45 protein-coding genes, 1 tRNA gene and 1 pseudogene are annotated in these 48,020 nt (G+C 68.5%); 19 read left to right on the top strand and 28 right to left on the bottom strand.

Features of this window, described 5'->3' with window-relative positions; all coding sequences use genetic code 11:
- Positions 1 to 2,456: pseudogene (locus tag EXE51_RS15155) on the top strand (hypothetical protein); the annotation flags it as partial.
- Positions 2,456 to 2,764: a hypothetical protein gene (locus EXE51_RS15150; protein WP_137692972.1), complete on the top strand. Its 309-nt coding sequence runs from the start codon at positions 2,456 to 2,458 to the stop codon at positions 2,762 to 2,764. The pseudogene EXE51_RS15155 and the gene EXE51_RS15150, both read left to right, overlap by 1 nt.
- A gap of 471 nt (positions 2,765 to 3,235) precedes the next feature.
- Here the strand turns inward: EXE51_RS15150 and EXE51_RS15145 are convergent, their stop codons facing one another.
- The 8 genes from EXE51_RS15145 to EXE51_RS15125 all read right to left on the bottom strand — a co-directional run bounded on the left by EXE51_RS15145 (position 3,236) and on the right by EXE51_RS15125 (position 7,355).
- Complete coding sequence (locus EXE51_RS15145; RefSeq protein ID WP_137692971.1) at positions 3,236 to 4,921, bottom strand: winged helix-turn-helix domain-containing protein; 1,686 nt, start codon at positions 4,919 to 4,921, stop codon at positions 3,236 to 3,238.
- Positions 4,900 to 5,076 (bottom strand): hypothetical protein, encoded by a 177-nt coding sequence (locus EXE51_RS17585; RefSeq protein WP_158413903.1) that lies wholly within the window; start codon positions 5,074 to 5,076, stop codon positions 4,900 to 4,902. The genes EXE51_RS15145 and EXE51_RS17585 overlap by 22 nt, the downstream gene beginning before the upstream one ends.
- Positions 5,073 to 5,291 carry a hypothetical protein gene (locus EXE51_RS15140; RefSeq protein ID WP_094494966.1) on the bottom strand — a complete coding sequence of 73 codons (219 nt, stop codon included), beginning with the start codon at positions 5,289 to 5,291 and terminating at the stop codon, positions 5,073 to 5,075. Before EXE51_RS15140 ends, EXE51_RS17585 begins: the two co-directional genes overlap by 4 nt.
- Positions 5,281 to 5,418, bottom strand: a complete 138-nt coding sequence (locus EXE51_RS17580; protein WP_158413902.1) for a hypothetical protein — start codon at positions 5,416 to 5,418, stop codon at positions 5,281 to 5,283. The genes EXE51_RS15140 and EXE51_RS17580 overlap by 11 nt, the downstream gene beginning before the upstream one ends.
- Positions 5,415 to 5,630 carry a hypothetical protein gene (locus EXE51_RS15135; protein ID WP_007344517.1) on the bottom strand — a complete coding sequence of 72 codons (216 nt, stop codon included), beginning with the start codon at positions 5,628 to 5,630 and terminating at the stop codon, positions 5,415 to 5,417. Before EXE51_RS15135 ends, EXE51_RS17580 begins: the two co-directional genes overlap by 4 nt.
- An 81-nt stretch (positions 5,631 to 5,711) precedes the next feature.
- Positions 5,712 to 5,886: transfer RNA gene (locus EXE51_RS17575), tRNA-Trp, on the bottom strand.
- A gap of 118 nt (positions 5,887 to 6,004) precedes the next feature.
- A complete protein-coding gene (locus EXE51_RS15130; RefSeq protein WP_137692970.1) occupies positions 6,005 to 6,229 on the bottom strand; it encodes a DUF5795 family protein in 225 nt (74 codons plus the stop codon).
- 109 nt (positions 6,230 to 6,338) lie between these two features.
- Positions 6,339 to 7,355 (bottom strand): DUF5794 domain-containing protein, encoded by a 1,017-nt coding sequence (locus tag EXE51_RS15125; protein WP_137692969.1) that lies wholly within the window; start codon positions 7,353 to 7,355, stop codon positions 6,339 to 6,341.
- A gap of 525 nt (positions 7,356 to 7,880) precedes the next feature.
- Between EXE51_RS15125 and guaB the strand changes: the two genes are divergently transcribed.
- From guaB to EXE51_RS15105, 3 genes are all read left to right on the top strand, one after another.
- Entirely contained in the window at positions 7,881 to 9,368 is a 1,488-nt protein-coding gene (guaB, locus tag EXE51_RS15115) for an IMP dehydrogenase (RefSeq protein WP_049929940.1), read from the top strand.
- A gap of 201 nt (positions 9,369 to 9,569) precedes the next feature.
- A complete protein-coding gene (locus tag EXE51_RS15110; protein WP_049929939.1) occupies positions 9,570 to 10,157 on the top strand; it encodes a HalX domain-containing protein in 588 nt (195 codons plus the stop codon).
- A 72-nt stretch (positions 10,158 to 10,229) separates the two neighbouring features.
- Positions 10,230 to 12,194 (top strand): DEAD/DEAH box helicase, encoded by a 1,965-nt coding sequence (locus EXE51_RS15105; RefSeq protein ID WP_137692968.1) that lies wholly within the window; start codon positions 10,230 to 10,232, stop codon positions 12,192 to 12,194.
- A gap of 50 nt (positions 12,195 to 12,244) precedes the next feature.
- On the opposite strand, the gene EXE51_RS15100 is transcribed toward EXE51_RS15105, so the two are convergent.
- Positions 12,245 to 13,306: a phytoene/squalene synthase family protein gene (locus tag EXE51_RS15100; protein WP_094519554.1), complete on the bottom strand. Its 1,062-nt coding sequence runs from the start codon at positions 13,304 to 13,306 to the stop codon at positions 12,245 to 12,247.
- 177 nt (positions 13,307 to 13,483) lie between these two features.
- Between EXE51_RS15100 and EXE51_RS15095 the strand changes: the two genes are divergently transcribed.
- Positions 13,484 to 14,629 carry an acyl-CoA dehydrogenase gene (locus tag EXE51_RS15095; protein ID WP_049929935.1) on the top strand — a complete coding sequence of 382 codons (1,146 nt, stop codon included), beginning with the start codon at positions 13,484 to 13,486 and terminating at the stop codon, positions 14,627 to 14,629.
- Positions 14,630 to 14,657: 28 nt separating this feature from the next.
- On the opposite strand, the gene EXE51_RS15090 is transcribed toward EXE51_RS15095, so the two are convergent.
- Both EXE51_RS15090 and EXE51_RS15085 read right to left on the bottom strand, forming a co-directional pair.
- The gene (locus EXE51_RS15090) at positions 14,658 to 16,658 is read right to left on the bottom strand and encodes a PH domain-containing protein (protein ID WP_137692967.1); all 2,001 of its coding nucleotides are present in this window, start codon (positions 16,656 to 16,658) and stop codon (positions 14,658 to 14,660) included.
- A complete protein-coding gene (locus EXE51_RS15085; RefSeq protein WP_049929933.1) occupies positions 16,655 to 17,119 on the bottom strand; it encodes a PH domain-containing protein in 465 nt (154 codons plus the stop codon). Before EXE51_RS15085 ends, EXE51_RS15090 begins: the two co-directional genes overlap by 4 nt.
- A gap of 195 nt (positions 17,120 to 17,314) precedes the next feature.
- On the opposite strand from EXE51_RS15085, the gene EXE51_RS15080 reads away from it, so the two are divergent.
- The gene (locus tag EXE51_RS15080) at positions 17,315 to 18,610 is read left to right on the top strand and encodes a Glu/Leu/Phe/Val dehydrogenase (RefSeq protein ID WP_049929931.1); all 1,296 of its coding nucleotides are present in this window, start codon (positions 17,315 to 17,317) and stop codon (positions 18,608 to 18,610) included.
- 45 nt (positions 18,611 to 18,655) lie between these two features.
- Here EXE51_RS15080 and EXE51_RS15075 read toward each other — a convergent pair whose 3' ends face one another.
- Both EXE51_RS15075 and EXE51_RS15070 read right to left on the bottom strand, forming a co-directional pair.
- Complete coding sequence (locus tag EXE51_RS15075; protein ID WP_137692966.1) at positions 18,656 to 19,390, bottom strand: YqjF family protein; 735 nt, start codon at positions 19,388 to 19,390, stop codon at positions 18,656 to 18,658.
- A 67-nt stretch (positions 19,391 to 19,457) separates the two neighbouring features.
- Positions 19,458 to 20,411, bottom strand: coding sequence for a cation diffusion facilitator family transporter (locus EXE51_RS15070; RefSeq protein WP_049929928.1), 954 nt, complete (start codon positions 20,409 to 20,411; stop codon positions 19,458 to 19,460).
- Between the two features lie 173 nt (positions 20,412 to 20,584).
- Here EXE51_RS15070 and EXE51_RS15065 point away from each other — a divergent pair, with 173 nt between their 5' ends.
- Positions 20,585 to 21,286, top strand: a complete 702-nt coding sequence (locus tag EXE51_RS15065; protein ID WP_137692965.1) for an HD domain-containing protein — start codon at positions 20,585 to 20,587, stop codon at positions 21,284 to 21,286.
- A 60-nt stretch (positions 21,287 to 21,346) separates the two neighbouring features.
- Here EXE51_RS15065 and EXE51_RS15060 read toward each other — a convergent pair whose 3' ends face one another.
- Positions 21,347 to 22,060: a TetR/AcrR family transcriptional regulator gene (locus tag EXE51_RS15060; RefSeq protein WP_137692964.1), complete on the bottom strand. Its 714-nt coding sequence runs from the start codon at positions 22,058 to 22,060 to the stop codon at positions 21,347 to 21,349.
- Positions 22,061 to 22,226: 166 nt separating this feature from the next.
- Between EXE51_RS15060 and EXE51_RS15055 the strand changes: the two genes are divergently transcribed.
- Together EXE51_RS15055 and EXE51_RS15050 are read left to right on the top strand one after the other, a co-directional pair.
- Positions 22,227 to 23,933: a COG1361 S-layer family protein gene (locus EXE51_RS15055; protein WP_049929923.1), complete on the top strand. Its 1,707-nt coding sequence runs from the start codon at positions 22,227 to 22,229 to the stop codon at positions 23,931 to 23,933.
- Between the two features lie 108 nt (positions 23,934 to 24,041).
- On the top strand, positions 24,042 to 26,540 hold the full coding sequence (locus tag EXE51_RS15050; RefSeq protein WP_086215966.1) for an RND family transporter: 2,499 nt from the start codon (positions 24,042 to 24,044) through the stop codon (positions 26,538 to 26,540).
- A 43-nt stretch (positions 26,541 to 26,583) separates the two neighbouring features.
- Here EXE51_RS15050 and EXE51_RS15045 read toward each other — a convergent pair whose 3' ends face one another.
- Positions 26,584 to 27,006 carry a hypothetical protein gene (locus EXE51_RS15045; protein WP_049929919.1) on the bottom strand — a complete coding sequence of 141 codons (423 nt, stop codon included), beginning with the start codon at positions 27,004 to 27,006 and terminating at the stop codon, positions 26,584 to 26,586.
- Between the two features lie 283 nt (positions 27,007 to 27,289).
- Here EXE51_RS15045 and coxB point away from each other — a divergent pair, with 283 nt between their 5' ends.
- Both coxB and EXE51_RS15035 read left to right on the top strand, forming a co-directional pair.
- Positions 27,290 to 28,066 (top strand): cytochrome c oxidase subunit II, encoded by a 777-nt coding sequence (coxB, locus tag EXE51_RS15040; protein WP_049929918.1) that lies wholly within the window; start codon positions 27,290 to 27,292, stop codon positions 28,064 to 28,066.
- Positions 28,063 to 30,561, top strand: coding sequence for a cbb3-type cytochrome c oxidase subunit I (locus tag EXE51_RS15035; protein WP_049929915.1), 2,499 nt, complete (start codon positions 28,063 to 28,065; stop codon positions 30,559 to 30,561). Before coxB ends, EXE51_RS15035 begins: the two co-directional genes overlap by 4 nt.
- Positions 30,562 to 30,598: 37 nt before the next feature.
- On the opposite strand, the gene EXE51_RS15030 is transcribed toward EXE51_RS15035, so the two are convergent.
- Entirely contained in the window at positions 30,599 to 31,072 is a 474-nt protein-coding gene (locus tag EXE51_RS15030) for a hypothetical protein (RefSeq protein ID WP_094494959.1), read from the bottom strand.
- 79 nt (positions 31,073 to 31,151) lie between these two features.
- Between EXE51_RS15030 and EXE51_RS17815 the strand changes: the two genes are divergently transcribed.
- Positions 31,152 to 31,292, top strand: a complete 141-nt coding sequence (locus tag EXE51_RS17815) for a hypothetical protein (RefSeq protein WP_167373062.1) — start codon at positions 31,152 to 31,154, stop codon at positions 31,290 to 31,292.
- Positions 31,293 to 31,351: 59 nt separating this feature from the next.
- Positions 31,352 to 32,344 carry an NAD-dependent epimerase/dehydratase family protein gene (locus EXE51_RS15025; protein ID WP_137692963.1) on the top strand — a complete coding sequence of 331 codons (993 nt, stop codon included), beginning with the start codon at positions 31,352 to 31,354 and terminating at the stop codon, positions 32,342 to 32,344.
- 52 nt (positions 32,345 to 32,396) lie between these two features.
- Here the strand turns inward: EXE51_RS15025 and EXE51_RS15020 are convergent, their stop codons facing one another.
- From EXE51_RS15020 to EXE51_RS15010, 3 genes are all read right to left on the bottom strand, one after another.
- Entirely contained in the window at positions 32,397 to 33,146 is a 750-nt protein-coding gene (locus EXE51_RS15020) for a GNAT family N-acetyltransferase (RefSeq protein ID WP_049929911.1), read from the bottom strand.
- Between the two features lie 71 nt (positions 33,147 to 33,217).
- Positions 33,218 to 33,877 (bottom strand): thiaminase II, encoded by a 660-nt coding sequence (gene tenA / locus EXE51_RS15015; protein WP_137692962.1) that lies wholly within the window; start codon positions 33,875 to 33,877, stop codon positions 33,218 to 33,220.
- A gap of 165 nt (positions 33,878 to 34,042) precedes the next feature.
- Positions 34,043 to 34,318, bottom strand: a complete 276-nt coding sequence (locus tag EXE51_RS15010; RefSeq protein ID WP_049929908.1) for a cytochrome C oxidase subunit IV family protein — start codon at positions 34,316 to 34,318, stop codon at positions 34,043 to 34,045.
- Between the two features lie 155 nt (positions 34,319 to 34,473).
- On the opposite strand from EXE51_RS15010, the gene EXE51_RS15005 reads away from it, so the two are divergent.
- Entirely contained in the window at positions 34,474 to 34,992 is a 519-nt protein-coding gene (locus EXE51_RS15005; RefSeq protein ID WP_049929907.1) for a hypothetical protein, read from the top strand.
- A gap of 57 nt (positions 34,993 to 35,049) precedes the next feature.
- Here the strand turns inward: EXE51_RS15005 and EXE51_RS15000 are convergent, their stop codons facing one another.
- Complete coding sequence (locus EXE51_RS15000; protein WP_049929906.1) at positions 35,050 to 35,568, bottom strand: halocyanin domain-containing protein; 519 nt, start codon at positions 35,566 to 35,568, stop codon at positions 35,050 to 35,052.
- Between the two features lie 147 nt (positions 35,569 to 35,715).
- On the opposite strand from EXE51_RS15000, the gene EXE51_RS14995 reads away from it, so the two are divergent.
- Positions 35,716 to 36,306 carry a hypothetical protein gene (locus EXE51_RS14995; RefSeq protein ID WP_094579657.1) on the top strand — a complete coding sequence of 197 codons (591 nt, stop codon included), beginning with the start codon at positions 35,716 to 35,718 and terminating at the stop codon, positions 36,304 to 36,306.
- 43 nt (positions 36,307 to 36,349) lie between these two features.
- Here the strand turns inward: EXE51_RS14995 and EXE51_RS14990 are convergent, their stop codons facing one another.
- Complete coding sequence (locus EXE51_RS14990) at positions 36,350 to 37,498, bottom strand: acyl-CoA dehydrogenase family protein (protein ID WP_049929904.1); 1,149 nt, start codon at positions 37,496 to 37,498, stop codon at positions 36,350 to 36,352.
- A gap of 145 nt (positions 37,499 to 37,643) precedes the next feature.
- On the opposite strand from EXE51_RS14990, the gene EXE51_RS14985 reads away from it, so the two are divergent.
- Positions 37,644 to 38,441: an RIO1 family regulatory kinase/ATPase gene (locus tag EXE51_RS14985; protein WP_049929903.1), complete on the top strand. Its 798-nt coding sequence runs from the start codon at positions 37,644 to 37,646 to the stop codon at positions 38,439 to 38,441.
- A 31-nt stretch (positions 38,442 to 38,472) separates the two neighbouring features.
- On the opposite strand, the gene EXE51_RS14980 is transcribed toward EXE51_RS14985, so the two are convergent.
- The 5 genes from EXE51_RS14980 to EXE51_RS14960 are packed head-to-tail and all read right to left on the bottom strand — an operon-like array spanning position 38,473 to position 43,451.
- Complete coding sequence (locus EXE51_RS14980; protein WP_094495111.1) at positions 38,473 to 39,225, bottom strand: ABC transporter ATP-binding protein; 753 nt, start codon at positions 39,223 to 39,225, stop codon at positions 38,473 to 38,475.
- A gap of 8 nt (positions 39,226 to 39,233) precedes the next feature.
- Positions 39,234 to 40,022 (bottom strand): ABC transporter ATP-binding protein, encoded by a 789-nt coding sequence (locus EXE51_RS14975; protein ID WP_137692961.1) that lies wholly within the window; start codon positions 40,020 to 40,022, stop codon positions 39,234 to 39,236.
- Positions 40,015 to 41,196 carry a branched-chain amino acid ABC transporter permease gene (locus EXE51_RS14970; RefSeq protein WP_004596316.1) on the bottom strand — a complete coding sequence of 394 codons (1,182 nt, stop codon included), beginning with the start codon at positions 41,194 to 41,196 and terminating at the stop codon, positions 40,015 to 40,017. Before EXE51_RS14970 ends, EXE51_RS14975 begins: the two co-directional genes overlap by 8 nt.
- On the bottom strand, positions 41,193 to 42,152 hold the full coding sequence (locus EXE51_RS14965) for a branched-chain amino acid ABC transporter permease (RefSeq protein WP_004596315.1): 960 nt from the start codon (positions 42,150 to 42,152) through the stop codon (positions 41,193 to 41,195). Before EXE51_RS14965 ends, EXE51_RS14970 begins: the two co-directional genes overlap by 4 nt.
- A 9-nt stretch (positions 42,153 to 42,161) precedes the next feature.
- Entirely contained in the window at positions 42,162 to 43,451 is a 1,290-nt protein-coding gene (locus EXE51_RS14960) for an ABC transporter substrate-binding protein (RefSeq protein WP_049929898.1), read from the bottom strand.
- Positions 43,452 to 43,632: 181 nt separating this feature from the next.
- Between EXE51_RS14960 and EXE51_RS14955 the strand changes: the two genes are divergently transcribed.
- Complete coding sequence (locus tag EXE51_RS14955; protein WP_137692960.1) at positions 43,633 to 44,499, top strand: proline dehydrogenase family protein; 867 nt, start codon at positions 43,633 to 43,635, stop codon at positions 44,497 to 44,499.
- 517 nt (positions 44,500 to 45,016) lie between these two features.
- Here EXE51_RS14955 and EXE51_RS14950 read toward each other — a convergent pair.
- Positions 45,017 to 45,754: a helix-turn-helix domain-containing protein gene (locus EXE51_RS14950; RefSeq protein ID WP_049929895.1), complete on the bottom strand. Its 738-nt coding sequence runs from the start codon at positions 45,752 to 45,754 to the stop codon at positions 45,017 to 45,019.
- A gap of 89 nt (positions 45,755 to 45,843) precedes the next feature.
- Here EXE51_RS14950 and EXE51_RS14945 point away from each other — a divergent pair, with 89 nt between their 5' ends.
- Complete coding sequence (locus EXE51_RS14945; RefSeq protein ID WP_089307782.1) at positions 45,844 to 47,364, top strand: aldehyde dehydrogenase family protein; 1,521 nt, start codon at positions 45,844 to 45,846, stop codon at positions 47,362 to 47,364.
- Between the two features lie 42 nt (positions 47,365 to 47,406).
- Here the strand turns inward: EXE51_RS14945 and EXE51_RS14940 are convergent.
- Positions 47,407 to 48,020, bottom strand: a 614-nt coding sequence (locus tag EXE51_RS14940) for a DUF5821 family protein (RefSeq protein ID WP_137692959.1), incomplete at its 5' end; no start/stop codon positions are given.

Here is a 48,020-nt window from a genome sequence, read left to right as displayed (position 1 = left end):
CGGTCGGCGGCTCGATCGACTACTCGATCACTTGGGACGATGTCGACGTGACAGAAGATCCAACGGCGACCGTCGCCGGTCAGACTATATCACACTCGGGCACGCTTGGACAGGGAGAGACGGTCACAGAGTCGGTCGATCTCTCGACGGGCTCTCAGTCGCTCGACGTGTCGACAGCGTATGAGGTCGGCGTCGACGCCTCATGGACGGAGGTCACCGCGACAGTAGATCCGTCGGTGACGGTCGGCGGCTCGACCGTCTCTCACTCCGGGATCCTCGGGCCGGGCCAGACGGTCACGGAGTCAGTCGATCTCTCGACGGGCTCACAGTCGGCGGACGTGTCGGTTAGCGGTCCTGTCAACGTCGCCGCGTCGTGGACGGAGGTCACCGCGACGCGCGATCCCGTCGTGGAACTGAACGGTGAGACCGCCTCATACAGCGGAACGCTCGCCGAGGGAGAGACGGCCTCGCTGACGCTACCGAACAGCGCAGTCACTACCGGGAGTAACACGGTCTCGCTCAGTCTCCCCGGCGTCTCAGACGGACCGGGAATGCGAGCCGATCTGAGCTACTCGTTCGAGGAGCTCGACGGGACGCTCGCTCCCGAGGTCGATACGGACGGCGACGGTACGCCCGAGGTATCCTCAGATGGCGTCTTATCAGATGGTGAAACGACTTCGGGGACGATCGACGTGGAGATAGGCGACACGTGGGACGTGGAGGCAACAGGGAACGCTCCAACAGTCTCAGCAAATATCTCACAGCGGGCAACGACGCGCGATCCTGTCGTGGAATTGAACGGCGAAACAGTCGGATACTCTGGGACACTCAACGACGGTGAAACGGTCTCGTTAGACGCTAATGCTTCATGGCTCCGTGAGGGGAGGAATAATATCACGGTAAGCGTCGGAGACGGTTCTTACTCGGGCGCCGGACCGGAGCCGAAAGTCGAGATCGAGTACCGACACGACCTCGAGTCGCCGCGGACTGTTCTCTATGAGTCCGAGGCGCTCTCGGAGCGATACAACGTCACAAAGACGTACACGAACCAGATAGCGGACGCAAAACTCCGAATTCCGCACGCTCGAAACGTATTCTCCATGCGGTCCGTAGAGTACCGGCTCAACGAGACCGGGAGATGGTCCAGCGTCTCTCAGTACGCGACGAACCTCTCGGGAACAACGCTGTCGGTCGACGTGTCGGAGATCGCGGGCAACCCGGTACCGGCGGGAACGACTGTCGAGGTTCGGTCGGCAGCCTCGCGCGTCGACGTTTACGACGGAGAGGTATCGGTCCAGCGAGCGACGCCGGTCGGGTTCGACCTCAACTCGCGGGTAAAGCTCGACTCTTGGAGCTCGGGAAGCTACCTCGAGGTCGGCGAGACCGCTCAGGGCGAGCTTACGTACTACGCGACAAACGAGAGCTATCCCACAGAGAGCGATTATGTCGAGCTGTACTCAGACGGGGAACAGCGCTTCTACGCGCCGAACGCGACGAGTGGCTCGACCCTGACGCTCCAAACGCTGTCGGCGCGCGTCTCGCCGGACCAGAACTCCATGCGGGTCCGCGTTCCGGATGGCGTCAACGCAACGAGCCCGCGGTTCGTCGTCGAGCCGGCGTCGGTGATCGGAGACTCGTGGAGCATCGAGTACGTCGCCGGAACCGACGGCCAATACTACGCGGTCGTCGACGACGACGGCGACCGACTCGGCGGCGCTGAGAAGCCCTCGGAGATTGAGGTCTCCCGCGACGACGTGGGTCTCGTGGAGATCGTCGCGGCGGAACCGCCGACGCCGGGAAGCGATACCGTCGGCGGTGGGGTGTTCGCGACGTTTACCACCGGGAACCTGCCGAGCCTGACAGTCCTGTTCGGCGGGGTTGCTATGCTGTTCGTCGCCGGGACGCGACCGGCGGCCTCGAGGGACGCGATCGACGGACTCGGGGCGAGTCTCGGCGGCCTCGTTGAGCAAGTCCCGCGCGTCGGTCCGGCGCTCGGGAGCGCGCTGGAGTCCGCGGTCTCGAGCGTCGGTAGCGCGCTCGTTAGCGTCGGCGAGAACAGGCTCCTGTCGGGTGCGATCGCGGCGGCGGTCGCGGTCGCGGCGGGACAGGCTGGACTCTACCAGGTCGGCTCGGAGGCCGGCGCGATCCTCGCTGTCGGAGGGATCGCGGTCGGCTCGCTTTACGTCCTCCGAGAGGCCGGCGAGTTTACTACGGCCCGATGGATCGCGATCGTCGCGGTCGCGGGTGTCGTCGCGATTCAAGGGCTCGGAGAGGGAGACCTCCTCGCTCAGTTTGTCAACTCCGACGCGTTCCTAATCGCGGTCCTAATCGGTGGCTACGCCGTGATTCAACTCGTGCGGGAGTACCGGGCGAATAACGACCCGAACGACGACCGGCCGCAGATAGTGATCGGCGGGGCGTTAGACTCGGGCGACGACGAGGGGGGCTCGGACTGATGAGCTGGCTCCTCGAGGCGCTGTCGGCGCTCGGAGCGGGGCAACGTCTCATGATGGGAGCGATGCTCCTCGCGGGAGCGCTCTACCTGTTCAAGGTTGTCAAAGTCGGCCGTCTCGTCGGGAGGGTCCTGTCGTCGGGGGCCGCGTACGGTATCGTGGTCCTGGTCGGCGCCGGGGTCGCGATCGCGCTCGGATGGATCGACCCGAACGTGTCGGCCATGACCTCGCAGTTGTCGACGGCCGTCGACGCGGTCTGGGGCGCCGTCGGCGAGTGGGCGATCGACCAGACGATCGGACGGCTCGGGTAGCCCCACCTAAGGCTATCTGACAAGGTACTTTCTCACGGTCCCGTCCCCCACTATACCGCGTTTTCACCGGCGAGAGGGCGTCCTACGACCGTCCTGTAGGTTCAACGTGCGGAGCGGTGCGGTGCGGCAGGCCGGCGACGTTCTGTCGCCGGCCGTTATTGTTCTCCCCCTTAGGGGCTACACCCGTAGGGTCCCCTGCTAACCTACCCACGCACCGCAGACGCTCTACCGCCTGTTCTCGCGACGCTCGACACCACGAGAGACACGATCCGCAGAAAAGAGTTAAGAACCATTATGTTTTAAAATCCGCTCCGGTCGCGGGCGTAACTGCGGAAGCGGAGCGATCGACGCCGATCGAGCCGCCTGGTCGTCGACGTCGAGGGACAAGAGGAGCGGATCGAGGCGTCAGAGCGCGCGAAAGAACAGAGGCGAAGCTACCGACCGCGGCGAACCGAGGCGCGTCGAGCGCTGTTACTCGACCCAGTCTCGGCGATCGGTCCGCACGCGGACCTCGTCACCTTCCAGGTACTCCTTCTCGAGCGCCGTCGCCAGCTGGTGCGGCTCGAGCGCGAGGTCCTGGAAGTACGCCCACTCCGAACGACGTCCGCGATCTCCGTCGCCGCCGTCGTCCTGGTCGTCGCTGTCCTCCTGGTCGTCGTCACCGACCGCGGACGGATCCTCGCGCTCCTCGCGGCGCTCGCGACGAGCCTCCGCGCGTTCCATCATGTCGTCGACCTGGTCGTCCGGGTAGATCCGGCGGAGGATATCCTCGGCCTCGTCGAGGACGGCGAGGCTCGGGAACACGACCAGCACGGGGTTCCCGACCTTCTCCGCGATCCCGACGTCAACGAGCCGGGAGACGTGGTACCGTACCGTCGAGCGAGCGAGTCCGGTCCGCTCCTCGAGCGTGTCGTACGAGGCTCCCGACTCCGTCGCGACCACGCGGAGGATGTCGTAGACGGCCTGCGTGTTCGCTTTCAGCGCCTCGCGGTGGATCTCCGTCCCAACCGCCTCGTAGCGCTCGCGAAGCTGCTCACGACGACCGCCGGGGTGCTTGTACCGGTACTCCGGGCTCGCCGGTCCCGCCTGATAGTCGTCAGCGATCAGCTCGTCTCGACCGACGCCGGCCCACTCCAAGTGCGCCGAGACGACCGACCGCAGCACCGACATGACCTCGTCCCACTCGTCGACGTGCGGGAGCGCTCCGTCGCCGTCGACGCCGGCGAACGACGCCTCGAGCTTCGGGTGGTGCGCCGGGTCCTCCCGCGGGAACTCAGACCAGCCGGCGGCCTGGTAGCACTTCAACTCGATATCGTAGGAGGTCCGCTCGAACCCGAGGAGGTGCCAGCGGTCGGCGTCGAGGAGCGCCTCCAAGTATCCCTCGCGCTGGCGGCGCTGGTGCGCCTCGATCTCGGACTGGCCGCCGTAGGCGATCAGCTCTCGAGTCTGATCCAGAACCTCGACGACCTGTCGCTTCCATCCGATGTCGAACCGGTGGTGCGCCTCGGCTTTCGTGAGCCGGCGCGAGTCAGCGTTCCGGTCCGCAAGGAGGCGACCGCGGTCGACGTCCAGGACGACCTCGAGGAGGTCGAGCATCCGTCCCTCGACCTCGGCGGCCGTGTCGGCCCACGTCGTCGAACACCGCACGAGCGAACCCTCGTCGTACTGGAGCGTGAGCGGCTCGCCGTCCTTGTAGTTGAGATCCTCGAACTGTGGAATCACCCGGAGCGAGCACGCCTTCCCGGTCTTGTAGAGGTCGCCGTCCTCGTCGCGCTCGCGAAGCGTGAGGTCGTACTTGTAGTACGCCGAGTAGTTGTCGCCCGAGCCGGTACCTGCCTTCCAGCGCGACGACGTGAGCTTCACGACCCACTCTCGTCCGGTCGTCGGCGCGTCGAGCCACGTCAGTTCGTGGTGATCGAGCTCGGCGGCGATCCCGGGCTCCTCGTCGCGATCTTCGACGAGGTCGTACCACAGCTGGTGAACGGCCGAGTAGAGCGCGAGGTCGCGACCCGCGTCGTTGAAGACGGCCTGAACGGCGGCCCCGTGCGCCGCCGGCTGCGGGGCGACCCGGTCCTCGATCCGCGGGTCCGGGAGCGTGCCGATCCCGGCCTCCGGAGTGGTTGGCGTGTCGATGCTCACGCCGAACCACCCCGGCACTTGTAGCAGACGACGTCTTCGCCGGACGTCTTCCCTCCGCACTCGGGACACTCGTAGTCGCCCTTGTCGAGGTCCACGCCGTCGAATTTTTGTTCCACCGCGCACATCTGACAGACGCCGCTCTGGCGCTGCGTGGGGTGTGGGCACCCCGTCATCGGCCACCTCCCGCGTCCGCCTCGACGAGCTCGAGGACGTTCCACCAAGTTACGCCGTGGCAGGAGTGACAGACGTGTTGGAACGAGCCGCTGGAGCGGTCACCGACGATCTCGGTAGTCCGCTTCTTCGACGTCTTCCCGCAGCCCGTACAGCGAGCCGAGAGAAGCGGGCCGACGCGACCCACACCGGGCGCGGTGGCTCGCTCACTCGACATCGTCCACCTCCTCGGTCTCGTCGTCCTCGTGCTTCTCCGCGAGCTCGTCGGGGAGATTCCCGTTCTCCTCCGCGAGCCGGAGCTGTTCCGCGAGGAAACTCGCGTGACCGCGTTCCTCGTCGCTCACGCTGACGCACCCCCGTCGGGTCCCTCGTCGGGACGGTAGTGACGGCCCTCGGACGTGCCGATCTTGAAATCGTCAGGACGGTCGGGACAGCCGACAAGGTGGCCGTACTCGAGGTCGCCGTTGATGCTGCGGGTACACCGCGCGCCGCAGGTGTCGCAGAAGAACTCGCGATCCTTCTCGGCGGTGAAGCTCCCGGAGTAGCCGAGGCTCACGCGCCGACACCTCCGGCTACAGACCTGTTTTTCCTCGAATACCTATTACTAAGGAGTGATACGTTAGAGTGAAGACCGCTATGGGGCCGGAGGGATTTGAACCCCCGATCGACTGATATCTCCGGTGCGCCTCGGAACTCCAGAGGGTCGTCAACGCGACCGATGATCAGTCGGCCGCTCGGTATATCAGTCTGGAGTGTCGTCCCGGGCGCAAGCCTCTGGAGTCAGTCGCCATGCCTGGCTTGGCCACAGCCCCGCGTGATCTCGCATTCGACCGTTGCCGAAACGCGGATAAAGGGGTTTCGATCACGGACGATCCGACGACGCGGCGGCGGCGAGCGAACGCGCGCGACACGGCGGCGATCCGACCGGCGTTACTCTCGGTCGTCGTCGCTCCAGTCGCAGTCTTGGCACTTGTACCCGGTGACGAACTCGGTCACGCTCGGCATGTACCCGACCGAGATGACGTCCCCGCCGCACTCCGGGCAGTCGCGGTCGGCGTCCGTGATCGATTCGGCCTCCAGCACGGACTCTCCTTCGATCAGCTCTGCGAGCTTCTCGGGCGTCACCATCCGCCCCTGAACGACGCGGTTCGACATACCGTCCGTTCGGGGTCGAGTACCTAAACCCCGGCGACACGCGGGGCGATCACGGAGCCGTGCGATCCGGGGCAGACATCGGATATGTCGGTCGCCGGCTACGCCGGGCTTACAGCCACGGCGCGCGGGAGTCGTCGTCGGTGAACGGGTCCGCCCCGTCGTCGTCGGCGTCCCGACTCTCGCCGCCGTTCGCGAGGACGGCGACGTCGTCGTCGACGATCGGGGAGGGCCCCTCAGGCGGCGCGTCGAGCGGCGGTTCGCTCGGCGCTTCCTCCGACTCTTCGTCGGCGTCGGTGGGGTCGGCGTCCGACTCGTCCGCGCCGTCGATGGGACCGTCCGGCGCGTCGTCGTCGGGCGCCTCGTCGTCCTCGGCGGCGCCCTCCTCTCCCTCCGAGTTCGGGTCGTACGCGAACAGGGTCGTCACCGCGAGCACCGCGAGCGCGACGGGCGCCTCCGTCTGCATGAGGTCGAACGGGCCGAGCAGGATCGGCAGCGCGAGCACGCCCAGCGCGACCGCGGAGCCGAACCGGAACCGATCGATGTCGACGCGGCCGCGGAGGTGCGGCGACAGCAGCGCGATTGACAGCGCGAACGCCACGCCCACGGCGGCGGCCGCGGTGCCGTTGACGACGTACTCGGTCGAAGTCCGCAGGGCGAACCCCGACGGCTCGAAGCTCGCGACGAGGCCGAGTCCGATGATCACGCCCGGGCTCGGCAGGTATTCGCCGATTTCCGAGCTAGCGGTCTTCGCGGCGATCGTCAGGATGACAAGCCCGGCGAACCGCTCGAAGACGGGCAGGTTGAGCAGCTCCTGGAGAGTTGGCGCGAGGGCCGCCTCGACGGCGGCGACCGGGATGATCACCGCGCCGATCAGTAGCACGGACGCGACCATCTCCTGACGGGTCCCGTCCATCTCCGCGAGGATCACCGCAGCGGTCGCGGAGCCGCCGAAGATCAGGATACCGGTCTCGACGACGCCGGTGGCCGATCCGAGGACGCCGGCGACGACGAGGGCGGGGAAGATGCCGTCGATGAGCGGCAGGACCATCACGGTCGCGAGCAACTTCGTCGCGCTCCCGACCTGCTGTTCTAATCGCAGGGCGACCGGGTGACGTGACGTGCTCATTTAGGGACGATAGCCCTGACCGTCGGGGTGGCGGTGGGACGCGTGCGACTCGCAGTGGTCCGGGGACCAGCACGCGGAGTCCACGCCGCGGGAGGTCCGACGAGCCCATGTAAAGGGTTTGCGCGGATTGCCGGCTGTGAAGCGGACGCCGAGGTCGGCGTTCGACTGGCCGGCGATACGCGCGTTCACGGGACTGTCGGAGTCCATACCAGATATACGTGTTTCGGTCGCGTTAAAGGTTGTGTGAGACGTGTCCGCATGACACGACGTATTCACGGTGAACGCGCGGCTCCGACGAGGAACCGTCGCCGCTTTCGGGGCTTCTCCGATCATCTCTCGGCTCCGGCTCTCACTCCGGACGCAGAGCGGCTTCGACGGGCCGAACGGACTCAATCGTTCTCGAACCGATCGCGTCTCGGCCGATTGATAACCATGATCATGTATATAATAGGGGTTCGAATGTGAGCAACAACCACGTCCGTGCCGTCTCGCAACGCTTTTCATCGGCCGTTCATGACGGATTATATGGCGACAGATTCTGGCCGATTCTCGGCGAAGCTCGACGTCCCGGAAGCGCTGACGTTCGACGACGTGCTCCTCCGTCCGAAAGAGAGTCGGGTCGAGCCCGACGACGCGGACCTGACGACGCGCGTGTCGAAGCACGTCGAACTCACCGTCCCCGTGCTGTCGGCGGCGATGGACACCGTCACCGAGAGCGACCTCGCGATCGCGATGGCCCGCGAAGGCGGCCTCGGCGTCCTCCACCGCAACATGAGCGCCGAGGAGACGGCCGCCGAGGTCGAGCGCGTCAAGCGCGCGCACGAGCTCGTCATCCGCCGCGAGAACGTCGTCACAGTCTCGCCCGACGACACCGTCCGCGAGGCCGACGAGGTGATGGAGCGGCAGGGCGTCTCCGGCGCGCCGGTCGTCGCCGACGACGACACGGTCCTCGGTATCATCTCCGGAACCGACATCCGGCCCTACCTCGAAGTCGGCGAGGACGACGCCGTCCGCGAGGCGATGACCGACGAGGTGATCACCGCCCCGGACGACGTCGACGCGCGCGAGGCGCTCGAACTGATGTACGACCACAAGATCGAGCGCGTCCCCATCGTCGACGGCGACGAGCGGCTCGTCGGGCTGGTGACGATGCAGGGGATCCTCCAGCGCCGCGAACACGAGGACGCCGCCCGCGACGACCGGGGGCGCCTGCTCGCCGGGGTCGCCGTCGGCCCCTTCGAGGAGGAGCGCGCCGTCGCGGCGGATCAGGCCGGCGTAGACGTCATCTTCATCGACTGCGCGCACGCCCACAACCTCAACGTGCTCGACTCGGCGGAGGCGATCAAAGCGACCGTCGACGCCGACGTGGTCGTCGGCAACGTCGGCACGCGCGAGGCCGCCGAGGCCGCGGTCGACTTCGCCGACGGGCTGAAGGTCGGCATCGGACCGGGCTCTATCTGTACCACGCGCGTCGTCAGCGGCGCGGGCATGCCCCAGATGACCGCGGTCGCGGAGGTCGCGGACGTCGCCGCCGAGCACGACGTGCCCGTGATCGCCGACGGCGGGATCCGGTACTCCGGCGACGCGATCAAAGCGATCGCGGCGGGCGCGGACGCCGTGATGCTCGGCTCGTACTTCGCCGGCACCGACGAGGCCCCCGGCCGCGTCATCACGATGCAGGGGAAGAAGTACAAGCAGTACCGCGGGATGGGGTCGGTCGGTGCGATGAAGTCCGGCGGCGGCGACCGCTACCTCAAAGAGGAGGACGAAGACGAGGAGTTCGTCCCCGAGGGCGTCGAGGCGGCGACCCCGTACAAGGGGAGCCTCGCCTCCGAACTCCACCAGCTCACGGGCGGGATGCGCTCCGGGATGGGGTACGTCGGCGCGGAGACCGTCCCCGACCTCCACGAGCGCGCGGAGTTCGTCCGCGTCTCGACCGCGGGCCAGAGCGAGAGCCACCCGCACGACGTGATGATCACGGACGAGGCGCCCAACTACAGCCCGGACGAGTAACCGGAACCGACCGCCGACCGAGCGCGGTCCCTGTCGGGTCGCGCCCCACCGCGTCGCGCTGCGCCTCGTCGACTCCGGTCGCGTATCGTCTGATCGCGTCCGGCCGAGCGACCGATCAGCGTGGCGCTTCGAAGAGGTATTTTAATATAGCCAGCGGAGAGACGAAACGTGTGAGCGAACACCCCCTCGCTCCCGTCATCCATGAGTGAGCAACCGCCGCTGGTCCTCGTGGTCGAGGACGAACCCGATCTGGCTGACCTGTACGCCGCTTGGCTCGGCGACGAGTACCGTGTCCGGACCGCGTACGGCGGCCGCGAGGCGCTCGACCAACTCGACGAGGTCGACGACGAGGTCGACGCGATCCTCCTCGACCGACGCATGCCGGGTCTCTCCGGCGACGAGGTCCTCACGGCCGTCCGCGAACGGGGCATCGACTGTCGGGTCGCGATGGTCACCGCCGTCGAGCCAGACTTCGACATCCTCGAGATGGGGTTCGACGACTACCTCGTCAAGCCCGTCACGAGCGAGACGCTCCGAGAGACCGTCGAAGGGCTGTTACGGCGTGGCGAGTACGACTCGGAGGTCCAAGAGCTGTTCTCGCTGACCTCCAAGAAGGCGATGCTGGAGTCCGAAAAGAGCGCCAGCGACCTCGCGGACAACGAGGAGTACCAGCGGCTCACCGGTCGGATCGACGAGCTCCGCGAGCGGGCCGACGAGTCGCGCGACGCGGTCGCGACCGACGACGAGGACTACGAGAAGCTGTTCCAAGACTTCGACGCCGACGGGTAGTCGGCGACCGAACGGGTTCGAGAGGGGGCGCCGCGGACTCTTTATCAGCGATCCGGCCGAAGGCGTGTTCGTATGCGCGTCCGGGACCTGCCGCTTTCGTCACGCGTCGTCGACCACTTCGCCGAGCGCGGCGTGCGCGAACTGTACCCGCCGCAGCGCGCGGCGGTCGACGCGGGCGTCTGCGACGGCGCCGATGTCGTCGCGGCGGTGCCGACCGCCTCGGGCAAGACACTCGTCGCACAACTTGCGCTCCTGACCGCCGACGGCCCCGGGCTCTACGTCTGCCCGCTCCGCGCGCTCGCCCGCGAGAAGTACGAGACGTTCGCGGCGCTCCCCGGCGTCGACGTCGGCATCTCCACCGGCGACTTCGACGCGACGGGCGAGGCGCTCGCCGGCAACGACGTGGTCGTCGCCACGAGCGAGAAGGTCGACTCGGCGATCCGCAACGGCGCCTCGTGGGTCGACGCGCTGGCCTGCGTCGTCGTCGACGAGGTCCACCTGCTCGGCGCGACGGGGCGCGGACCGACCCTCGAAGTGACGCTGGCGACGCTCCGACGCCGGAATCCGGACCTCCAGACGGTCGCGCTGTCGGCGACGGTCGACAACCCCGAGGCGATCGCCGACTGGCTCGACGCCGCGCTCGTCGAGTCCGAGTGGCGGCCGGTCGACCTCCGGACCGGCGTCGCCGTCGGCGGCGAGGTCGACTTCGACGACGGCACGAGCCTCTCGGTCGACCTCGACGAGACCGAAATCGACGGCGACGAGGACGCTGACGACGAGAACGATCCGACCGAGGTCACGGCCGCGCTGGTCGCCGACGCGGTCGCGGACGGCGGCCAGTGCCTCGCCTTCGTCCGCTCTCGCCGCGAGGCGGTCGACCTCGCCGAGCGGCTCGCCGAGGACGGCCTCGCCGCGGAGTTGGGGATCGACGAGGCGGCCGCCGCGGCGGCCGAGGAGGCGACCGACGTGGACGGCACGCTCACCGGCCGACAGCTCGCCGACTGCCTGCGGACAGGCGTCGCGTTCCACCACGCCGGGCTCCGGTCGGGTCACCGCGCCGTCGTCGAGTCGGCGTTTCGCGAGCGCGACGTGGCCTGTATCTGCGCCACGCCCACGTTGGCGGCCGGCGTCAACGTGCCCGCGCGCCGCGTCGTCGTCCGCGACCAGCGCCGGTACGGGGAGGGTGGCATGGCGTGGATCCCGACGCTCGAGGTCCACCAGATGTGCGGCCGCGCCGGTCGGCCCGGCCTCGACCCGCACGGGGAGGCGGTCCTCGTCGCCGACGCCGACACTCGAGGGGAGGTTCGCGAGCGCTACGTCGAGGGCGAGCCCGAGGCCGTCGAGTCGCAGCTCGCCGAGCCGGGCGCGCTCCGGACGCACGTGCTCGCGGCGGTCGCGACGGGGTTCGCCGCGACCGAGTCGGAGATCCTCGACGTGTTCGAGGGGACGTTCTACGCGCGGGAGACGGGGGCGGGCGGGCTCGCCGACGCCGTCGCCGTCGCGGTCGACGATCTCGTTGCGGCCGAGATGGTCGCGCGGGAGACGGGCGGGGTCGAGGACTACCGCCTCGTCGCGACGGCGGTCGGCGAGACGACCTCGAAGCAGTACGTCCGCCCGGAGACCGGCGAGCGGATCGTCGCCGGCCTCCGCGCGGCGGCCGACCTGTCCGAGGCGACGACGCTCACCGCCTTCGAGGTGATCTGCGACACGCCGGACATGCAGGACACCTACCTCGGCAACGCCGAGCGGGCCGACATCTACCAGTTCGCCCGGAGCAACGCCGCACAGCTGACGACGGACATGACCGACCCGGACGACTTCGAGGGGTGGCTGGAGTCGGTGAAGACCGCCCGCATCCTAGACGAGTGGATCGGGGGCGCGACCGTCGAGGAGCTGGTCGAGCGGTACCGGATCGGTCCGGGCGACCTCGACTCCCGTGTCGAGCGCGCGGAGTGGCTGCTGAGCGCGGCCGAGGCGCTCGGGGAGACGACGGGCGTGCGCGTTCCCGCGGTGTCCCGGGCGCGGTCGCGGCTGTGAGCGACGAGGGATGCCGGGGAAAAACGAAAGCGGCGGCGACGCGCGGCGGCTCAGTCCGCCGAGCCGACCGCGCGGTGGAACGGCGTCCGGGCGATGGTCTGGCGCAGTTCCGCGAGCGAGTCGCGGCCGACGTCGCTCGCCGCGGACATCACCGCGAACACCTCCTGTCTGGACACCTTCACGCCGGTCTCGGTGAGCGCGTCTTCCGGGCGGCTCCCGAGCTCTCGGAGGGTACCGACCGCGAGCAGGTACGGGACCGTCCACGCCTCCATCGTGTTCCCGTTCGACAGCGGCATCGTCTCCAGGTACGCCTGCGCGTCGTCGAGGAACGAGCGGGCGTAGTCCGCGGTCCGGCCGACGACCCGCGCGGACGACTCGCGGTTCTCGGGGTGGACAACGCGCTCCTGCTCGACGCCCTCGGCCTCGAGCCACTCGGCAGGGAGGTAGACGTTGTTCTCCTCGGTGTAGTCGTCGTAGACGTCCTTCGAGACGTTGACGAGCTGGAGGAGGAGGCCGAACTCCTCGGCGGTCTCCCGCAGTCGCGTCGCGCGCTCCTCGGTGAGGTCGCCGCGGGTGAGCAGGTTCGTGATGAGGTTGCCGACGGTGCCGGCCGCGTAGTAGCAGTACTGTTCCAACTCGTCGCGGTCGTCGATGCGGAGTCCGCCCTCGGTCGCGTGACGCTCGACGAACATCGCCATCCCGTCGACCATCTCCAACACCGGCGGGACGATGGCATCCTGGGCCTCCGGGTCGAGCTCTTCGAACGTCGCAGCGATCGTGGGCGCCTCGGCGACGACGGTCCAGTCGTCGTCGCGCTCCGCGGGCAGCCACTCGTCGACCGACGCGCGGAACGCCGCGATGTCCGTCTCGTCGTCCGGATCGATCGATCGCCGGTACGTCCGCAACACGTCGCTCTGGGCGTCCGGCGGGATATGACCCGCGTCCTCGACCGTGTCGGCGACGCGGCAGAGGAGGTAGCCGACGCAGATCTGCGACGCCATCGGCTCCTCTAACACGTCGACAGTCAGCGCGAAGGTCCGCGAGACCCCCTGGACCGCCTCGTGACACCACTCGAGGTCGGCCTCGCCGGGGCCGTGTTCTCGTCCGCTCATTCAGTTGCCGGTATTTACGGCACAACGCATAAAAACCCTCGTGGAACGTCCGCCGGGCGTCGACCGCGGGACGGGCGGCCGAAATCGCACGACTCGACTCCCGTCAGCTCCGACGAACCGACGACCCGTGTACAATCGTGTGGAAACGGCTAAGTCCGCCCGGCCAAAGGCTCGGGTATGGAGTTCACGCTCACCGAAGAGCAGCGTCAGATACGCGACACCGTCGCGGAGTTCGTCGACGAGGAGGTCGTTCCGCGCGCGGCCGAGATCGACGAGACCGACGAGTTCCCCGCCGACCTGGTCGAGAAGATGGCCGACCTCGGTCTCATGGGCATGCCGTTCCCGGTGGAGTACGAGGGCGCGGGCCTCGACTACCACAGCTACGCGATCGGGCTCGAAGAGATCTCCCGCGGCTCCGGCGGGCTCGGGACGGTCGTCGCCGCCCACACCTCGCTGGCCGGCAACATGCTCTACGAGTTCGGCGACGAGGCCCAGAAGCAGGAGTACCTCACCGCGTTAAACACCGCCGAGGACATCGGCGCGTTCGCCCTCTCGGAGGCGGAGGCCGGCTCCGACGTGCCGGCGATGTCGACCACCGCGGAACGCGACGGCGACGGCTACGTCGTGAACGGCGGCAAGCTCTGGATCTCGAACGGCTCCGTCGCTGACACGGTCACCCTGTTCGCCAAGACCGACCCCGACGCCGGCCGGAACGGCATCTCCTCGTTCGTCGTGCGCCCCGAGGAGGACGACGGGTTCATCGTCGAGGGGACGGAGGACAAGCTCGGCGACAAGGGATGTCCGACCGCGGAGCTCCGGTTCGACGACATGTGGATCCCCGAGGACCGGCTGCTCGGCGAGGAGGGCGACGGGTTCGTCCACGCGCTGAAGACGCTCAACGGCGGGCGCATCACCATCGCGGCCCGGTCGGTCGGGATCGCGCGCGCGGCACTTAACGAGGCGAAATCCTACGCCCAACAGCGCGAACAGTTCGACCGCCCCATTTCCGACTTCCAGGCGATCCAGCACAAGCTCGCCGACATGGACACGAAGGCGCGCGCGGCGGAGCTGCTGATGCACGAGGCGGCTGACCTGAAGATGCGCGACGAGGACTACATCAAGGAGGCCGCGCAGGCGAAGCTGTACGCCTCGGAGATCGCCCGGGAGGTCGCCAACGAGGGCATCCAGATCCACGGCGGCTACGGCTACACCAAGGACTTCCCCGCGGAGCGGTTCTACCGCGACGCCAAGCTCTCGGAGATATACGAGGGAACGAGCGAAGTTCTCCGCAACACGATCGCACAACAGCTCCTCGACGAGTGAGCGGGCGGGGCCGCGCGGGCCACGCCCCTCAGCGGTCGTCTGGAGTCTCGCCCTCCCCGTCGCGGTCGCCGTCCGCGATGTCGCGATCGCCGTCCGCCGCGTCTCCGTCTGCCTCGCGCTCCTCGCCGGATCCCGGCCCGTGCGCCACGTCGGCGTCCGACGGGTTCTGGTCGACCGCGTACTCTCCGGTGTCGATCCGCTCCGCGGGCTCCGAGTAATCGCGATCGCTCGGCGAGAAGTCGGGCCGGACGACGCCGTCCTCGGGGATATCGAGGTCCTCCTCGGACGACGCCTCGCTCGCAACGTCGTCCGCCTCGGCGTCGGCGACCACGTCGTCGTCGGGTTCGTCGCCGGCGTCCCCGCTCCCTACGCCACCCTCGTCGACGCCGCCCCTCTCGTCTCCCGCGGGCTTCTCGCCTCCAGGGGGCTCCTCGTCTTCGGCGGGCTTCCCCTCCTCTGTGCGACTCCCGACGCTTCCGTCCGTCTCGTCGACTCCGTCCTCTCCCCCGTCGTCGCCGTCGAGCCATTCGAAGGAGTCGGCCCCGTCGCTTCGGCGGGCCGCGACGGCGGTCGCGAGGCGCTCGGTGAGGGTCTGCTTCAGCGCCTCGGCCTCGCCGACCTCGAAGTCGACGGCGGCCGCGTCGCTGCCGGTCAGCGAACCGGTGCCCGCCGTGTCGGCGACGATCGTCGCCACGCCCCACCGGCGCTGGAACACGGTCCGGCTGTCGATCACGTTCTGGATCCGGTAGTACGGGACGACGGCGACGGTCCGGCTCCAGAACCCGTTCCGCGTGAGCAGGTGGTCCTCGCCGACCCAGTAGCCGCGGTGTTTCCACTTCAGGTGCGCCGCGGGCGGGACGGCGAGGAGGAGGGCGGCCGCCCCGTACCAGGGGATCGACGGCGACACGTACCAGTTCACGCCGTACGCGATCCCGGTGAGGACGCCGACGATCAGCGTGTACCGGATGACGTACCGCCAGCGGATCCGCTTCGGCGGGCGGTTGAACTCCGGCGTCCCGAACGACTCGACCTCGTGTGCGAGCCGGTAGACGCGGTCGGTGGCGGCGATCGGGACGGCGGACTGGTTGCCCGACTCGCTCCCCTGTCCGGGGGCGTATCCCGCCGTCTCGATAGAGAGGCTCGCGTAGCCGAGCGCGCGCTTGGCGGGGTTGTCGGTGATCCGCAGCGCCTGGATCTTCTCCGTCGGGATCGACCCGCTGTATCGCCGGAACAGCCCGCGTTCGTAGCGCAGTTCGTCGCCGGCCCGCGAGAGCCGGAACCCGTAGTAGTTCGAGAAGGCGACGCCCGCGCCGATGAGCCACGACGCGATGAAGAGGGCCGCGACCCCGACGATCGCGGTCGCGGTCAGCGCGGCGGCCGAGGTCTCCGGCAGGAAGCTCGACAGCACCGGGAACGACCCGGAGCTGAGGAACGCCAGCAGCCCGATCAGGCGCCCGTCGAACGACAGCGCGCCGACCATGGCGAGCTCGCCGGGCGAGATGGCGAACAACACTTCCTCGTCGGGGCCGAACGCGTCGTCTCCACCGGGGTCGACCGCGTCGGCGTCGGTCCCCGACGCCTCGGCGTCGTCGTCTCGGCGGGCGCGTCCGGACTTCCGGCGCTGGACTTCGCGCTGGAGCCGCGTCGCCTCGTCGGGCGTGACGAAGCGGATCGACCCCTCGGTGCTGGAGCCGCCGGCGGTCTCTAAGTCGACCGCGGCGACGCCGATCGCCCGCTGAATCACGCCGCGGCTCACGTCGACGTTCTGGATCCGCCGGTACGGGATCTCCCGCTCGCGTCGCGAGATGACGCCGGAGGAAATGTCGAGCGTGTCCTCGGTGAGGACGTACTCGAACCGGCGGTAGTACGCGACCTCGTAGGCGAACGTGACGAGGAGGATGGCGGCGCCCCCGCCGACCGCCAACGGGAGCCCGAAGCCGCCGCTGTTCACGATCACGAACAGCGCGACGGCGGTCCCGGCCGCCTTCTGGAGCGCGCGGTACGGGACCGACTGCGGCGCCAGCTTCACACCGCGTCCTCCCCGTCGGCGCGGATCGCCAGCCGCTTCAACTCCTCGCGGAGGTCGCTCGCGCCGTCCGGCGTGAGTCCCGGGATCCGCACGTCCGCGCCCCGCGATCCGGCGGTGTACACCACGCAGGAGGCGAGCCCGACCGTCCGTTCGACCGGGCCGCGGCGGGAGTCGACGTGTTGGATCCGCACCAGCGGCACCGTCGTCCGGACCTGCGTGACCACCCCGCGGTCGAGGTAGATCGCGTCCTCGCGGATCTCGTAGCTCCAGCGTCGGTACCGCAACAGCGCGTGGGCGACGGTGAGCGTCAGGACGACCCCCCCGACGGCGACCGGTGCCCACCGCGGGAGGTACTCGAAGTACGCGCCGCCGACGAAGGGAGCGGTGACGAGCGCAGACAGCAGCACCGCGCGGAGGACCCACACGACCTGGACTCGGGGATGGAGCGTCTGTGCCGTCATCGACGGTCCCCCGTCGCGTGTCCGTGTGTCATGTCCGCGGCTTGTTCCCCCCGACGTATAAGTCCGGTCGGACGTGGCCGGAAGGCTTCGACGTGCGAGCGCCGATCCGCGGGCGTCGATTGCCGTGATTGTTATCATCTATCAAAGGAGAAACTTGCCGAAACCAATATCACGAACGATCGAGTCGTGGTCGCCATGGCCGACGATCCGTTCGAGAACATGCTCGCCCAGATGGACCGCGCCGAGGAGTACGCAGACGTGGACCACGGGGTGTTCGAGCGGCTCAAGCACCCGGAACGCACGCTGAAGGTGACGCTCCCGGTGGAGCTGGAGTCCGGGGAGGTCGAGGTGTTCGAGGGGTACCGCTGTCAGTTCGACAGCGCCCGCGGGCCGTTCAAGGGCGGCGTTCGGTTCCACCCGACGGTCACGCAGCGAGAGGTCGAGGCGCTCGCCGGGTGGATGACGTGGAAGACTGCCCTGGTCGACCTCCCGTACGGAGGCGCCAAGGGCGGCGTGATCTGCGAACCGAAAGACCTCACCGAACGCGACCTCGAACGGCTCACCCGGCGGTACACCGAGGGGATCCGTCGGATGATCGGTCCCGAGATCGACGTGCCCGCGCCGGACATGAACACGAACCCGCAGACGATGGCGTGGATGATGGACACCTACTCGATGTACGAGGGGTACTCCGTCCCGCAGGTCGTCACCGGGAAGCCGCTTGAGATCGGCGGAACGCCGGGTCGCGTGGAGGCGACCGGTCGCGGCGTCTCGCTCGTCACGGAGCGGCTCTTCGAGTACCTCGACCGCGACCTGTCGGACGCGACGATCGCGATTCAGGGGTTCGGGAACGTCGGGTCGAACGCGGCCCGACTCCTCGACGAGGGGGGCGCCAACGTGGTCGCCACCTCGGACGTGTCGGGCGCGGCCTACGACCCCGACGGGCTCGACGTGGCCGCGCTCGGCGCGCACGTCGACGCCGGCGGACTGGTCGAGGAGTATGTCGCGGGCGAGATCCGCGGCGGCGCGAGCACCGCCGACTCCCGCTGGGACGACCCCGACCAGATCACCAACGCGGAGCTGCTCACGCTCGACGTCGACGTGCTCATCCCGGCCGCCGTCGAGGGCGTGATCACCGCCGACAACGTCGACGACCTCCGTGCGTCGGCGGTCGTCGAGGCGGCGAACGGCCCGACGACCGTCGCGGCCGACAAGGCGCTCACCGAGCGCGACATCCAGGTCGTGCCGGACATCCTCGCGAACGCGGGCGGCGTCATCGTCTCCTACCTGGAATGGGTCCAGAACGCGCAGGAGTTCTCGTGGCCGCTGGAGACGGTTAACGCCGAGCTTGAGCGGCGCATCGGGAGCGCCTTCGACAAGACCGTCGAACAGTACGACACGAAGGAGCTCCCCGACCTGCGGACCGCCGCCTACACGCTCGCCTTGGAGCGCACCGCGAAGGCCCACGAGTACCGCGGGCTGTTCCCGTAGCCGGCTGGTCGCGGTCGCTTCCGGCCGCGGACGCTCCGCTCGGCGTCAGGCCCGCCTGATCCGGTCGGCGGTGACCGCGATCGGCTCGGCGTAGTGGAGGATCGGGTCGCCGTCGGGGGCCTCGAAGCCGTTCGCCGCGAACAGCGTGTTCGCCCGGATATCCGCCTCGGCCGGCCGCAGCGTCCACGGGTCGTGTTCGATCTCGCCCACGTACAGCCGCCCGCTCTCTCCCGCGGTGTAGAACCGGTAGTTCTCCAGTAAAAACGCCGGCAGCGACCCGATATCCGGGGTGAACGCCTCGCCGGCCGGCGCGTAGGTCGCGTCGAACCGCGCGTGCGGGACGCCCTCGTGGACGCGACGGCTCGCGAAGCGGACGGCGTCGCGCGCGTCCGCGTCGACGCCTCCCTGCCCCCCGCCGCCGCTCGCCGCGGTGCCCCGAACGTCGGTCTCGGCGCGGTAGTACGGGAGCCGGAACAGCCCGCGGGCGACCGCGACGCCGAGACGATCGTCGGCGTCGAGGCTGTGGAAGTAGACGCCGGGACCGTTCGGCCCCTCGACGTAGGTCCGGAGGTTGAGTTCGGGGAACGACAGCCCTCGCGGGACCCCGCGCGGACGGATGTCTTCCATCACGAACGGGACGACGCCGAGGTACGCGTCGCCGTCGTGAGTCGCGACCGAGAGCCCGTCGGGCAGCGCCGCGGCGACGGTCGACGGGTCGACGGGCCAGTGTGCGAACAGTCCGTCCCGCCACGTCATCTCCAGCCAGCGGCGACCGAGCATACCGATCTGTACGTGACGGGGGGGCAAAACCCGCACGACACCGGCGGTTTCGGACCCCCGCCGACGGTCACTCTCGCGGGCCGGCGTCGTCCCCGCGATCGGCCGCGGAGTCGGGCGCCTCCGGCGCGTCCTTCCACTCGCCGAGGCCGGACGGATCGAGGTGGACGTGGACGTCGCCGACGTCCTCCAGTCCGCGCAGGGTCGTGACGAGCTCCGTCTCCACGCTGTGGGCCTCTCGGAGCGTCATCTCCCCGTCGACCTCGACGTGGACCTCGACCTCCAGGTCGGTTCCGTCGTAGAACACGGTCAGGTCGTGGACGCCCTCGACGGCGGGGTTGTCGCGGAGGGCGGCGACCACGCGCTCGCGGTCGCCCGGCGGCGGCGCGCCCCCGACGAGGTACGTGACGTTCTCGCGGCCGATCTCGATCCCCTGGTAGACGACGAGGAGGCTGACGAGCGCGCCGGCGACGGGATCGAGAACGGGCACGTTCAGGAACACGCCGAACACGCCGACCAGGGCGGCGATTGTGGTGTAGATGTCGTTGAGACAGTCGACCGCGAGGGCGGCGAGCGCCGTCGAGCCCAGGTCGGCGTTCACCAGTTCCGTGTACCGATACAGCAGGTACATGTCCGCCATCGCGAACAGCAGCGCCCCGACGAGGAGGAGGCTCGCCCGCACCTCCACCGGGCCGACGAACCCGAGCACAGACTCGCGCAACAGGAGCAGCCCGAGGACCGCCACCGTCGCGCCGACGAACAGCGCCGTCAGTGGCTCGATCCGCTGGTGGCCGTGCGGGTGCGTCTCGTCCGCGCTCTCGTACCGCGATCCCCCCCAGACGAACACGACCGCGCTGGCGACGAGGTCGGCGACGGAGTGCGCGGCGTCGGCCAGCAGCGCCACGCTGTTGAACGCGAGCCCCGTCGCGCCCACGACGGCTATCTTCGCCGCGTTGCCCGCGACGTTCACCGCCGCGGCCCGCTGGAACCGAGCGCGGTCGTCGTTCCCGAAGGGACTCAACATAGCAGTCGGTGCGCCCGCGACCCTGTTAAGCGTCTCGCGTCGCGTCAACGCTCGCCGCATCGCCGGAAGGCGGCCGCTAGCGACGGCCGTCTCGCGCCCGAAGACTCCGTCGTAACGCCTAAGACCGAAACGCTCCTCGCCTACGGTAATGAATCACGATCTTTTCGCCCGAGGTGGTCCCGGTGGGCGTCGAAATTAAGGAAACGGAGGTGAGCGACGAGGATTTCGAGGAGATGAAAAGCTTCGTCCGCGACTACCTCGCGGCCAGCGTCGAAAGCGAGGACGACGGCGGGCGCATGCGCTGGTACCCCTGGCACTCGGCGTCGTACCGGTTCAACCACATCCTCAACGTCGTCGACCTCGCGACAGAGATCGCCGAGGCGGAGGGCGCCGACGTGGACGTGGTCCGCGTCGCGGCCGTCTTTCACGACGTCGCCAAGCTGGAGGCGGAGCAGGACGTCCACGCGGAGGCCGGCGCGCGCGTCACCCGCGAGTACCTCCAGAGCCGCGGCAACTACCCCGAGTCGTTCATCGAGGAGGTGTGCGGGGCGGTCGTCGACCACTCGTACACTGGCGACCTCGACGACGTGCCCCTCGAGAGCCGGTGTCTGATCGAGGCCGACGTGCTCGACAAGGTCGGCGCCAACGGCGCGGTCCTCATGCTGTTGCGCATGGGGTACGAGTCGCGCACGCACATGGACTCCGCGAAGATGGTCGACCGGGTGCTCCAGCGAGCGCACGACCATACCGACCGCGTCGTCTCCGACACCGCCGAGAGCATCGCCCACCAGCGGATCAAACGCGTGAAGTGGCTCCGCGAGTGGCTCGAAGAGGAGGTCTCCAGGATGGACGCCGACGGCGTCACCGACCGCTGAACCGGTCCCCTTCCTCCCAGCAGCCGCCGGAAACGAGGCCAGTCGCCGCCGAGAGCGAACTCAGTCCGCTTCGTCCGTCTCCACCAGCGGCAGGACCCGTTCGAGGTACCCGTCGATCCCGGCACGGGAGTCGTCGACCCAAGCTCCTCCGTTGGTCGTCGTCCAGCGGAACATCCCCCCGGTCGCGAACGTCTGGAGGGTCGCGACGACCTCCTCAACAGGTACCGATGGTGGGCTGGCTCCCGCTGCGTGCCCCTCGGGCGCCTCCGTCTCGGCCGCGGCCTCGCGGACGAGCCGCTCTAGGTACTCGCCGAAGACCCGGTCGCTGCGGTCGAAGTGCTCGCGGTACGCCTCGTCGTTCGCGGCCTGCGCGCGGAGCTCCGTCATCACCGTGACGAACTGCGCGTCCGGTGCGTAGGCGCCGTCGAGGGACGCGGGATCGACCGCTGCCGTGAGGTAGATGTCGAGCTCGTCCCGGGCCGAGCGCTCCGGAGCCGACTCGTCGACCGGCTGCGAGTCGCCGCCGCTGACGGGCGGGGGGTCGCCGCTGTCGGAAATCGAGGCCTCGAACTCGTCGAGCAGGAACCCCATGAGGTCGACGAGCAGGTCGTCTTTGCCGTCGTAGTGGTGGTACACCAGCGACGGGCTCTTGTCGAACTCGTCGCCGATCCGCTGGATCGTGACGCTCGCGTACCCGTGCTTCCGGAGCGCGCGGAACGCCGCGCCGAGGATCGCTTCCCGCGTGTTCGTCGGCTCCGCGAACGGTCCGTCCATGTTCTGGATACTGGCGCCGACTATATATCGGCCCTGATTGAACGTTCATTCAACACGCTTATGTCGATGGCGACTGACAGGAACCTATGACTCGTCACGCTCCGCCGCGGTACGACCGGTCGCCGTTCGCGACCAAACGCACCCCAAGCGACGGCGGAGGTGACCGATGAGCCGGCCGACGCGGCTCGCGACGGCCGCGCTCGCCGTCGTCGCGGCGAGCGCACTGCTCGTCGGCGTCTCGCTCGCCGGCGCCGCGGCGCCGAGCGCGGGCGCGCCGTCCGGCGGCGACGTCGCCGCGTTGTCGGGAGTCGACGGTCCGACCGCCGACGGCACCGTCGCGCAGACGGAGTCGAATCCGACCCCCAGGCAGGTCCGCGGGTCGCCCGTGCTGGAACTGTTCGCCACCCAGCGGACGGTTCCGAGCGGCGCCGAGTCGACCCTCACGATCGACATCGTCAACACCGGCGAGATGTCGATCGGCAACCAGCTTGACTCCCGCGTCACCACCGCTCGCGGGCTCACCCTCGAGATCGACGACGGCGGCGTGCCGATCGACGTGGAGGACGGCAAGATCCCGGTCGGAGACGTTCGGACCGCCGCGAGCCCGGTCTCCGTGCCGCTCGACGTGACGGTGCCCGACGACGTGCCCGACGGCCGGTACGAGGTCGAGGCGACGGCCCGCTACCGGTACACCTTCGAGATCATCCCCGAGTTCAACGACCACAAGGACCGCCGCGGGATCGAGGACTTCGACCTGACCATCGTCGTCGACGACGGCGCCCGCTTCGCGGTCATCGAGACCGACACCGACGCGCAGGTCGGCGGCAGCGGCGACGTGGCCGTCACGCTGTCGAACGTCGGCGACGAGACCGCGCGCGACGCGGTCGTCTCCGGCACCACGACCGCGCCCGGCGTCACCCTCGGGCAGGGCGGCGGGCAGGCGTTCGTCGGCGACTGGGCGCCCGGCGAGAACCGGACGGTGACGTTCGACTCCTCCGTGGCGGAGTCGTTCCCCGGCGGCGCCTACGCGCTCTCCTCGACCGTCGACTACCGCGACCCGAACGGAATCGACGCGACCGCGGCGGCCGCCCGCGCCGGCGTCGTTCCGATCCGCGAGCAGTCGTTCGCGCTGCGCAACGTCTCCGGCACGCTCGAAGTCGGGTACTCCGGCACGGTCTCCGGCACGATCACGAACGAGGGCCCGCTCGACGTCGAGAACGCCGTCCTCGTCGCGGACTCCGGGAGTAACCGCGTGAGCCTCGGCGAGAGCCGGTACGCGCTCCCGACGATCCCGGCCGGCGAGTCGGCGACCTTCACCTTCGACGCCGACGTGAGCGGGAGCGCCGACCCCGGCCCCCGACAGTTCCGGTTCACCACCGAGTACGACAGCGGCGACGCGACGCTCTCGGTCGAGAAGACCCGCCGCGTCGAGGTGGCGCCCCGGCAGCCCGAGTTCGAACTGGCCGTCGAGAACGCCACCGTCACGGCGGGCGAGACCCGGCGAATCAACGCCACGATCACGAACCGGCGGCCGGAGACGCTCTCCTCGATCAACGCCGGACTCTACGCCGACAGCCCGCTGACGGCGGTCAACGACGAGGCGTTCGTCGACGAGCTCGAACCCGGCGAGTCCGCTGAGATCTGGTTCGAGGTGTCCGCCGCTTCGGGGGCGAGCGTCGAGGACCACCCGATCGAGCTCGACTTCCGGTACGAGGACGAGCGGGGCAACGACCGCATCTCCGACATCACGCAGGTCCCGGTCACGGTGACCGCCGCCGTCGACGACGGCGGGCGCCCCGTCGGCCTGATCGCCGTCGCCGCCCTGCTCGTCGTCGCCGCGGCCGGCGGCGCCGTCTGGTACCGACGGCGGTGATCCGATGAGGGGACACGCCACCGTTCGCGCGACGGAGCGCCACCGCCTTCGCTCCCCGTCGGCCAGCCTTCCGTCGCCGACGAGTGAACGTCGGACAGCGGGGCGACCGTGACCGCCGTCGACCGGCTGATCGAGGAGATCGACCGCGTCGTCACGGAGCGGCCGCTGGCGGTCATCGCGGTCTTCATCCTCGTGACCGCCGCGTTCGCGGGCGGTCTGACCGGCATCGAGACGAACGCCGGCACGGACCAGTTCACGCAGGACATCCCCGCACAGCGGGCGCTCGACGACATCGACGAGGAGTTCGAGACGTCGATCGGCGGCTCCGCCACCTCCGCGCAGGTGATCGTCTCCGACGACAACGTCCTCTCTCGCGACGCGCTGCTACGAACCTTGGAGACCCAACACCGGCTGGAGTCGCGGTCGACGCTCCGGGTCGCGTCGACGTCGAGCCACGCCGACGCGGTCGCCCGACAGCTGGACTCGACCGCCGCGAGCGCGGCCGAGCGACGCGACGCCGTGGCCGAGGCGACGCCCGCCGAACTGCGGGCCGCCATCGCCGACGCCGACGCGACGGGCGCGATCGCGGCGCAGGTGTCCGTCGACTACAACCCCACCGCGCAGGCGGCCGACACCGCGATCGTGGGGATCACGTACGACCTTCCGGCGTCGGCGACGACGGCGCGGGTGACGGAGCTCCAGACCCGCAGCGTCGACGTCGTCGACTCCGTCCCGGGCAACGTCGCCGGCGAGAACGCGATCCTCTTCGGCGACGGCGTCCTCCAGTCCGAGATAACCGCGCTGTTGACCGACACCGCGATCATCGTCTTCCCGGCGGCGCTCATCCTGATCGTCGGATTCCTGATCTTCTCGTACCGCGACCCGTTCGACATGGCGATCGGGCTGTCAGCACTGCTCATGTCGCTCCTGTGGACGTTCGGGTTCATGGGGTACGCCGGGATCCCCTTCTCCAACTCGCTCGTGACGGTGTTTCCGCTCCTGCTCGCGGTCGGGATCGACTTCGGCATCCACATCGTCAACCGCTACCGCGAGGAGCGGGCGACCGGGGCCGGGATCGAGCGGTCGATGCGGACCACGACCGACCAGCTGCTCATCGCCTTCCTGCTGGTGACGATCACCACCGTGTTCGGGCTCGTCTCCAACGTCGCGAGCCCGTTCGACCCCAACCGCGACTTCGGGATCGTCGCGGCCGCCGGGATCACGTTCACGCTGATCATCTTCGGCGTCTTCCTCCCGGCCGCGAAGGTGTTCTCTGACCGGTGGCGCGAGGGGCTCCCGATCCCGGAGTTCGGCACGAGCGCGCTCGGCACCGGCGGCTCGCGGATCGCGCGCGTCCTCCGCGTCGGCGTCGACCTCTCGCGGATCGCTCCGGTCGCGGTCGTCGTGCTCCTCCTCCTCGGCGGCGCCGCCGGCGGCGCCTACGGCTCCGGCGTGGACACGGAGTTCTCGCAGGAGGCCTTCTTCCCGGATCAAGACCGGTTGGAGACGTACGCGGAGCTGCCAGAGCCGTTCGCGCCGACCGACTACACGTTCCTCGACGTGCTGACGCTGTTCGAGGAGGAGTTCGAACAGGACTTCGTGGGGTCGGTGACGCTGTACATCGACCAGTCGGTGAGAGACGACGACGCCCTGGAACTGATCGACCGGACCGCGCGGAACCCGCCGGAGACCTTCGCGACGACCGACGAGCGCCGCGCGCAGGCGACGAGCGTCGTCACCGTGATCGACGACCGCGCGTCGCGTGACCCCGAGTTCGCGGCGTTGGTAGAGCGCAACGACCGCCTCGGGAACGGCGTGCCCGACCGCAACGTCGACGAGGTGTACGACGCGCTCTTGGACTCCTCCGCGGAGAGCCGCGCCCGAGGATACGTGGCGGCCGACCGCGGCAGCGCGCGCGTCGACTTCACGATCAAACCTGGCGTCGACGACTCCGAGGCGGTCGCCGACGTGCGCGACCTCGCCGAGCGCACGCCGCTCGAAGCGGTGCCGACCGGCTCCCTCGTGGTCAACGAGGCCGTGATCGACCTGCTGACCGAGTCGGCGATCCGGAGCCTGTTCGCCGCCTTCGGGCTCACGGCGCTGTTCTTGGCGCTGTCGTACGCGTACTTGGAGGGGAAGGCCGTCTACGGCTTCCTGAACCTCGTTCCCGTCCTCGTCACCGTCGGGCTGCTCATCGGGTCGATGCGGCTGTTCGACATCCCGCTGACGCCGATCAACGCCCCCATCCTCTCGGTGTCGATCGGGCTCGGGGTGGACTACACCGTCCACTTCGTCCACCGGTTCGTCGACGAGTATCAAGAGGGGCTCCCGATCGACGAGGCGCTCGACGTCACCATCGCCGGGACCGGCGGCGCGCTCACAGGCAGCATGCTCACCACGGTCTCCGGGCTTGGCGTCCTGTGGCTCGCGGTGATCCCCCTGCTTCGCGACTTCGGCGTCCTGCTCGCGCTGGGCGTGTTCTACGCCTACCTCTGTTCGATCCTGCTCGTGCCGTCCCTCGTCGTCGTGTGGGACCGGTACGGCTCGCGCGTCGGGCTCGGGCTCGACGACGGGCTCCGCGGTTCCGGCGCCGAGAGCGGGCGCTGACGGTCGAAGGGTTTCGCCGGGGAGAGAACGCGTTTCCCGTCGATCAGCCGACGACGCCGACGAGAAGCTGGACCGTGACGAGGACGAGGAACGCGGCGCCGGTCGCGAGGGTGCCGGCGGCGACGCCGTGCGCGTTTCCGAGTCCGCGGCTCCGCGTCGCGAAGTACGCGCCGAGGAAGACGAAGCCAACGAGGAGCAGCCCGACGATCAGGTACGCGACGTTCACTAGGGTGCCGGCGAGCCCCTCCGGGATACCGAAGCTCCCGACGCCGAGGATGATGCTGCCGCCGAAGAGGACGGTGACGCCCACGAACGAGATCGCCCACACGACTGGCGTCCGGGCGATGTCGCCGAGCGTCTCGACGATCGCCTCGTAGCTACCGCCGCCGCCGTCGCGACCGGGCGCCGCTCGCTTCGCGCCGATCTCGGCGACCGCGACGAAGGTGGCGACGACGAGGAGGCCCATCAGCCCCGTACTCAAGAGGGTTAGTGATGTCATGGATATCCGTTGTTAGGGCCTCCGTTCGCGCGTACAAATACCCTTCGACGCGCGAGTTCCCGGCGTTCCGACACGTGCGCCCGTGCCGTTCGCTGCGCGTCCCGCTCGACCGTCGCCGGGTTCGTCGGCGGAGCGGCTCCGGCTCCGCTCGGGTGCCTGAATCGCTGCCTCTCTCGTCCGATCGCCCGGCCCGCTACACAAGAGATAAGTGTACCATCGCCAAGGGAGGTACAAGGGCAGACAGACGAACATGATAGATCCAGTTATCCTACAACAGGGGAGTGACTGGCGCGCACAGGCGGAGGTCTTCGACGAGATCTTCTTCGTCTTCCTCGCGCTCGGCACCCTCGTCGGCACCATCGTCGTGGCGTACACGCTGTGGAACGTGTACAAGTACCGCGACGACGGGAACCGGTCGGACGAAGAGTTCGACGCGCCGGTCGTCGGCGAGCTCCCCACGGGACAGGGCGGTCCGAAAGCGAAGAAGCTCTTCCTCTCGTTCGGGTTGAGCGCGATCGTCGTCATCAGCCTCGTCGTGTACGCGTACGGGCTGCTCCTCTACGTCGAGGACGGACCGGACACCGGCGACGAGGGCGACATCGAGATCATGGTCGAAGGCTACCAGTACGGGTGGGCGTACGAGTACCCGAACGGACACACGGAACGGGGTGAGCTGATCGTGCCGGCCGACCAGCGGATCGACCTCAACATCACGTCGAGGGACGTGTGGCACAACTTCGGCTCGTCGGACTTACGGATAAAGTCCGACGCGATCCCCGGAGATCACAGCGAGACGTGGTTCGCGGTGAGCTCCGAGGACGTCGAGGCGCAAGGCGGGGAGGCGACCTACCGCGTCGAGTGCTTCGAACTGTGCGGCCCGGGTCACTCGCAGATGAAGAGCCAGATCACGGTCCTCCCGCAAGACGAGTGGGAGGAGTGGTACGCGGGAACCGGCAACAGCTCCGCGAGCGCCAACGTTCAGGCGCCCGGAGCCGGCGTCACCGCGCCTAGCGGGGTGAGCGCATGAGCGGACTCCCGCCGACGACCTCCGTCAAGCGGTGGCTCGTCACGACCAACCACAAGGACATCGGGATCCTGTACACGATCACCGCGCTGTTCTTCCTGCTGTTCGGCGGCGTGATGGCGCTGCTCATCCGCCTCCAGCTGTGGGACCCGACGAGCCAGATCCTCTCCGGACTGGCGTACAACGAGGCCGTCACCGCGCACGGGCTGATAATGGTGTTCTGGTTCCTCTCGCCGTTCGCGTTCGGGTTTGCGAACTACTTCGTGCCGCTTCAGATCGGGGCGGACGACCTCGCGTTCCCGCGGCTGAACGCCGTCTCGTACTGGCTGTACCTGTTCTCGGGCGTCCTGCTCGCGGTCAGCTTCTTCCAGGGCGGGACCCTCTCTGCGGGGTGGACGATATACGCCCCGCTCAACGTGCCGATGTACACCCCGAGCATCGGGTCGACCGGCGCGGTCCTCGCGCTCGCGATGTTCGTCACCGGCACGACGACGTCGACGGTGAACTTCCTCACCTCCATCCACCACTCCCGCGCCGAGGGGATGGGGATCATGGACATGCCGATGTTCACCTGGTCGATGCTCGCGACCGTGTGGATGATGCTGTTCGCGTTCGCCGCGCTGCTCGCGGTCGGGCTCATCCTCGCGGCCGACCGCGTCCTCGGCAGCGTCTACTTCTCGGCGACCGAAGGCGGGTCCCTCCTGTGGGGCCACCTGTTCTGGTTCTTCGGTCACCCCGAGGTGTACATCGTCTTCTTCCCGGCGCTGGGCGTCATGCTGGAGCTGTTCCAGACGTTCTCCGGGCGTCGCCTGGTCGGCCGGAAGTGGGTGATCATCTCCATCTGTCTGATCTCCGTCCAGTCGTTCCTCGTGTGGATGCACCACATGTTCCTGACGACGATCAACCTGGAGATCAAGACGCTGATGATGGCGACGACCATCGGCATCTCCTTGCCGTTCGACCTGGTCGTCTTCGCGCTGATCTACACGCTGATCAAGGGGCGGATCCAGTTCACGACGCCGTTCCTGTTCGCGTTCGGGGCGCTGCTACTGTTCATCCTCGGCGGGATCACCGGCGTCTTCCTCGGCGCCATCGTGCTCGACTACGAGTTCCGCGGCACCTACTGGGTGGTCGCGCACTTCCACTACGTGATGTTCGGCGGCGCGACGGCGCTGTTCGGCGGGGCCTATTACTGGTTCCCGAAGATAACGGGGAAGATGTACGACGAGTTCCTCGGGAAGCTCCACTTCGTGATCTTCTTCATCGGCTTCAACGCCGTCTACTTCTCGATGTTCCTCGGCTGGGAGACCCCCCGCCGGGTGTTCGAGTACAACCCCGAGTTCCAGATCTACCACCAGTTCGGGACGATCGGTGCCTTCGTGCTCGGGTTCTCGTTCTTCATCATGTTCTACAACTTCGCGAAGTCCTACGTCTCCGGCGAGCCCGCGGGCGATAACCCGTGGGACTACTCGCGGACGGCGGAGTGGGCGGTCTCCTCGCCCCCGCCGCTGGAGAACTGGCCGAACCGGCCGTCGTACGCCTCCGGGAAACTGGAGTTCGTGAAAGACTACGTGCCGGACGGCGGCCCCGCGATGAAGACCGACGACAACGGCGACGTCGCCACCGACGGCGGCGACAGTCACTCGGCGCACATCTCGGAGTACCCCTACTGGGACAAACACCCGAGTCACGCGAGCATCTGGCCGTTCGCCCTCGCGCTCGCGCTCGGCGTCACGCTGTTCGGCTTCTCCGGCTTCGCCGAAGCGGTCACCGTGGAGCTGGGTGAGACGGCGCTGCAGAGCAACGTCGTCATCTCCAACGCGATGTATCCGATCGCCATCGTGGCCGGCCTCGTCGGGCTCCTCTACACCGGCGTGAAGTGGGGACTCGAAGACTTCTACGCCCCGCCGACCGAGTTCGCCGAGCGCTGGCCGTTCAACGGCGTCGAGAAGGTGAAGCTGGGGATGTGGTTCTTCTTGGCCTCCGACGTGATCGTCTTCGGCGCGTTCCTCTCGGCGGCCATCTTCGTCCGCTACAACGCGGGCTGGATGACTTGGTCGCCGCTGACCGAGTCGCTGCCGGGGCTCATCAACACCTTCGTGCTGATCACCTCCTCGTTCACGGTGATCCTCGCGCTGGTCGCGGCCCGCCGCGAGAGCCGGCAGGGGCTGCTGGCGACGCTCGGGACGACCATCCTGCTCGGGTTCACGTTTATGGCCATCAAGCTGTGGGAGTGGAACCACGAGATATTCGACCGCGGCGTGACGATCTCGGCGAACGCCCACGGCGACCCGATTCAGGCGTCGATCTACTACGTCACGACCGGACTCCACGGGATCCACGTGCTGCTCGGCTTAGTGATCGCCATCTTCCTGTTCGTCAGGGCCTACCAGGGTCACTACCTCGACGACGAGCGGCCGATCGAGTACTTCGGCCTCTACTGGCACTTCGTGGACATCGTCTGGGTGTTCATCTTCCCGCTGTTCTACCTCTTCTGAGGTCGGTCGCGGTCCGGTCTTTTTCCCTTTCGTCCACTCACGTAGCGTCGTCGCCGAGCGGCTCGGCGCACCACTGACAGAAGTCGACGGTCGGGTCGGTCTCCTTGCCACACTCCGGACAGCGCACGGTCTCGTCGCTCGTCGTCTCCGTTGACGGCGCGGCCGGGCCGTCGACCGTTCCGCCGGCGGTCGGCTCCGCGGCGTCGGCTGAGCGGGCCGCGTCGCGTTCCCGCTCGTGTTCGCGGTTGTTGCGGAGCGCCACGACGTACGCGTCGATGACGCTCGCGCCGACGACCGCGGCGGCGGGGGCCACGTCCCGAACCGGCGGGGGCTCGCCGGCGAGCACGCCAGAGATCGCCGCCTCGGGGACGAACACGAAGACCGCGGCGGTGACCGCGACGTACCAGCCGAACGCGCGGGCCCACCGGCGGAGGTATGCGTGGCCGAGCCCGGAGACGACGAGCGCGAGCAGGGCGGCGAGCCAGGGTCGCCGACGCGTGTGGTCTGTCATGAGCGCCCGTACGGGTTCCCGCCCCGAGAACCTACCCCTCTCTCGGAGCGTTTATGTGGCGGACGCGCCGAACCCGGGTATGTTCGGCGTTCCGCTCGGTGAGTTCCTCTCGGGGGTCGCGTTCGCGGTGTTCGGCGTCGGCACTTGGGGGATCGGCCTCGGCGTCGCGTACCTCCTGTATCGCCGGTGGCGCGGCGACGGGCCCCGCGGCGACGACTGAGCCGGCCCGTCGCCTTCCGGTTCGGCCACGTTTTTTACCTCGCTCATCGGATCTCGGGTATGACAGACACGGCGCTCGTCGTCGGCGGCACGCGGTTCATCGGGCGACACACCGTCGAGGAACTGCTGGCACACGACTACGAGGTCGCGATATTCAACCGCGGGAACCACGAGAACCCATTCGCGGACGACGACCGCGTGACTCACGTCGAGGGGGATCGGAAAGACGAGACCGCGCTGCGCGCCGCGAAGCTGTCGGTCGAACCGGACGTCGTGATAGACTGCGTCGCCTATCAGCCGGCCGACGTGGAGGCCGCGACCGAGATCTTCGCCGACGTCGACGGCTACGTGTACATCTCGTCGGGATCCAGTTACGCGGCCGAGGAGATCCCCAAGCGGGAGGGCGAGACGCCGCTGGAGCCGTGTACCGACGCGCAGGCCACCGACGACGCCCACGAGACGTACGGCAATCGGAAGGCCGAGGGCGACCGCGCGGTGTTCGCGGCCGCCGAGGACGGCGTGTCCGCGACGGCGGTTCGCCCGTGTATCGTCTACGGGCCGCACGACTACACGGAGCGGCTCGACTACTGGATCGACCGCGTGCTCTCGCACGACCGCGTGGTCGTCCCCGGCGACGGACAGAACCTTTGGCACCGGGCGTACGTCGAGGACGTGGCGAGCGCGCTGCGGATCGTCGCCGAGCGCGGCGAGCCGGGCGCGGCGTACAACGTCGGCGACCGACGCGCGCTCACCCTACGAGAGACGTTAGAGGCGATCGCCGACGCCGCCGGCGTCGACTGTGAGGTCGTCCCGGCGAGCGACGACGCGCTCGCGGCCGGCGGGCTCGACGCCGACGACTTCGTCCTCTACCGCGAGTACCCGCACCTGCTCGACACCTGCGCGCTCGCCGACCTCGGCTGGGAGTCGACGCCGGTCGACGAAGCGATGGCACGGACCGTGGAGGAGCACCGCGAATCTGACCGCGACGGGAGCGAGTGGGACCCCGGCCGCGAGGCCGAGGAGCGGGTCATCGGCGTGAAACAGACGCTCTGAGAGAGTGGTCTCGGCGTAGCGCGGAGCGACGTTCTCCGCGGGCCGGAGCGTGTCAGTACGCGGCGTCCCACCGCGTCGGCTTCCGGCGGTTGCCGCAGTTGCGACACTCCATCCGGTCCATCGTGTCGATCGCGACGTCCGTTCCCTCGCAGTTGCCGCAGAGGTAGCCGTACCGGCGCTCGTGGTCCGCGTCGACGTAGGCGACGTAGAACGGCGCCAGCGACCCGCGCTCGCTCTCGTCGAAGGCGACGTGGACCCGGTCTCCGTCGTCCGTCTCGTAGATTGCCTCAGAGATGCCGGTGAGGCGACCGATCTGCTTCCGGTACTCCCGTTCCGCGAACGGCTCGCCGCCGATGTCGACGTCGCGCTCGCCGGCGAGCTCGTACCCCTCTCGCTGGTAGAACGCCGTGCCGGCCTCGTTGTCGGCGAGGACGCGCGCCTCGATCCGGTCCACGTCGGCATCCCGGAGCGCGGACTCGACCCGTTCGAGGAGCGCGGAGCCGATGCCGGACTCCCTGTGGTCGGGGTGGACGTGGAGCCAGTCGATCTCGCCGACCCGCTCGCGGCGGCCGACGACGTAGCTCTCCGCGAACCCGACCACGTCGCCGTCGACGGCGGCGACCGGGAACACCGCGTCGTCGTCGTCGATGTCGTCCCCGAGGTCGTCGGCGTCGTACCACTCCTCGACGGCCTCGTCCAGCAGCTGTTCGCCGACGGCGTGTCCGTACGACGCCACGAGCGACTCGCGGGCGACCGACCGGACCGCGTCGACGTCTTCGACCGTTGCGGCGCGTAGGTCCATGCGGACGGATCACGCTCCGGCTACAAAAAACTCGGTCGGCGTTCCCGCCGTCGGCGCGACTGCTCCTCGACTCAGACCTCCCACGTCTCCCGGGTGTAACACATCTCCCAGAACGCGTGTTCGAGGCGGGCGCTCCGCAGGAACGCCGCGCGCATCGCGTCGCGCTCGCCCGGGTACGCCTCGCCGTACCGGTCCACGAGGTCTCGCATCCACGCGACCGTCTCGCGGAACGCGTCGCTGTTGTACTTCTCGATGAACGGCGTGTACCGGTGGGTCTCGGTCGCGAGGCTCGCCATGTGGTCGGCGACGTCGAGGTACCCCTGCCCGCACGGGTAGATCGCGGCCGCGATCTCCGCGATCGACCCCTCGTGGGCCGTCCGGACGAGGAAGTCGGTGTAGGCGGCGCAGGTCGGCGCCTTCTTGACCGCGTCGAGGTCGTCGACGGAGAGCCCGTAGTCGGCGGCGAACGACCGGTGGAGGTCCATCTCGTCGTCCAGCGTCGCGTGCGCGGTCGCCGTCAGCCGCCGCGTCGTCTCCTCGTCGTCAGCCTTCGTACCGGCGAGCGCGAAGACGCGCGCGTAGTCGAGCAGGTACCGGTAGTCCTGTTTCACCCAGTGACGGAACGCGCCCTCGTCGAGCTCACCCTCCGCGAGTTCAACGACGAACGGGTGTCGCTTCTGTGCGTCCCAGATCTCTGATCCGGCCTCGAGGAGTCGGTCGCTGAAACCCATCGCATCGGTCCCTCGTCTTGCGGCGAGTTATAACTAACTAATACCACTAGGTGGTGGCAGCAGAAAGACCCTCGTCGGGACCGTGCTCGGTCGAGCGAAAACCCGGCGAAAGTGCCGGGAAAACGGTTCGGAGGCGTTCGAGCGAGAAAGAGACGCCGCGAGTCGTTACGAGATGGAGTACGTCGCGGCCGCCATCAGCAGCATGGTGAGCGCGAGCGCGAGCCCCATCAGGTAGGTCAGCGAGCGGTTCTCCCACTTCAGGTGCTGGAAGTACGCGACGATGAGCAGCGTCTTGACCGTCGCGATCACCAGCGTGCCGCCGAGCGCCTGCGCGTAGGTGAACTCGATGAACGACGTCTCGAAGAGAGCGAAGTTCAGCGTCGCCGCGACTAGGAGGGCGACGTATATCGCCGAATACATTTTCACGGAGTCGTGCGCCATCTTACTCACCCCTTCGTCCCTGCGCTTAAAGAATTAACCATCCGGGGCACCCGCTGCGGCGACAGCGAGGTCCGTCTCGACGTCTCGGATCCCGAAACGCCTATCCGCGCGACGACCCCATCTGCGTCCGGTCGCAGCCCCGACCGGTACCCCTCGTGACTCCGCTCGAACCGACGGACGACCTGCTCGAATCGCTGTACGTCGTCAACAAGGTCGCGAAGCAGTTCGCCGACGAGGCCACCGCCGCCTACGAGCGCGGCGACGTGACCGAGAGCAACGTCCGCTCGGCGCGGAAAGACGCCCTCTACCGGCTCAAAACCGCCGTCCTCTCTAGGGTCGTCGCGTACGACGCCGACGGCGTCACCGGCGAGTACCACGCCATCAACGGCGACGTGTGGCTCTTCCTCACGGTCGGCGACTGGCACTTCCACCAGCCGCCGCACGCGATCGGCGGCGACCTCACCGACGCGATCGCGATCTCGAACTCGCCGGCGGACCCGATCGACGCCCCCTACGAACGCGACGCCAGCGTGGAGCGCTCGGAGCGCACGCTGGAGGAGGCGCTGTCGCGGCTCGCCGAGGCCGGCGCCAACGCCAACGACCACCTCGCGCGGCCCACGGTCACCAGCGAACGCGACCGGATCGTTGACGTGCGCTGGTCGTTCCTCTCGTGAACGCCGAGCAGGCGTGAAAAAATCGCGCTCGCGTTCGAACCGCGCGAAGTGGGCCGCTTACGCTTCGACGACTTCGATGGCGCCGAGCATCCCGTTCGCCTGGTGGGGGGTACACTGGTACAGCTGGATCCCCGTGTTGTCGAACGACTGCTCGAACGTGTGCCCCTCCTCGGAGACGGAGTCGCCGCTGTTGAAGTCGGACTCGGACCCCTCGACCGAGGCCACGTTGTGCGCGCCCCCGTTGCCGGTCCACTCCCAGACGACGGTCGTGCTGGAGTCGATGCGGATCGCCGCCGGCGAGAAGGCGAACCCGACGTCGCCGGCGCCGACCTCGACGGTCACCTCGTCCTGTCCCGTGAAGTCCATGATGGTGCCCTCGTACATCCGGGCCTCGGACAGGTACTCGTCTATCTCGCTCGGGACGTCCTCGACGGCGCTGCCGCCTCCGCCGGAGCCGTCGGAACCGTCCGACCCGTCGGAGCCGTCACCGCCTCCGGAGCAGCCCGCGAGTGTCCCGATAGTCAACGCGGCGCCGGTTCCGGCGAGATACCGCCGTCTGGACAGTTTATCAGACATCACTTTTCGTAGGGGTCGGAGCCTTACAAACCCCGTGATAGCTTCCGGTTCGCAGGAATTTCCCGAGCGGCTATGACTCCGGTCGGCGGGCGGTCGCAGCGCGCCGCGAAGGGCGGACTTATCGCCCTCCGACGCCTCGCGAGAGCCATGCGCGAGGACGCGCTCGCGACCCGGCTCGTCGAACACTACGAGGCGACGGCCAAGTCGCCAGCGATCCGGCTCGAGGAGCCGTACGACGCCGACGGGCGGCAGGGGGTCGTCGACCTCTTCGTCCGAACCCGAACGCCCGAACCGGTCGACCGCGTGATCGAGCTCAAGGCCGACGCCGCGGTCCGCCGCGCCACCGGCGCGAACGAGATCCTGCGCCAGTACCGCCGGATGGAGCGGTACTTCCACGTCGACGAACGCCACGCGCTCCGCCCCAAGCTCGGTCGCACCGAGCCGGGCGCGCGCTACCTCCTGTGTTTCGCGCCGACGCCGACCTGCGTCCACCACGTCGCGGAGAACCGCACGCTGTACGGCTCCATCGACCCGGACGCGCGGGCGGGCGACGTGCCCGCGGTCCGCACCGTCGCGTTCCTAACGGGACTCGACGGCGACCCCGTCGACCTCGGGCTCGTCTCCGTCAACGGCGAGGCGGCGTTCGGCTCGGCGCCGTTCCGGCGGGCGGTCCCTGAAGGCTCGCGGCTCGCGGAGAGCCTGCGCGCCGTCGACGACGACCTGATCGAATTCCCCTGAGGCGCGCCGAGCGCCCGGCGTCGCTGACTGACGACTCGCCCGACTAGAGGCCGAGTTCGCGCCCGATGACGACGTGCTGGATCTCGCTGGTCCCCTCGCCGATCTCCATCAGCTTCGCGTCGCGGTAGAAGCGCTGCGGCGCGAAGTCGGTGGTGTAGCCGTAGCCGCCGAGCGTCTGGACCGCCTCCTCGGCGACCTCGCGGGCCGCCTCGCTGGCGTCGAGTTTCGCCAGCGCCGACTCCCGGGTGACCGACTCCCCGGCGTCGTACTTCGTCGCCGCCCGGTGGGTGAGGAGTCGGGCGCGCTCGATCTGCCGGTGCATGTGGACCACCTTGTCGCGGACCGCGTCGAACTTCGATATCGGCTTGCCGAACTGCTCGCGTTCGCCGGAGTACTCCTTGGCGGCCTCGTAGGCCCCCTGCGCAAGCCCGACCGAGAGCGCGGCGATGGAGATGCGCCCGCCGTCGAGCGTCTTCATCGTCTGTGTCCACCCCTCGCCCTCCTCGCCGAGCAGCCGGTCCTCCGGGATCCGCACGTCGTCGAAGCTGATCTCGCAGGTCGGCGAGCTGTTGAGCCCCATCTTGTCCCAGACCGTCGTCACCTCGAACCCGTCGTCGTTCTCGGGGTCGACGATGAACGTCGAGATGCCGTCGTAGCCGGCCTCGGGGTCCGTCACCGCCTTCACGAGGACCGAGTTCGCGACGTTCGCGTTCGTGATGAACTGCTTGGTGCCGTTCAGCACGTACTCGCCCGCCTCGGCGTCGTACTCCGCGGTCGTGTCCATGTCGGAGGCGTCCGAGCCGCTCCCGGGCTCCGTGAGCGCCCACGCGCCGAGCCCCTCGCCCTCAGCGAGCGGGCGGAGCCACTCCTCCTTCTGTTCGTCGGTGCCGAACAGGTCGATCGGCTTCGCGCCCAGAGAGGTGTGCGCGGCGTACGAGAGGCCGATCCCGCCGGAGACGCGGCCGAGCTCCTCCGTGACCAGGGCGTACATCAGCTGGTCGCCGCCGAGCCCGCCGTACTCCTCCGAGACCGGAATCCCCATCATGTCCAAGTCCGCGAGCGACTCGAACACCTCCTCGGGGAAGCGGTGTTCGTCCTCGATCTCCTGGGCGATCGGCGCGATCTCCTCCTCGCAGAACTCTCGGACGGTGTCGCGTATCATCCGGTGTTCGGCGGGTACCTCGAAGTCCATGGGCAAGAATTGCGACGCGTGGGCATAAACGATGCGAACGACCGTGATGGACTGTGGCGGGGTCGGCGGTGTCGCCCCGCGCCGACGACTTATCAGGCGCCGCCGCGAGCCGACGACTTATCAGGCGCCGCCGCGTGCCGTCGGTATGGAGTTCCGCGAGCTCGTCCGGGGGCGCGTCGACTGGCCCGACGTCGAGCGCGTCGCGCGCGAGCTGGCGGACCGGTACGACCGCGATACGATCCGGGTCCGGTTTCTCGACGCCGACAACTGGCTGTCGACGCCGATGGTCGTCGACGACGACCTCTTCGTGAAGGTGATCACCCGGCAGAACACGCTCGTCCACGCGCTGTTCACCACCGGGCGGAACCTCGGCGCGGTCTCGTCCGGCACCGAGGGGTTCTTCGAGCGCCACGAGACCCCCTACGAGATGGCGCGTCACGAGCTGGAGGCGACCCGCCGGGTCCGCGAGCTCGGCGTCAACGCGCCGGAGCCGGTCGAGGCGTTCGAGGTCGGCGACCTCGGCGTGCTGGTGTTGGAGTACCTCCCCGAGTTCCGCACGCTGGGCGAGCTCGACGCCGACGCCGTCGCCCGGCTCGCGCCAGAGCTGTTCTCGACGCTGCGGACCGTCCACGACGCGGGGCTCGCGCACGGCGACCTCCGGGCCGAGAACGTCCTCGTCGCCGACGGCGACCTCTACGTCATCGACGCCACCCGCGTGAGCGAGGACGGGCGCGAGGCCGCTCGCGCGTACGACCTCGCGAGCGCGCTCGCGGCGCTGGAGCCGATCCTCGGCGCGGCCGACGCGATCGCCGCCGCGCTGACGAGCTACTCGACCGACGAGCTGCTCGCGGCGCGCCGATTCCTCGACTTCGTCGCGATCCGTCCCGACCACGACTTCGACGCCGCGGAGCTGACGGGCGAGCTCGAGAAGCGCACGGCGTGAGACGCCGCGAGAAAGCGGACCGACCGGAGACTCAGCCGCCCAGGTACAGCTGCGAGACCTCTTCGTCGTTCAGCAGCTCCTCCGGCGTCCCCTCGAACCGGACGGTCCCCTGGTCGAGGACGTAGCCGCGGTCGGAGATGCCGAGCCCCTTCGTCACGTTCTGCTCGACCATGAGGATCGCCGTGTCCATGTCGTTGACCTCCTTGACGTCCTCGAACACGTCGTCGGCGGTGTTCGGTGCGAGCCCCGCCGACGGCTCGTCGATGAGCAGCACGTCGGGCTCCATCACCAGCGCGCGGGCGAACGCGAGCACCTGACGCTGGCCGCCGGAGAGCGTCTTCGCCTTCGAGCCGCGCTTCTCGTCGATGATCGGGAACCGGTCGTACAGCGTCTCGATGACTTCCTCGAGGCTCCCGTCGCGGGCGACGCCCCCCATCCGGAGGTTCTCGTCGATCGTCAGCGAGCCGAACACGTTGTCGGTCTGGGGGACGTAGCCGATCCCCTCGCGGACGATCTCCTCGGGCGCCATCCCGCCGATGTCGCGGCCGTGGTACTCGACGATCCCCGTCCACGGAGTCAACATCCCGAACGCGGTCTTGAGCACCGTCGACTTCCCGGCGCCGTTTGGCCCGACGAGACAGACGATCTCGCCCGGGTCGAGCCGGACCGAGCAGTCGTCGAGCACCTGCACCTCGCCGTACCCGCTGTCGACGCCCGACAGCGAGAGCACGGGGTCGGTTCCGCCGTGAGGCCCGTCCGCGGCCCCGGTCGTGTCGTCTGTCATACCGTCGCTCATCTTCCGCCTCCGAGGTACGCGTCGATGACGCGGTCGTCGTTCCGGACCCCCTCCGGCGTCCCCTCCGTCAGGACGTGTCCCTGATCCAAGACGACGATCGGGTCCGCCAGGTCCATCACGAACTCCATGTCGTGTTCGATGAGCAGGAACGTCGTTCCCTGCTCGTTGAGCCGCCGGATCTGGCCTTTGAGCTTCTTCGCCAGCGTCGGGTTCACCCCCGCCACCGGCTCGTCGAGCAGCAGCACCTCCGGCTCGGCGAGCATCGCCCGCGCGAGCTCGACGAGCTTCATCTGGCCGCCGGAGATGTCGGTGGCGGGCTGGGTCGCGAGGTGGTCGATCTCGAAGTCCTCCAGTATCCGCTCCGCCTCGGCGAGGTTCGCCGACTCGCTCTCCGCGATCGTCCCCGGCGAGGTGAAAAGCGTGAGGAACGACTCGCCGGGCTGTTTCCGCGGGCCGACCAGCATCGCCTCGCGGACCGTCATCCCCTCCAGCTTCCGGGGCGTCTGGAACGTCCGGATGAGCCCGTGTTCCGCGACTTGGTACGGCTCCATGCCGGTCACGTCGGTCCCGTTCACCTCCACGGTCCCGCCGTCCGGCTCGTAGAAGCCGGAGATGAGGTTGAAAAGCGTCGACTTCCCGGCGCCGTTCGGGCCGATGAGCCCGGTGATGGTTCCGCGCTCCACCGCGAACGTCGCGTGGTCGGTCGCCGCGAGCCCGCCGAACGACTTCTGGAGGTCGTCGACGCGGAGGACCGCGTCCTCCTTCGGAAGCGCGCCCTCACTCATCGTCACCACCTCCCTTCCGCTCGCGGACGCCGCTGTCCGGCGTCTCGGGCGTTCCGCCACCGCCGACCGCGCTCGGCCAGATCAGCTCCCGCTGCGGCGGGAGGACCCCCTGCGGCCGGTAGCGCATGACGGCGACGATGACGACGCCTATCAACAGCAGTCGCAACGGCGCGGGGTCGATCGGGAGCGCCACGTCGTTCAGGAAGCGCGTCCCCTCGCGGATCGTGACGATGACGATCCCGCCGAACAGCGCTCCACGGTTGGAGCCGCTGCCGCCCAAGATCACCGCGACCCACGCGTAGAACGTCGTGATCGGGTCCAAGTCGCCCGGCCCGACGTAGAGGTTCAGATGCGCGTAGAAGACGCCCGCAAGCGCCATTATCAGGCTCCCGAGGACGAACGACTGCATCTTGAACGAGTAGGTGTTCTTGCCCAGCGCCCGCGCGAGGTCCTCGTCGGAGCGGATCGTGCGCAGCACGCGCCCCCACGGCGATCGGTGCGCGCGCCGGAGGACGAAGTACGCCGCGCCCGCGAACGCGAGCACCAACAGGACGTTCAGCGACGCCTGCCAGAACGCCGTCTCCAGGATCACCGGCGACCCGGGGATCACCTCCAGCCGGAGCCCCGGCATCGCTTCCGGGAACGTCGAGAGCACCGGCCACCCGTCGAAGAAGCCCGGGATGCCGCGCAGCCCCGCGCTCCCGTTCGTCAGCCAGCGCTCGTTTAACACGATCAGCCGCACGACCTCCGCGAGCCCGAGCGACGCGATGGCGAGGTAGTCGGCCCGGAGCCTGAGCGTCGGGATGCCGATGAGCAGCGCGAGCGCGAGCGCGACGACGAGCGCGACGGCGAGCCCGACGAGCGGACTGAATCCGCCGGCGATCGGCGAGCCGCTCGCGGTCATCAGCGCGGTGCCGTACGCGCCGATGCCGAAGAACGCGGCGACGCTGAAGTTGATCAGTCCCGTGAACCCCCACTGGGCGTTCAGCCCGAAGGACAACAGCGCGTACATCCCCGCCAGCCCGACGAGGAACAGGAAGTACGTCGGACCGAGCGCGCCGGTGAGCATCGCGACGAAGAGGAACAGTACGAACGCGACGCTGACGCCAAGCACCCACCCCTCCGGGCGGGAGAGGTCTGCGAACGCCGCTTTCGGGTCGTCGAGGAGGCTCACGTCGCGCCCTCCCCGGCGATCCCGTTGGGCCGGACCAACAGCACTACGACCATGATCACGAACGCGATCGCGTTCGCGTACTCGATAGTGATCATGTTCTCGATCACGGTCGCGAGCCAGTTCGGACGGATCGGTAGCGCCTCGACCACGTTGGAGAAGAACGGCGTTAGCTGGTTTATCATGCCGATGAGGAACCCGCCCGCCATCGCGCCGTAGACGGAGCCTATCCCGCCGAGGATCACCGCCGCGAAGATCACCAACAGGAGGTTAAAGCCCATCCGGGGCGCGAGCTGATTGAACAGTCCGAGGAACACGCCGCCCGCGCCGGCGAGCCCGGCGCCGATGACCCACGTCCACAGCTTGACCCGCTTCGTCCGGATACCGCTAACCCGCGCGAGGTCGGGGTTGTCCGCCATCGCGCGCATCTTCCGACCGAGGTCGGTGTACTGGAGCAGGACGTGGAGCCCGACGACGAGCGCCACCGCCGATCCGAATATCGCGACGTCGTGGAGCGTTATCCGGACGCCGTACGGCACCAGCGCCTCGATCGGCCGCAGCGGCCGGACGTCGAACCGGGTGAAGTCGGAGCCGAACCGGATCTGGATCACCGCGCGGTAGATGAACGCGATCCCGATCGACGTGATCAGCAGGCCGATCGAGTCGACATCGAGCGGCTCGTAGATGAGCTTCTCGGTGGCGACCGCCACGACCGCGGCGACTGCGATCCCGACGACCAAGGCCAGGAAGAAGCCGTACGGGAGCCCCAACACCGCGCCGCCGAGCCCGCCGACGGCACCGAAGGTCACGAGCGCCGAGTACGCACCGATCGTCATCGTGTCGCCGTGCGCGAAGTTCGCGAAGTCCGCGATGCTGTACACCAGCGACAGCCCGATGCTGCCGAGGACGATGATGCTGCTGAACACCAATCCGTTAGCCAGGTATCCGAGGACGGTCATCGGTCGGGATTAGCCTTCGATGAAGTCGATGCCTTCGTACGCGTGGTCCTGGACCTCCAGGACCTGAAGAAAGCCGATCGGGTCCCCGTTCTCGTCGAAGTCGATGGGGCCGCTGACCCCCTGGTAGTCGACGTCGTCCGGTCCGCCGCCGTCCGCGAGGATCCCGCTCGCGGCCTCGAACGAAGTCACCGTCTCGCCCTCCGGCCCGGAGACGCGCCGGACGGTGTCCTGGAGCGCCGCCCCCGTGAACTCGTCCGCGGCCTGGATCGCCAAGGCGGCGTTGATCACGCAGTCGTACGCGTACGCCGCCCACGAGGTCGGCTGCCGGCCGTACTCCGACTCGAAGGTGTCCGCGAACGACTGGTAGTTCTCCTCCTCGACGGGCGCGGACGGAACGACGATCTTCATCCCCTCGATGCTCCCCTCCGGGGTGTTCTCGAGCACGTTGTCGCCGGAGACGGAGTCGGCGCCGTAGAACTGCGCCTCGTACCCCGAGGAGAACACCTCGTTGACCATCGTCGCGAACTCGGCCTGGTAGGTGATGAACAGCCACGCGTCGGCGCCGGAGCTGTTCATCTCTGAGATGACGCTGGAGTACGACTGCTGGTCCTGATCGTGCGGCGTGTTGTAGACGACCTCGCCCTCGTACGCGTCGACGAACGCGTCCGTGAGGCTCTGGCCGTAGTCGTTGTTGACGTAGGTGATCGCAACCTCGTCGTAGCCGTCGTCGCTGATGAGGTTCGAGAGCGCGAGCGACTGGCTCCGCCCCGACGGCGACATCCGGAGCAGTCCCGGGAACTCGGTGAGGTTGAGCCCGGTGGAGTTCTGGCTCAGCTGAACGACATCCGTTCCTTCGATGACGCTCTCGTAGATGGCCAGCGAGACGCCGGAGCCGACCGCGCCGATCAGGAACGGCACGCCGTCCTGATTGACGAGCTTCTGGGCGGCAGCGATCCCGCCCTGGTTCTCGCTCTCGGAGTCCTCGACGACGATGTCGAGGTCTCGCCCGTTAATGCCGACCTCGTTGACCATCGAGAGGGCGAGGTCGACGCCGCGCTGGTTCCGCTCGCCGAACGCCGACAGCGACCCGGTCTGGGAGTCGACCATCCCGATCTCGTAGGCCTCGGTCGAGTCGCCGCCGTCGCCGCCGTCGCCGCCGTCGCTGCCGTCGCTGCCGTCGCTGCCGTCACTGCCGTCGTCAGTCGTGCTGAGACAGCCCGACAGTCCGACGAGTCCCGCACCGCCGGTCAGTTTCAGCAGCGTCCGCCGATCCGTCATGCCCGTGGTATTCCGTGACATATGTTTCCGATAGTCCCGAGCACATTCGGCTACCTTAACCCCGACCCGTCCATGGTCGGTGAGCGCGCGGCAGATCGATGAATCGGCTGGTAGTGGGACTGAAAAAATTTTATACAGGAATATGTCTTCGGAACAATTGGTCGGGTGCCATTATATACCGCTCCGGATCCGCAGTGATCGCATGATCCCGCCCATCGCGAGCAACTTTGTCGCCGGGGAGACGCCGGAGGCGGCGCTCGCTCACGTCGAGGGGCTCAACAACCGCGGCGTGGCCGGCATCCTGAACCTGCTCGGCGAACACTACGAGGAACGGCCCCCCGCCGACGCCGACGCCGACGCGTACGTCGACCTCGTCGAGGCGATCGCGGAGCGCGGCGTCGACGCCTGCGTCTCGGTCAAATCGAGCCAGATCGGCCTCGACATCGCCGACGACGTCTTCGAAGAGAACCTCGCACGGATCGTCGAGGCGGCTAACGCGCCGTCCGCGACCGGGCCGGACGGGACGGGCACCTTCGTCTGGATCGACATGGAGGACCACGAGACCACCGACGTGACGCTCGACGCGTTCGAACGGCACGCCGTCGAGACGGACGGCAACGTCGGCGTCTGCGTACAGGCGAACTTGAAGCGGACCCGCGAGGACCTCGAACGGCTCGCCGACCTCCCGGGGAAGGTCCGACTCGTCAAGGGCGCGTACGACGAGCCGGCCGAGATCTCCTACAATAAGAAGGCGCGCGTCGACGAGTCGTACCGCGACTGCCTCGCATACATGTTCGAGGCGTTCGACGACGGCGTCGCCGTCGGGAGCCACGACCCCGCGATGATCGACTACGCGAAGCAGCTGTACGCCGACCACGGGACCCCCTACGAGGTCCAGATGCTGACCGGCGTCCGGGAGTCGGCGCAGTTCGAACTCGCGGCCGAAGACGACGTGAAAGTCTACCAGTACATCCCGTACGGCTCCAAGTGGTTCTCCTACTTCTACCGGCGGATCCGGGAGCGCAAGTCGAACGCCCTGTTCGCGCTGCGCGCGATCGTCGGGAACTGAACGAACCGGGGCAAAGACCGGCGATCGGGCGCTACGACTTATCAATCGGCGTGTGAGTTTTCCGTCCGCCGTTTATCAGCGATTGAACGACCGACGACGGACGCCTCCAAATCCCCGGCCGCTCGGTTATAAATGGTCGCTAGCAGATCGGCGGCAAACAGTTCCAAGGCCCCAGTCGCGAGGACGGCGCACGCTCGCTGCGGTCCTCAGTCGCTCGCTTCGCCCGCTCCTTGCGGTCCTTACGTCACCTGCGCCGTCCTCGCGACTGCCCCTTCGAGTCCCTACCCGACCGCGACCGCACGGCGCCTCACGCCTCCCCAACCTCGTCAGTCGCTGTCGCTTCGCTCCGGCGACTGACTCCCTCGCGCGTGCTGACTCGCGGCCGCCGATAGCGGCCGCTCGCAGGCACGCGCCACCGCCTTCATTCATAACCAATCGGCGCTGTCGCTCGCGGATATTTAAATACCGTACCGCGCTCGACGCGCTGTAACACTCGCTCCGCAGTCGACACTGCCGTTCACGGGTCCAGTAGCTTCGACTCCGCCTTCCGCAGGTGTTCGAGCAGCGTCGTCTTCGAGACCTCCATGTCGTCGGCGAGCTCGCGCGTCGACGCCTCTCGGGGCCACTCGTAGTAGCCCGCTTCGCGGGCGTGTTCGTACACCTTCCGCTGTGTCGTGGTCAGCGTGTCGAGCCGCTGCTCGCGGGGGGTCCGCCCGGCGTGGCCCGACGACGACATCGACTCCACCGTCACCTCCGCGCCGGCCGCCTCCTGAACCGCGTCGAGCGACTCCCGGATCTCGGTGCGCTCGCCGACGAAACACACCTGCCACTCCTCCCGTCCGCCCTCGATCCGGACCGGCGCGCTGTGGACGAAGCCGTGTTCCAAAAGCGTCGGACACACCATGTCGCCCGGGTCGTACTCCAGGAAGAATTCGCGGACGACGTTGCCCGGGGCGTCCCGAGCGCGCCCGAACCGCTCCTGTAGCTCCAAGAGGTTCCCCGCGCGGTCGGACTCGCGGATCGCGTCGAGCAACGCTTCGACCTCCTCGTTCGTGTCTCCGAACGCCGTGAACAGGCCGTTCACCGTGTTCGGCGCGTCGCTTTCGGCCATCGGTGAGTTGTAGATCGCGTGTGCGAGGACGCCGCCGCCGGTCTTTTTCGTCGCCTCGATCGCCCAGCAGTTCGGATGCCAGAGGTCGAGCGTGAGCCGGGTTCCGGCCCACTCGCTCGCCCCTTCTGGTTCGGTTGTCGCCATTGGTACCGCATGTTTGGCACTACATCACAAAGACCTTACCGACCATGGTAGGGTGGGTTATTTGGACGTGCCGACCGGATGTCTCGAACATGGCGCAGCCCTACCAGCACTACATCGACGGCGAGTGGGTCGACGGCGACGGGTCCGAGACCTTCGAGAGCGAGAACCCCGCGACCGGAGAGACGCTCGGAGAGTTCCGTCAGGGGACCCCCGAGGACGTCGACCGCGCGGCCGACGCAGCGGACGCGGCGTTCGAGGAGTGGCGCGAGCTCTCGCGGATCCAGCGCGCGGAGTACCTCTGGGACGTGTACCACGAGCTCCGCGACCGGACCGACGAGCTCGGGGAGATCGTCACCAAGGAGTGCGGGAAAGAGATCAGCGAGGGGAAGGCGGACGTGGTCGAGGCCGCGCACATGGTCGAGTGGGCCGCTGGCGACGCCCGGCATCCGAAGGGAGACATCGTCCCCTCGGAGATCCCCTCGAAGGACGCGTACATGCGACGGAAACCGCGCGGCGTCACCGGCTGTATCACGCCGTGGAACTTCCCGGTCGCGATCCCCTACTGGCACATGGCCATTGCGCTGGTCGAGGGGAACACCGTCGTGTTCAAGCCGGCCGAGCAGACGCCGTGGTGCGCGCAGATCATCGCAGAGATGTTCGACGACGCCGGCATCCCCGACGGCGTGTTCAACATGGTACAGGGGTTCGGCGACGCGGGCAACGCGATCGTCGAGAACGACGACGTCGACACCGTCATCTTCACCGGTTCGGCCGAGGTCGGCCACCACATCCAAGAGAAGCTCGGCGGCGTCGCCGGCAAGCGCGCCGCCTGCGAGATGGGCGGCAAGAACGGGATCGTGGTCACCGAGGAGGCGGACCTCGACGTCGCGGTCCACTCCGCGGTGATGTCCTCGTTCAAGACGACCGGTCAGCGCTGCGTCTCCTCCGAGCGCCTGATCGTCCACACGGACGTGTACGACGAGTTCAAGGAGCGGTTCGTCGAGGTCGCGGAGTCGGTCGCGGTCGGCGACCCCCTCGACGAGGACACCTTCATGGGGCCGCTCATCGAGGAGGAACACCGCGAGAAGGTCACCCGAAACAACGAGGCGGCCCGCGAGGAGGGCGTGAACGTGCTCGTCGACCGGACCGAGCTCGACGACGAGGAGATCCCAGACGGCCACGAGGACGGCTACTGGGTCGGTCCGTTCGTCTACGAGGCCGACGCCCACGCCGACCTGACGTGTACTCACGAGGAGGTGTTCGGACCCCACGTCGCGCTCATGGAGTACGACGGCGACATCGAGGAGGCCGTCGAGATCCAGAACGACACCGACTACGGGCTGGCTGGCGCGATCATCTCCGAGGACTACCGACAGATCAACTACTACCGCGACCGCGCCGAGCTGGGGCTGGCGTACGGCAACCTCCCGTGCATCGGCGCCGAGGTCCAGCTCCCCTTCGGCGGCGTGAAGAAGTCCGGCAACGGCTACCCCTCCGCCCGGGAGGCGATCGAGGCCGTCACCGACCGCACCGCGTGGACCCTGAACAACTCGAAGGAGATCGAGATGGCGCAGGGCCTCTCGGCGGACATCAAGACGAAAGACGACTGATCCGTCCGGAATGACGCCCGGTGACGGGCGTCCGAACGCTTCTCACCCTGTTACGCCGCGAACCGCCGCGACCGTCTCTTCCGCCGTCTCCGCCGCCGCGAGCGCGCCGCGCGCCGCGAGTCGCTCGCGCGGGCGCCCGACCGGTTGCGGCTCGGAGACGGTCTCGATCAGCTCGGCCTCCCGCAGGAGCCGTTTTATCCGCGTGAACGTCGAGGGGCTCCCGAGACCCGCGTCCTCGCAGGCCCGCCGGAGGGTGCGGTCGAGGGCGCCTTCGCGGGCGCCCACCGCGTAGGCGCGGACGCGGGTCTCCTCGGAGTCTGGACCCGCGGCTCCGCGCGAATCGGCGCCGACCTCGGCATCGAGCGCGCGGAGCACCGCCGCGGCGACCGATTCGTCACACCGCGTCGCGAACCCCTCGTACACCCGCCGTCGGCTCGGCGTCCGGAGCCGGTACGGCTCGGCCGCCGCGAACCGCGGCGCGTACCGCTCGCGGAGCGTGGCGTCGTCGCCGATCCGGTGCCACCGACTCACCGCTCCGGTCGTCTCCTCGCTCGTCTCCCCGCCCGCCCCGTCGCGTTCGCTTCCGATCAGCACGAACCCCGTCTCCGCCCCCACCAGCACGGGGTTCGGCTGCGGCGTGTCGAGGACCCGGAGGT

Source organism: Halorubrum sp. CGM5_25_10-8B (genome assembly GCF_005435095.1).
GTDB lineage: Archaea > Halobacteriota > Halobacteria > Halobacteriales > Haloferacaceae > Halorubrum > Halorubrum ezzemoulense.
The sequence above is the reverse complement of the archived record's forward strand: the minus strand, read 5'-3'. Positions and strand labels throughout refer to the sequence as shown.

Excerpts from the sequence above, each read along its gene's own strand:
- EXE51_RS15140 (WP_094494966.1), bottom strand. The coding sequence starts at position 5,291 with ATGTCGAGTGAGCGAGCCACCGCGCCCGGTGTGGGTCGCGTCGGCCCG.
- EXE51_RS14960 (WP_049929898.1), bottom strand. The coding sequence starts at position 43,451 with ATGTCACGGAATACCACGGGCATGACGGATCGGCGGACGCTGCTGAAA.
- EXE51_RS15125 (WP_137692969.1), bottom strand. The coding sequence starts at position 7,355 with ATGAGCACGTCACGTCACCCGGTCGCCCTGCGATTAGAACAGCAGGTC.
- EXE51_RS15130 (WP_137692970.1), bottom strand. The coding sequence starts at position 6,229 with ATGTCGAACCGCGTCGTTCAGGGGCGGATGGTGACGCCCGAGAAGCTC.
- EXE51_RS14950 (WP_049929895.1), bottom strand. The coding sequence starts at position 45,754 with ATGGCGACAACCGAACCAGAAGGGGCGAGCGAGTGGGCCGGAACCCGG.
- tenA (WP_137692962.1), bottom strand. The coding sequence starts at position 33,877 with ATGGGTTTCAGCGACCGACTCCTCGAGGCCGGATCAGAGATCTGGGAC.
- EXE51_RS15055 (WP_049929923.1), top strand. The coding sequence starts at position 22,227 with ATGAGCCGGCCGACGCGGCTCGCGACGGCCGCGCTCGCCGTCGTCGCG.
- EXE51_RS15010 (WP_049929908.1), bottom strand. The coding sequence starts at position 34,318 with ATGGCGCACGACTCCGTGAAAATGTATTCGGCGATATACGTCGCCCTC.
- EXE51_RS14985 (WP_049929903.1), top strand. The coding sequence starts at position 37,644 with ATGGAGTTCCGCGAGCTCGTCCGGGGGCGCGTCGACTGGCCCGACGTC.
- EXE51_RS14995 (WP_094579657.1), top strand. The coding sequence starts at position 35,716 with ATGCGCGAGGACGCGCTCGCGACCCGGCTCGTCGAACACTACGAGGCG.
- EXE51_RS15080 (WP_049929931.1), top strand. The coding sequence starts at position 17,315 with ATGGCCGACGATCCGTTCGAGAACATGCTCGCCCAGATGGACCGCGCC.
- EXE51_RS14990 (WP_049929904.1), bottom strand. The coding sequence starts at position 37,498 with ATGGACTTCGAGGTACCCGCCGAACACCGGATGATACGCGACACCGTC.
- EXE51_RS15075 (WP_137692966.1), bottom strand. The coding sequence starts at position 19,390 with ATGCTCGGTCGCCGCTGGCTGGAGATGACGTGGCGGGACGGACTGTTC.
- EXE51_RS14980 (WP_094495111.1), bottom strand. The coding sequence starts at position 39,225 with ATGACAGACGACACGACCGGGGCCGCGGACGGGCCTCACGGCGGAACC.
- EXE51_RS17815 (WP_167373062.1), top strand. The coding sequence starts at position 31,152 with ATGTTCGGCGTTCCGCTCGGTGAGTTCCTCTCGGGGGTCGCGTTCGCG.
- EXE51_RS15045 (WP_049929919.1), bottom strand. The coding sequence starts at position 27,006 with ATGGGCCTCCTCGTCGTCGCCACCTTCGTCGCGGTCGCCGAGATCGGC.
- EXE51_RS15030 (WP_094494959.1), bottom strand. The coding sequence starts at position 31,072 with ATGACAGACCACACGCGTCGGCGACCCTGGCTCGCCGCCCTGCTCGCG.
- EXE51_RS14955 (WP_137692960.1), top strand. The coding sequence starts at position 43,633 with ATGATCCCGCCCATCGCGAGCAACTTTGTCGCCGGGGAGACGCCGGAG.
- EXE51_RS15105 (WP_137692968.1), top strand. The coding sequence starts at position 10,230 with ATGCGCGTCCGGGACCTGCCGCTTTCGTCACGCGTCGTCGACCACTTC.
- EXE51_RS15095 (WP_049929935.1), top strand. The coding sequence starts at position 13,484 with ATGGAGTTCACGCTCACCGAAGAGCAGCGTCAGATACGCGACACCGTC.
- EXE51_RS17585 (WP_158413903.1), bottom strand. The coding sequence starts at position 5,076 with ATGACGGGGTGCCCACACCCCACGCAGCGCCAGAGCGGCGTCTGTCAG.
- EXE51_RS15085 (WP_049929933.1), bottom strand. The coding sequence starts at position 17,119 with ATGACGGCACAGACGCTCCATCCCCGAGTCCAGGTCGTGTGGGTCCTC.
- EXE51_RS15110 (WP_049929939.1), top strand. The coding sequence starts at position 9,570 with ATGAGTGAGCAACCGCCGCTGGTCCTCGTGGTCGAGGACGAACCCGAT.
- coxB (WP_049929918.1), top strand. The coding sequence starts at position 27,290 with ATGATAGATCCAGTTATCCTACAACAGGGGAGTGACTGGCGCGCACAG.
- EXE51_RS14945 (WP_089307782.1), top strand. The coding sequence starts at position 45,844 with ATGGCGCAGCCCTACCAGCACTACATCGACGGCGAGTGGGTCGACGGC.
- EXE51_RS15150 (WP_137692972.1), top strand. The coding sequence starts at position 2,456 with ATGAGCTGGCTCCTCGAGGCGCTGTCGGCGCTCGGAGCGGGGCAACGT.
- EXE51_RS14965 (WP_004596315.1), bottom strand. The coding sequence starts at position 42,152 with ATGACCGTCCTCGGATACCTGGCTAACGGATTGGTGTTCAGCAGCATC.
- EXE51_RS15100 (WP_094519554.1), bottom strand. The coding sequence starts at position 13,306 with ATGAGCGGACGAGAACACGGCCCCGGCGAGGCCGACCTCGAGTGGTGT.
- guaB (WP_049929940.1), top strand. The coding sequence starts at position 7,881 with ATGGCGACAGATTCTGGCCGATTCTCGGCGAAGCTCGACGTCCCGGAA.
- EXE51_RS14975 (WP_137692961.1), bottom strand. The coding sequence starts at position 40,022 with ATGAGTGAGGGCGCGCTTCCGAAGGAGGACGCGGTCCTCCGCGTCGAC.
- EXE51_RS15020 (WP_049929911.1), bottom strand. The coding sequence starts at position 33,146 with ATGGACCTACGCGCCGCAACGGTCGAAGACGTCGACGCGGTCCGGTCG.
- EXE51_RS15035 (WP_049929915.1), top strand. The coding sequence starts at position 28,063 with ATGAGCGGACTCCCGCCGACGACCTCCGTCAAGCGGTGGCTCGTCACG.
- EXE51_RS15060 (WP_137692964.1), bottom strand. The coding sequence starts at position 22,060 with ATGGACGGACCGTTCGCGGAGCCGACGAACACGCGGGAAGCGATCCTC.
- EXE51_RS15070 (WP_049929928.1), bottom strand. The coding sequence starts at position 20,411 with ATGTTGAGTCCCTTCGGGAACGACGACCGCGCTCGGTTCCAGCGGGCC.
- EXE51_RS15025 (WP_137692963.1), top strand. The coding sequence starts at position 31,352 with ATGACAGACACGGCGCTCGTCGTCGGCGGCACGCGGTTCATCGGGCGA.
- EXE51_RS15000 (WP_049929906.1), bottom strand. The coding sequence starts at position 35,568 with ATGTCTGATAAACTGTCCAGACGGCGGTATCTCGCCGGAACCGGCGCC.